A 56,703-nucleotide genomic window follows, 5' to 3' on the forward strand; every position below is an offset into this window, starting at 1 on the left:
AGTTAGATTTTTTCTGTCTAACTTTTGGGGTGCGGTTCATTTTTCCTAACCTCGTTTTAAATTTACGATTTAAATTGACATATGTTTACAATTTAAAAGACTATAAAAGCTGTTCTAATAACAATTCGATATAATTCGTTTACACTATAAGCAATATTTTGTAAATGAAATTTACAAAAACGTAAAGTTTGTGTAATGCTAGGATTGAGATACAATTTGTCCTTGCTGGATGGTGAAAATTTTTATATCTTGTGGAAGATTTTTTAAATGTTCTAAAGTTGTTGTAGTGATGAAAGTTTGAATATCCTGAGAAATAGTTTCTAATAATTTTAGTTGGCGGTTATTGTCAAGTTCGCTCATTACATCGTCAAGCAACAAAATAGGCGTTTCCTTTGTAATGCTTTCTATTAACTTGATTTCGGCTAGTTTCAGTGATAAAACAAGACTGCGATGCTGACCTTGACTACCAAAGTTGGCATCCATCTGGTTGATAAAAAAAGCAATATCATCACGGTGGGGACCAACGCCTGTATTTTTTTTGAATAGATCGCGTTTACGGCTGCTTAATAAAGAAGAGCGGTAAGTTTCTTCTAAACTGTCAATTTGGTGTAAAGGAATAGATGACAGATACTTGACAGTCAATTCTTCCAAATTTTGAGAGATATCCCAGTGCTTGTCTTGAGCAAAGCTTTCTAATTTTTGCAAAAAATCCAACCGATGACTTATGACACGACAGCCATAGTCAACCAGCTGCTCATCAAGGACAGTCAAGAAGGTTTCATCAACTTTGTCATTAGCTTTCAGATAGGCATTGCGTTGTTTGAGGACATGGTTGTAATTGGATAAATCTGATAGATAGACAGGTTTGATTTGTCCAAGCTCAATGTCTATAAATTTACGGCGTAGACTGGGGGAACCTTTAATCAACTGTAAATCTTCAGGAGCAAAAAGAACAACATTCATCGTTCCAATGTAGTCTGATAATTTACTTTGTTTCAAGTGGTTGACTTTTGTGATGCGACCTTTTGGTGTCAAGTTAATGTCAAGGGGAACTTTACCAGTCTTTTTTTCTAAGATGCCAGAGACAAAGAGATCATTTTCTGTAAAATGAATCAGATCCTTATCTGAGCGTGTGCGGTGGCTTCTTGTCAAGGCTAGGAAATAAACAGCTTCTAAAATATTGGTTTTACCTTGTGCGTTCTGGCCTAGAAAGACATTTAATCCAGGATGGAAGTCAATATCAGCTTCCTGATAATTTCGGAAATGCTTGATTTTTAATGATTTCAGCCACATGATTAGATACCAGGGAAACGAACAGGGCTTTTAGTAGTTTTCTGCTTTTTAGGTAGCCCTGTATTCTTACGCTTTTCTTTTTTAGAAGTCTGAGATTTTTTTAAATCCTTATTCATGGCTTTGATAAGTTCAGCAACTCGTTTTTTTTCTGCGATTTCTTTCTGGTGTTGCAGAATTTCTTCTTGACTAGGAGCTGTCAGATTAATTTCAATTCCTTGCTCAGGAAGGGAAATCCTGTCATTGACACGGAGTTTTTTTCCCCGACGGTTTTCTGGCTCGCCATTAAAAAGGACTGGATATTCACTTAGAAATGTCTTAATTGCTCCGCCACTTTGGATAATTCCTGTTTCTTTTAAAAGGGCTTGCAGCGTGATGTAGTCATCAAATAATTTATATTCCATATTTCACCTCAACCCTGTCATTATATCATATTTGTTAGTAAAAAGTGCTGAGGTGCTTTGTATAAAATCGGAAATTTTCTCTTGTTATCAGAAAACGTTTTAATCAGTAAAAAGCTTTCTAGAACAAACAAATCAGGTGCATTTCATGATATAATAGTAGTCTATATTATTCAGTATGAGGGGCGTCATGGAAATCACTAAAGGAGTTCGTCTCCATTTTATTCAATCAGAAAAATTTAAAACAAACAAAATTAGGGTTCGTTTTTCAGCGCCTATGTCCAAAGAAACAGTAGCTGGTCGGGTTTTAACAGCCAGCATGCTAGAAACTGTCAATGCTGTTTATCCTACTTCGCAGGCTTTCAGAGAACGTTTGGCCAACTTGTATGGTGCTGATTATTCTACGAGTCTTTCAAGGAGAGGATTAGTGCATTATTTAGATATCAATCTTTCTTTTGTGCGGGATAAATTTTTGAGTCGTAAGAATGTCCTGACAGATGCCATGCTTGATTTTTTGAAAGCCAGCTTGTTTTCTCCATTGGTAAGTCAGGACGCTTTTGATGAATCTGCTTTTGAAATTGAGAAGAAAAATATCTTGAATGATTTGGAAGCTGAAATTGAGAATCATTTTTATCATGCTCACCGAGAATTAGATAAACTCTTTTATGAAGAAGAGGAAATGCAGATGCCTCGTCTTGGGACGATTGAATTAATCCAGAAAGAGACAGCTGCAAGCAGTTTTGCTGCTTTTCAGCAGATGCTTCAGGAAAATCAGATTGACTTTTTCTTTATTGGGGACTTTAATGAAGTGGCTGTTCGGGAGAAAATTCAATCTTTCAATTTTGCACCTCGCCAGCAAGAACTTCAGCTAGTTTATCAGCAAGAATATTCCAATGTTTTGCGAGAAGGACTGGAGCAGAAAGATGTCCATCAGTCAATTATTGAGTTGGGCTATCACTTCCCTATTCAGTACGGAGAGAGTGAACACCTGCCTTTGGTCGTTTTAAATGCTTTGCTAGGTGGCTTTGCCCATTCGAAATTATTTGTCAATCTTCGTGAAAAGGAAGGGCTGGCTTATACAATTTCTAGCAATTTTGATATTTTTTCAGGAATGATGCGGATTTACGCTGGTATTGACCGCGGTAATCGGACCAGAACAATTGCTTTAATCAACCGACAGATTGTTGATTTGAAGCGTGGGAATTTTAGTCTGGAAGAACTGAATCAAACCAAGAAAATGCTGAGAAATTCAGTATTGTTAGCTCAGGATCGACAGAATACAATCTTAGAGAGAGCTTATATGGCTTCTGTTTTAGGGAAAAAATTCTTATCTCTTGAAGCTTGGCTGGAAGCTTTGGAACAGGTTCGTAAGGATGATATTATCAAAGCAGCTGGTCTCTTAAAATTACAAGCTATTTACTTTATGGAAGGAAAATAATGCAGGGAGAAGTGCTAGAAAAAATCAATTATTCAGCAGTGGGAGAAACTGTCTATCAGACAGTATTAGCAAACGGTTTACGTGTTTTTCTTCTGCCTAAAAATGATTTTAATGAAACTTATGGGATTATCTCAACTAATTTTGGTTCAGTGGATACAGGGATTGTTTCACGTGAAACCAAGCAGGTTACCCAATATCCGGCGGGAATAGCTCATTTTTTGGAACATAAGCTTTTTGAAGGCCCGCAGGGAAAGGATCTGCTGCTGGAATTTACTAAGCTAGGGGCTGAGAGTAATGCCTTTACAAGCTTTACTCGGACTAGCTACCTGTTTTCTGCAACGGATAATATTTCAGAAAACCTACAGCTTTTGCAAGAACTGGTGCATCGGGCTGATTTTACAAAAGAATCCATTTTGCGGGAACAGGATATTATCGGCCAAGAAATTGAAATGTATCAGGATAATCCGGATTATCGTCTCTTTTTTGGAGCATTGGCCAATCTCTATCCTCAAACACCTCTGGCAGAAGACATTGCAGGAACGAAAGAGTCCATCTCTGAGATTACCGTCGAAAATTTGAAGGAAAATTTCAGTAACTTTTATCATCCTTCTAATATGACTTTGTTTGTAATTGGTAATTTCGATTTGGAACAGATAGCTGCTGAGATTGCAGAACAGCAGGAAAAACTAGTTTTTGCTGGGAGTTCGGAACCGATTGAAAAAATTCCTGTTAGCCTTCACCCAGTGGTATCAACGGATACCTACCGAATGGAGGTGGCTAGTCCAAAACTGGCAGTTGGGATTCGAGGGACAGATTTTGTTGATGAATCGGAGTTGTATCGCTATAAAATCACTTTGAAACTCTTATTTGCCATGATGTTTGGCTGGACTTCCAAGCGTTTCCAGTCCCTCTATGAAAGTGGAAAAATGGATAATTCTTTAACGCTGGAAGTGGAAGTAGAAAAAGATTTTCACTTTGTCATGCTGACGATGGATACTCAGGAACCGGTGGGACTTTCTCATCAATTTCGCTCGGCCATCAAGAATTTTGAAAAGGATCCGGATGTGACAGAAGAGCATTTGGATACGATTAAAAGTGAGATGTTTGGTGATTTTCTGCATGGTTTAAACTCGCTTGAGTATATTGCAACTCAGTATGAACCGCATTTGACGGGTGAGAATCTGTTTGATTTGCCGAAAATTTTACAGGACATCAGTCTGAATGATGTGATAAAACTAGGTCATCGATTTATCGATCAGTGTGATATGACAGATTTTACTATTTTTCCAAAATAATTCCAGAATCGTTTTTAAAATTTTGTTAAAATAGTGAAGAATAGAAATAAGGGAAAAGTACGTATGAGAAAAAAAACGATAGGAGAAGTGTTGAAGCTTGCCCGGACTAATCAAGGGCTGAGCTTAGAGGAATTGTCAAAAAAGACAGATATCCAGCAGGATTTGCTAGAAGCGCTGGAACGAAATGACTATGATTTGCTTCCTAGTCCTTTCTATGCCCGTAGCTTCTTGCGGAAATATGCTTGGGCTGTAGATTTGGATGAGTCTATTATTCTGGAGGCTTACGAAGCTGGTGAGATGATTGTCTTTGATGAAGTGGCACTGGCAGCAGATGAGGAATTCAGGAGCAGAAAAAATAAAAATAAAAGCTCTTTTCTGCCCTTGTTCTATTTTCTCTTGTTGGCTTCAGCTATTGCTGCTTTCGTAGCTTACTATATCTGGAGCTATGCTCATACTAATTCGGTAAATTTTAAAGCATCTAACAGCAATTATAGTCTGGTTTCCTCTACAAGCACTAACAGTCAGAAGAGTTCCTTTTCTTTGGCTGATTCTAAGTCAGTTTCTTCCTCGGCTAGCAAATTGACAGTTAGTGGAAACGGAGATAATTTGACTGCTGAGTATAGCGGAGCAGGTCAGCCTGTTAAAGTGACCGTTTCTGTGGAGCAAACAACCAATTTGGTAAGCATAAGCGATTCAGAACTAGCCGAAGGCGTCACCTTATCTCCAGAAAAATCAAGCCAGACGGTTTCTCTTGATCCAGGAAATAAGTATCTTATAACGTTAGCACCTGTTAAAGGAGCAACTGTGACGATAGAGGGACAAAAACTAGATACTTCGGCTTTGACTAGCGATAGTGGAACCATTAGTTTGAACATTACGAAAGGATAAAAACGAAGGGAATCCCATGAAAAAAGAAAATATTCCAAATGCCTTAACTCTTGTTAGAATTGCTTTAATTCCTGTATTTGTTGTGATTTTAACATTCGGTCATTCTTACACCATGCATATCTTGGCAGCTTTTATCTTTGCTTTTGCCAGTATAACTGATTATCTAGATGGTTATTTGGCTCGAAAGTGGGAAGTGGTAACAAATTTTGGTAAATTTGCTGATCCCATGGCTGATAAGCTTTTAGTGATGTCTGCTTTTATCATGTTGATCGAGATGAAAATGGCTCCTGCCTGGGTTGTAGCTATTATTATTTGCCGGGAATTGGCAGTAACAGGTCTGCGCTTGCTTTTAGTGGAAACAGGAGGGACAGTCTTAGCAGCTGCTATGCCAGGTAAAATCAAGACCTTCACGCAGATGTTTGCTATTATTTTTCTACTGATTCATTGGACTCTCTTAGGGCAAATCCTTCTGTATATTGCTTTAATCTTTACGATTTATTCTGGATATGACTACTTCAAGGGAAGTGCCTATCTCTTTAAAGATACCTTTAAATAATATGGAAAATATCATCAAAGTAAGAAATCTTAAGTACAAATACGATAGTGAGTCTGAGAATTACACTTTAAATGATGTCTCCTTTCAAGTAAAAAAAGGGGAATGGCTGTCTATTGTTGGTCATAATGGGAGTGGAAAATCAACTACAGTTCGTTTGATTGACGGTCTTTTAGAAGCGGAAAGCGGAGATATTATTATCTCAGGCGATAAGCTAACTGCTGAAAACGTCTGGGAAAAACGCAGACAGATTGGTATGGTATTCCAAAATCCAGATAATCAGTTTGTCGGAGCAACTGTAGAAGACGATGTAGCCTTTGGTTTGGAAAATCAAGGGCTAGCCTATGATCTGATGGTAGAGCGAGTCCAGCAGGCATTAGAGCTTGTCGGTATGCGGGATTTTAAGGAGCGTGAACCAGCTCGTCTTTCCGGAGGCCAGAAACAGCGAGTAGCTGTTGCAGGTGTGGTAGCTCTGAGACCGGATATTATTATTTTGGATGAAGCAACCAGCATGCTGGATCCAGAGGGGCGTTTGGATCTTATCCAGACCGTGAAAAAAATCAAAGATAGTAATCAGCTGACCGTCATTTCTATCACTCATGACCTGGATGAAATAGCCTTAAGCGACCGTGTTTTGGTCATGAAAGAGGGGCAAGTTGAATCTACCGCTACCCCGAGAGAACTTTTTTCTCGAGAAGATTTGGAAGAGCTAGGATTGGATCAGCCGTTTGTTAATCAGGTAAAGGCGGCTTTGCGTCAGTCAGGCTTTTCTCTGCCAGACTCTTACTTAACAGAAAAAGAATTGCAGGATCAACTATGGGCATTACTCTCAAAAATGTAAGTTATACTTATCAAGCTGGCACCCCTTTTGAGGGACCAGCGCTTTTTGGAGTGGATTTGGAGATAAAATCGGGCAGTTATACAGCTCTTATCGGGCATACTGGCAGCGGTAAGTCAACCATTCTTCAGCTTTTAAATGGCTTGCTGGTTCCCAATCAGGGTAGTGTTGAAGTAGGCAGTACAGTCATCACAGCTGATTCTGTCAATAAAGACATTAAACAGGTGCGCAAGAAGGTCGGTCTAGTCTTTCAATTTCCGGAAAGTCAAGTTTTTGATGAAACAGTTTTGAAAGATGTGGCTTTTGGCCCTCAGAATTTTGGTGTTTCTAAGGAAGAAGCGGAAGCTTTGGCGCGTGAAAAGCTGCACTTGGTCGGGATTTCTGAGGATTTATTCAATCGCAGTCCTTTCGAACTTTCTGGTGGCCAGATGCGCAGGGTGGCCATAGCAGGTATACTGGCCATGGAGCCTGATATCTTGGTTTTGGATGAGCCGACAGCAGGACTTGATCCATCCGGTCGAAAAGAACTGATGAGGCTCTTTGAAGAGCTGCATCAAGCCGGTATGACCATTGTTTTGGTAACTCACCTAATGGATGATGTAGCCAACTTTGCTGATACAGTCTATGTTTTAGATAAGGGCAGAGTCGTCAAGAGCGGTCAGCCTGCTCAGGTCTTTCAGGATCTTGATTTTATGGAGAGTATTCAATTGGGTGTTCCTAAGATTACAAAATTTGCACACGAATTGGCGGAGAAAGGGATGACCTTCTCGCACTATCCTATTACAATTGAAGAATTCAAGGAGATCTTGCATGGATAAGTTGATTTTAGGCCGCTATATTCCCGGACATTCAATTATTCATCGTTTGGATCCGCGGAGCAAGTTGCTGGCGATGTTTCTTTTTATTCTATTAATTTTCTGGGCCAATAATCTTGTGACCAATCTGCTGCTGTTTGTTTTCGTTTTTAGTTTGGTCTTGCTGTCTAAGGTTCCTTTGAAGTTCTTTTTAAAGGGTATCCAGTCTATGGTGTTTATCATAGCTTTTACCACCTTGTTCCAGCTGTTTTTGACCTCGGGAGGCGCTACAATTTTTCAGTTCGCTTTTGTCAGAATTACAGAACTAGGACTGTCACAGGCTGGCATTATTTTTAGCCGCTTTATTCTGATTATTTTCTTTTCTACTCTTCTGACTCTGACAACGACACCCTTAAGCTTGTCCGATGCGGTTGAGTCTTTGCTGAAGCCTCTGAAGGTTTTCAAGGTGCCAGCACATGAGATTGGTCTGATGCTCTCTATGAGCCTGCGCTTCGTTCCAACTTTAATGGATGATACTACTCGGATTATGAACGCCCAGAGGGCGCGTGGTGTTGACTTTGGCGAGGGAAAGCTTGTTCAAAAGGTTAAATCTATTATTCCCATTCTAATCCCTTTGTTTGCTTCTAGTTTTAAAAGGGCAGATGCTCTAGCTATTGCCATGGAAGCACGCGGCTATAATGGAGGTGAAGGTCGGACACGTTTTCGCCGTTTGGCATGGAAAAGAAATGACAGCCTGGCTATTATTAGTTTACTTATATTAGGTATTCTACTTTATATATTGAAAAACTGACCTGCTGTTTAAAGTGTTTTTAGAGAATAGTATAAGTTAAACTTGTCTATTTTTTACTTGGTCAAAGAAAATATTTGGCAAAAAAGCTCTAAAAGTCTGTTTTTAACGTCTAAACTAAATGTTCTTGTAACGTTTGACTTGGTAATGTAACTTTTTGGTAATATTTTATGTGTAAGATAGTATTATCACCGAAAGGAGAATTACTTTTTAATGAACAAAAAAACAGCAAAATGGACTTTAACAGGTGCAGTCGCTGCAGCGGCTTTCTTGGTTTCAGGTATTGCAAATGCTGAGACCTATACAGTTGAAGCCGGTGATACTTTATCAGCTATTGCTAACGAAAAAAATACAACTCTTGAGAAATTAGTAGAGTTAAACAAGATTGCAGATCCAAATCACATCCGTGTTGGTCAAATCTTGGAACTTGGAAATAGTGCCAAAACGTCTGAAACAAGCGTAGCAGCAACTGCAACTCCCGTAAATAATTATGCAGCACCTGCAGCAACAGCTAATTCAGCAGCAACTTCAGGAGGCCTTGTACTTAGCAATGGTAATACCGCTGGTGCAACTGGTTCTTATGCAGCATCACGTATGGCAGAAATGACAGGTGTTCCTGCATCAACTTGGGAAGCTATCATTGCTCGTGAATCAAATGGTCAAGTAGATGCTTACAACGCATCTGGTGCTAGTGGTCTTTTTCAAACGATGCCAGGTTGGGGATCAACGGCTACTGTTGATGATCAAATCCAATCAGCATATAGTGCCTACAGTGCTCAAGGACTTTCAGCTTGGGGCTACTAAGATAGAAATAAAAAAACCACAGATTTCTGTGGTTTTTTGGTTTACATAAAGTTGACAATTTATAAGCAGAAAATGATAGTGTAGATAAAGATTTAAAGGGAACAATCTTATCTAGATCGACAAATGTGTAAAGTTATGAAAAGTGTTCGTTCAATATTTTTAAAATGTGCTTGGGAGAATTAGCCAGCAAATCTGCTCCGTTTTCTAGTAACTCTTTTTGGTTGCCAAAGCCCCAAAGGACTCCCAGAGTTGAGATTCCTACTTCTTTACCGCCAATTATATCAAACTTTGTATCGCCTATAATTATGGTTTCTTCTGGATTTGCATCTAGTGTTTGCAAAGCTCGACGCAGAACATCTGCTTTATGGAATGAATCTGGCAGTGAGCCAAAAATATCATCAAATTGTTCAGAGATAGCTAGATTCGCTAATAAATCTTGTGCTGTGGGTTGATTTTTACTTGTTGTTACATAAATCTGATAGCCGGCTTCTTTTAACTGTGTCAGCAATTCTGGTATCCCCTCATAGAGGCGGACGCCCCAGATGCCTTTTTCCTTATAGAAGCTGCGGTAATAGTTAATCGCTTCTGGAACTTGGCTTTCTTCAAGAACAGAGGCGAAGCTTACTTCCAGAGGCGGCCCCATAAAACTTTTGATGATACTTTCTTCAGGGCACTCTTTTCCAAGTTGTTTGAAGCTGTATTCAAAGGATTCTTGGATGCCCTTTGAACTGTCAACTAGGGTTCCATCCAAATCAAAGAAGATATATTTCAAATGACTCATCTTGTCTCCTTGTTTACTATCTAGTAAATCTACTTGACAAATTTGTCAAGGTTATTCTCCAAAGATTTCTTTTGAAAGTCTGCGACCTGTCGGTGTTGTAGCTAGGCCGCCTTCAGCTGTTTCTCTGAAAGCAGTAGGCAGACTTGATCCGACTTGATACATGGCGTCAATGACTTCGTCAACAGGAATTTTAGATTCGATTCCTGCAAGAGCCATATCAGCTGCAATAAAGGCGTAACTGGCTCCCATAGCATTTCGCTTGACACAAGGCACTTCGACCAGACCAGCTACTGGATCACAAATCAAGCCCAGCATGTTTTTAATGACAAAACAAATAGCTTGACTGGCTTGAAAAGGTGAACCTCCAGCAGCTAGAACTAAAGCAGCTGCACTCATAGCAGAAGCGGAGCCGACCTCAGCTTGACAGCCACCTTCAGCACCCGAAATTGAGGCGTTATTGGCAATGACGAGGCCGAAAGCACCTGCGGCTAATAGAAAGTTTAGCTGTTCTTCTTCTGAGAGTCCTAATTTTTCAATGGCAGATGTAAGAACAGCTGGCAGACAGCCAGCGCTGCCGGCAGTAGGTGTTGCACAAACCAAGCCCATTTTAGCATTATGCTCATTGACAGCAATAGCATTTTTTGCAGCAGTCAGCACAGTGTGGTCTGATAAAGCCTTTCCTGACTGGATATAGTGGTCAAGTTTTGCTGCGTCACCACCAGTCAATCCGCTGCGAGACTTGCTCTCATCGAGTCCAAGAAGGACAGAGGCTTTCATGACTTCCAGATTGCGATGCATCAACCGCAGGACTTCATCTCTTTCACGACCAGTCAATTCATACTCGGTAGCAATCATCAATTCAGCAACATTTCCTTGGTAATCCAAGTCAGCTTGCTCTACCAATTCTTTGATGGAATAAAACATATTTTCTCCTATTTAAAGAAATTTACATTATGCAGATGAGGAATATTGCGAATTTCATCGATGGCTTCCTCACAGCTGCGGCTGTCAACTTCAATAATCATAATTGCTTTTTCTCCAGCCTTCTCACGGGTAACATTCATCTGAGCTATATTGATATTGTAGCGTGACAGAGCTTCGGTGACATGGGCAATCATACCTGGGACATCCTGGTGGACAATAATGATGGTCGGAGTATTCATGCTCAGAGATACTGAAAAGCCATTCAGCTCTGTTACTTGAATGTTGCCACCACCGATAGAGACTCCAGTCACACTGATTGTTTTACGGTCATTTTTGACAGTAATCTTGGTCGTATTGGGGTGGGGAGCATTGCTATCCTTTTGAATGGTCCAGACAATCTTGATACCGCGTTTATGAGCAATTTCAAGGCTGTTAGGAATCTCAGGGTCATCTGTCTCCATGCCTAGAATCCCTGCTACAAGAGCCAAGTCAGTTCCGTGACCTCGGTAAGTTTTGGCAAAAGAGTTAAAGAGCTGGAATTCTACTTCCGTAGGCTCATCGTTAAAAATAGAGGAGACAATTTTTCCGATACGAACGGCGCCTGCTGTATGACTGCTTGATGGGCCTATCATCACGGGTCCGATAATATCAAAAACAGATTGAAATCTTAGTGAAGTCATGATTTCTCCTTGCAGCTAATTTATTATTTTCATTATAACAAAGTTAAGGGCTTTCTGCTGATTTTTTAAATGAATTAAAAGTGGATATTATAAAATTTCGTTAGATAGGAAAGTAAACGAGAAAATCAATAAGTTTACAATGTTGTAAATATTCTTTACAGATAATAAATTTAGTTGAATTTATGATTTGTTTTCCTAGTCCTTTCGTGCTATAATAGGCCTTGCTCAAGCGACCTTCAATCGTTGAAAGCACAGCACGACCTTCAATCGTGAAATAACGAAAAGATGGGAGAACACAATGAGTGATAACTCTAAGATTCGTGTCGTTGTTGGTATGAGCGGAGGTGTCGATTCATCAGTAACTGCTTTGCTCTTAAAAGAACAAGGTTACGATGTGATTGGCATCTTCATGAAAAACTGGGACGACACAGATGAATTTGGTGTCTGCACAGCCACAGAAGACTACAAGGATGTAGCTGCTGTTGCAGATCAGATTGGCATTCCTTACTACTCTGTCAACTTTGAGAAAGAGTACTGGGATCGCGTTTTTGAATACTTCTTGGCGGAATACCGAGCTGGGAGGACTCCAAATCCAGATGTCATGTGTAACAAGGAAATCAAGTTTAAAGCCTTCCTTGACTATACCTTGACACTGGGTGCAGATTACGTTGCAACGGGTCACTATGCTCAGGTTAAGAGAGACCAAGATGGCTTGGTTCACATGCTGCGTGGCAAGGACAATAATAAGGATCAGACTTACTTCCTAAGCCAACTGTCACAGGAACAATTGCAAAAGACCATGTTTCCTCTGGGGCATTTAGAAAAGCCAGAAGTTCGAGCGATTGCTGAAAGAGCTGGTTTAGCTACAGCTAAGAAAAAAGACTCGACAGGTATTTGCTTCATTGGTGAGAAGAATTTTAAAGAATTTCTGAGTCAATATTTACCAGCCCAGCCTGGTCGCATGATGACCTTGGAAGGCAGAAATATGGGCCAGCATGCTGGGTTGATGTATTATACCATTGGCCAGCGAGGTGGTCTTGGAATTGGTGGTCAGCATGGTGGTGATAATGAGCCTTGGTTTGTGGTTGGGAAAGATCTCAGCCAAAACATTCTTTATGTTGGTCAGGGCTTTTATCATGACAATTTGATGTCAACCAGTCTTGACGCTAGTCAGGTTCATTTCACAAAAGAAATGCCAGAAGAATTTACTATGGAATGTACAGCTAAGTTCCGCTACCGTCAGCCAGATTCTAAGGTGATAGTTACTGTAAAGGGTGACAAGGCAGTTGTCAACTTTGATCAGCCTCAAAGGGCTATTACTCCAGGTCAAGCAGTTGTCTTTTATGATGGCGATGAGTGCTTAGGTGGTGGCTTGATTGACAGAGCTTATAAGAATGGTCAAGTCTTGCAGTACATTTAGATTGACAATTCAACATAATTTGCTAAAATAAGATAAGCAATACCTATGATGGTCAAAGCTCATGGATGCTGCAGGCTTTTTTGTCCCGCACTTCTAGAGACTTGGCCTTTTTTGGTGAAAAAACGAAGGAAAAAGAAAATGACACACAATTTTACTGAAAGTTATGATATTGTCGTGATTGGGGCAGGCCACGCCGGAGTTGAGGCGTCTCTGGCTGCCAGTCGAATGGGCTGTAAAGTTCTGCTGGCAACCCTTAATATTGAGATGCTGGCGTTTATGCCCTGCAATCCATCTATCGGAGGCTCTGCTAAAGGGATTGTTGTCCGTGAGGTAGACGCTTTGGGCGGCGAGATGGCCAAGAATATTGACAAGAGCTATATCCAGATGAAGATGCTCAACACAGGTAAGGGTCCTGCAGTGCGGGCTCTTCGGGCGCAGGCGGATAAGGAAGTTTATTCCAAAGAAATGCGGAAGACTGTTGAAAATCAAGAAAATCTAACCTTGCGGCAAACCATGATTAATGAAATCTTGGTAGAAGATGGTAAAGTAATTGGAGTTAAGACAGCGACCCATCAGGAGTATGCGGCTAAAGCCGTCATTGTTACGACTGGAACAGCCTTGCGGGGAGAAATTATCATTGGTGATCTTAAGTATTCATCTGGTCCTAATCACAGTCTGGCAGCTATTCCTTTGGCTGATAACCTGCGTGATCTAGGTTTTGAAATTGGTCGTTTTAAAACCGGAACGCCTCCGCGTGTCAAGGCCTCATCTATCAATTACGATGTGACCGAGATTCAGCCAGGTGATGAAAAGGCCAATCATTTCTCTTACACGTCTCGTGATGAGGACTATGTGAAAGATCAAGTGCCTTGCTGGTTGACTTATACCAATGCAGAAAGTCATGAGATCATCCAAAATAACTTGCATCGGGCTCCTATGTTTTCAGGAGTAGTCAAGGGAGTGGGGCCACGCTATTGCCCGTCTATTGAGGATAAGATCGTCCGTTTTGCGGACAAGGAACGCCACCAGCTTTTCTTAGAGCCTGAGGGACGTGATACAGAAGAGGTTTATGTACAGGGGTTGTCAACTAGTTTGCCAGAAGATGTACAGAAAGACTTGGTTCACTCTATCAAAGGTCTAGAAAATGCTGAGATGATGCGGACAGGCTATGCCATTGAGTACGATATGATTATGCCTCACCAGTTACGGGCAACCTTGGAAACCAAGAAAATTTCAGGGCTCTTTACAGCGGGTCAGACCAATGGAACTTCTGGCTATGAAGAAGCTGCAGGTCAAGGGATTATCGCTGGGATTAATGCAGCCTTGAAAGTCCAAGGTAAGCCAGAGCTGATTCTGAAACGCAGTGACGGTTACATTGGAGTTATGATTGATGATTTGGTGACCAAGGGAACAGTAGAACCTTACCGACTCTTGACTAGCCGAGCTGAGTACCGTTTGATTCTCCGCCATGACAATGCTGATATGCGTTTGACAGAGATGGGACGAGAAATTGGTCTGGTAGATGATGAGCGCTGGGCTCGTTTCGAGATTAAAAAGAATCAATTTGACAATGAAATGAAGCGCTTGGAATTGATCAAGCTAAAACCTGTCAAGGAAACCAATGCCAAGGTAGAAGAGCTTGGTTTTAAAGCTCTGACAGATGCGGTAACTGCCAAAGAATTTATGCGGCGTCCGGAAGTATCTTATCAAGATGTGGTTCAATTCATTGGTCCAGCGGCAGAGGAGCTTGATGAAAAGATTATCGAGCTGCTTGAGACAGAGATTAAGTACGAAGGCTATATTTCCAAAGCTCTTGATCAGGTTGAAAAGATGAAGCGTATGGAAGAGAAGCGGATTCCAGCTAATATTGACTGGGATGATATTGATTCGATTGCGACAGAAGCGCGGCAAAAGTTCAAGAAAATTAATCCAGAAACGATTGGTCAGGCAAGTCGTATTTCTGGTGTCAATCCAGCAGATATTTCTATTTTGATGGTTTACCTAGAAGGCAAGTCCAGAAGCATTTCTAAAAATCAAGCGAAGTAACTCTTGTAAAAGGCTTAGTTTCCTTTGGGAAGCAGCCTTTTTGTGTAAATTTACAAGAGGTTTACAAGGTTGTAAACTTTGAAAGACTGTTTTTCGCTTCCTTTACCCTTCTTAAATGATTTGATTATTGGGAGAAATTCGCTTTTTTCTAGGATTTATGGTAAAATGGCGGAATAAGAGGTCTATGATGAAAAAATTTCGTTTTGCCCCAATTCACTTGGCGATGGCGGGTCTAATTTCCTTTATAATCTTAGCCATCTGTCTGAGGCTTTTTGGTGATAGTTTGGCCATGCTAGCTGCTCTCATGCTTGTGCTGGCTCTTTTGATTGTGCTTTTTATCCAGCAACAGAAAGTATCCGAGCTAGATGAGATTGAGCAGATTCATTATGTCAATCATCAAGCAGAAGGAAGCCTCGCTTCCTTGCTGGATAAGATGCCAGTTGGTGTCATTAAAATCAGTGAAGATAATGGTGATGTAGAGTGGTTTAATCCCTATGCAGAACTGATTTTTACAACCGAAGATGGCGATTTTGATGCTGATATGCTGAAGAATATCATGAAGGCTGCTTATTCAGACTCTGGTCATTATGCTACTGTTGGAGACAAGAAATATTCGGTTTACTTGGACCGTGCATCCAGTGTGTTTTATTTTTTTGATGCATCCAATGAATACGAAGCCACCGTTGGTCTGGTAACAACGCGCCCGGTGATCGGGATTATCTCGGTGGATAATTATGATGATTTGGAAGATGTCGTTTCAGACACGGATATTAGTCATATCAATAGCTTTGTGGCCAACTTCGTAGCAGAATTTTCTGAGCAGTTTCACATGTTTTACCGTCGGGTAGGCATGGATCGGTTCTATCTTTTTACGGATTACACGGTGTTGGAACAGCTGATGGAAAATAAATTTTCTATCATTGATCAATTTCGGACGGAAGCTAAAAATCGAGAGCTGTCGCTGACACTCAGTATGGGCTTTTCTTATGGTGATGGCAATCATGATGAAATCGGTCGGGTCGCCCTGCTTAACCTCAACTTAGCTGAAGTTCGGGGTGGGGATCAGGCTGTCGTCAAAGAAAATAACGACAACATGAACCCAATCTTCTTTGGTGGAGGAACGGCGTCAGCTGTTAAGCGCACGCGCACCCGAACTCGGGCTATGATGACTGCGATCTCTGATAAGATTAAGAGTGTGGATCAGGTCTTTATAGTCGGACATAAAAATTTGGATATGGATGCTTTGGGTTCTTCTCTTGGTATGCAGCTCTTTGCTAGTAATATCATTGAGAAAGCTTATGTGGTCTATGATCCGTCTCAGATGGCTTCTGACATTGAGCGCTCCATTACAAAGCTCCAGCAGGAAGGGGCTGACTATCTGGTGCCACTTTCTGAAGCAGTAAATATGGTGACCAATCGTTCGCTTTTGATTATGGTTGATCACTCCAAGATTTCTCTGACTCTGTCTAAGGATTTCTTTGATCAATTCAGTCAGATTATCGTAGTCGACCACCATCGTCGTGATGAAGATTTTCCAGAAAATGCTGTGATTGCCTATATCGAAAGTGGGGCTAGCAGTGCCAGTGAGTTGGTAACGGAGCTGATTCAGTTCCAGAATTCTAAAAAGAACCGTCTTAGCAAGATGCAAGCCAGCCTTCTCATGGCGGGGATCATGCTTGACACCAAAGGATTTTCATCTCGAGTCACCAGTCGGACCTTTGATGTGGCCAGCTATCTACGGACTCGGGGCAGTGACAGTGTTGTGATTCAGGACATTTCCGCTACGAATTTTGAGGAATATCGTGCGATTAATGAACTGATTTTAAACGGCAAGAAGATTCTGCCTAATGTCATTGTAGCAGCTGGTCCAGAGGAGAACACTTACGATACAGTTGTCATCAGTAAGGCAGCTGATACCATGCTCTCCATGTCAGGAATTGAAGCTACTTTTGTCGTAAGCAAGAATACCAAAGGCTATGTGTCTATTTCGGCTCGCAGTCGCAGCAAAATCAATGTTCAGCGAATTATGGAAAAGCTGGGCGGTGGCGGTCATTTCAATCTGGCGGCAGCTCAAATTGAAGGTAAAACAGTTTCTGAGGTCCTTCAGTCGCTGAATCAAGAAATTATGGACCAAGTCATTAAAGAGGAAGTAATAATAGACGAGGAGAAAAAAGGATGAAAGTAATTTTTTTAGCAGATGTAAAAGGCAAGGGCAAAAAAGGCGAAATCAAGGAAATGCCGACTGGCTATGCTCAAAATTTTCTGATTAAGAAAAATTTAGCCAAGGAAGCAACAGCGCAGGCTATCGGTGAACTGCGCGGTAAGCAAAAGTCCGAAGAAAAAGCCCACGCGGAACTAGTGGCAGAAGCTCAAGCTATTAAAGCTAAGTTAGCAGAAGAAGCTACTCTTGTTGAATTTACTGAAAAAGTTGGTCCGGACGGCCGTACCTTTGGTTCTATTACCAGTAAGAAAATAGCAGAAGAGCTGCAGAAGCAGTTTGGCATCAAAATTGACAAACGCCATATTAAGGTGGACTCACCGATTCGCTCCATTGGTCTGATAGATGTTCCAGTGAAAATTTATCAGGATATAACTGGGGTGATTCGTTTGCGGGTTAAAGAAGGATAATAGTGATTTGAAGGAAGGATTTACCGATGGCAGAGATTGATGAACTCCGAGCTCAGCCTCAGGATATTTTAGCGGAGCAGTCCGTCTTAGGAGCCATTTTCATTGATGAGAGCAAACTGGTCTTTGTTCGTGAGTATATCGAGCCTGCCGACTTCTTTAAGTATGCCAATCGCTTGATTTTCAAGGCTATGATTGACTTAGCTGACCGCGGGGATGCCATTGATGCAACGACGGTTCGTAATATTTTGGACAGTCAGGGTGACTTGCAGAATATCGGCGGTCTCAGCTACTTGGTGGAAGTAGTCAATTCTGTGCCAACCTCTGCCAATGCTGAGTACTATGCTAAAATCGTTGCAGAAAAGGCCATTCTAAGGCGGCTGATTTCGCGTCTGACAGAGTCTATCAATCAAGCCTACGATGGCGACCGGCTTTCAGAGGAAATTATTGCCGGAGCTGAAAAAGCTCTGATTGATGTCAGTGAGACGGCCAACCGCAGTGGCTTTAAAAATATCCGTGATGTGCTGAATCTTAACTTTGGCAATCTGGAGGCTCGGTCTCTGCAGACATCGGATATCACTGGGATTGCGACTGGCTATCGTGAGTTGGACAAGATGACGACTGGTCTGCATGAGGAAGAGTTAATCATTCTGGCGGCTCGGCCAGCGGTCGGAAAGACGGCCTTTGCCCTTAATATCGCTCAGAATATCGGAACCAAGCTGGATAAGACTGTAGCCATTTTCTCTCTGGAAATGGGTGCGGAGAGCTTGGTGGACCGGATGCTAGCTTCAGAAGGGGTCATTAATTCTCACTCCATTCGTACGGGGAAACTGACAGATGAAGAGTGGCAGAAATATACCATTGCGACAGCTAATCTGGCCAATGCTAGTATCTATATCGATGATACACCGGGGATTCGGATTACTGAGATTCGCTCGCGAGCTCGAAAGCTTGCCCAGGAAACGGGGAATCTAGGGCTGGTCTTGATTGACTATCTGCAGCTGATTACAGGAACGGGTCGCGAAAACCGCCAGCAAGAGGTTTCGGAAATTTCCCGGCAGTTGAAAATCTTGGCTAAGGAGCTCAAGGTGCCGGTCATTGCGCTGAGTCAGCTCTCGCGTGGCGTGGAGCAGCGGCAGGATAAGCGACCAGTGCTGTCTGATATTCGGGAATCAGGTTCCATTGAGCAGGATGCGGATATCGTTGCCTTCCTTTACCGGGATGATTATTATGATCGAGCTGGTGAGGAGGAAGAAGGCATTCCTAACAACAAGGTTGAAGTCATTATTGAGAAAAACCGGAGTGGAGCGCGTGGTACAGTAGAGTTAATTTTCCAGAAAGAGTATAATAAATTCTCAAGTATTTCCAAAAGAGAGGACGAATAAAGATGAGTGATGCATTTACAGATGTGGCAAAAATGAAAAAAATCAAAGAAGATATCAAGGCACATGAAGGACAAATCGTTGAGATGACGCTGGAAAACGGTCGTAAGCGCCAAAAAAGCAAGCAAGGCCGTCTGATTGAAGTCTATCCGTCTTTGTTTATTGTGGAATATTCCAATGAAGGCGGTCAGCCAGGGGAAATCTCCAATACCTATGTGGAGTCTTATACTTATTCTGACATTTTGACAGAAAAGAACCTCATCCGTTATTTTGATGAATAGAAAGGTCCGGTGGGCCTTTTTACTTATATTTGAAGTATTTGAAGCAATTCCTCAGTCAAATCGACGTATATAGAGGATGATAAGCAAAGAAAACAGGTGGTCATCATGATTAAAAATTTAGTTTTTGATTTGGGCAATGTTCTGATTGAATGGAATTCTGAGAAAATCTTGACCTATTTTGAACCTGAGGAAGTGCGGCAGAAAGTTCTTAGACAGGCCATTTTTGAGTCGGGTGTCTGGCATCAGACGGACAAGGGAGAGCTGAGTTTGAAAGAAGCCTGTGAGGAAGTCCTGGCTCAGTTGGACGTTTCCTATCATTCCGCCATTAAGAATATCTTTTATCATTGGTATGAGGTTGTGCATGTTTACAGTGATTTACAGGAAAGGATTCGGCTATGGGCTGACCAGGGCTATCGAATCTATATCTTGTCAACCACTTGTGAGATTTTTTATCATATTGAAAAAGCTGGTTTGTTGCCCATTTACCCACTTCTGTCGGGCTATATCCTTTCCTCAGAGGTCGGTGTCGTCAAGCCGGAAGCAGAGATTTACCAAAAGCTCTTGAAAAAGTATGGTTTGAATCCAGTAGAATCCGTCTTCATTGATGATATTCAGGCTAACTTAGATACGGCAGCTGAACTGGGCTTTGAAACCATTTTATCCACAAGTGAGACTGAGAATATCAGTGCTATGGAGACTTTGCTGGCTGTGAAAGGGAAGTTTGGCTGATTGATGATAGTTTGCTTTACTTATAGTTGAAAAGGAGTGAGCCCAAGCTCAAACCTTGACATTTGCTGATGATTGCGCTATCATAGTTCTATATATGGGAGTCTGTGTACAGTCTGAGAGGAAGTGTAAGCTTCGACCGCACCTGATCTGGGTAATGCCAGCGTAGGAAACATACCGAAAAATGTGGTATTTGTGCGCCTTTTCCATATACGGAAAGGGCCTTTTCTTTTATCATCTTTATCGATGGTGATATCTTGAAGAATTGCAGCGCTAAAATGCAGGAAGGGAGGAAAAGTATTCTAATGAAAGCACTACAAAGGCTGATGCGGCAGCAAATCGGTCTCTTAGGGATGCTGGGTGTACTTGTCATCTGGCAGGTCATGGGCTGGCTCAAGCTCTTGCCCAAGTTTATCCTGCCGACGCCACTGGAAATCGGTCAGGCCTTTATCAGAGATGCTAGCTTTCTAGCAGGTCATAGTTGGGCCACCTTAAAAGTAGCCTTGTTGGGTTTAGTCTTGGGCGTCATCTTGGCTTGTATACTAGCTATACTCATGGACAGCATGAGCTGGCTCAATGATCTGATTTATCCCATGATGGTCGTGGTGCAGACGATTCCGACCATTGCTTTGGCGCCAATTCTGGTTCTCTGGCTGGGTTATGGGATTTTGCCCAAGATTGTGCTCATTATTCTGACGACGACTTTTCCGATTATCGTCAGTATTCTGGACGGTTTTCGGCATTGTGACCGGGATACTCTGACTCTCTTTGAGCTTATGCAGGCCAATCGCTGGCAGATTCTCTGGCATTTTAAGATTCCAGCTAGTTTGCCCTATTTCTATGCGGGTCTAAGGGTCAGTGTTTCCTATGCCTTTATCACGACCGTGGTTTCTGAATGGCTGGGCGGTTTTGAAGGCTTGGGTGTCTATATGATTCAGTCTAAGAAACTTTTCCAGTACGACACCATGTTTGCTATTATCATATTGGTTTCGGTCATCAGCCTTCTGGGAATGAAGCTGGTGGCTGTCAGTGAAAAATATGTCATTAAGTGGAAATAGGAGTTCAGCTCTGCTATTTCCCAAAGAAAGAAAAGAGGATAATGATGAAAAAAAGTTACAAAATGCTGCTGGCAGGTTTAGCTGCCGTGTCTATCGTTGGCCTAGCGGCCTGCGGTCAGTCGAAATCTACATCTGAAAGCAAGCATAAAAAGATTGATTTTATCCTAGACTGGTCACCTAACACCAACCATACCGGCCTTTATGTGGCTCAGGAAAAGGGCTACTTCAAGGAAGCAGGCGTGGATGTGGATATCAAGTTGCCGCCTGAAGATAGCAGTTCGGATTTGATTATCAACGGCAAGGCACCTTTTGGTATTTACTTCCAGGACTCTATGGCTAAAAAACTGGATAAGGGCGCAGAAATCACAGCTGTCGCTGCCATTGTAGAGCATAATACTTCGGGCATTATTTCCAAGAAGTCTGCAGGGATTACTGGACCTAAGGACCTAGCTGGCAAGAAATACGGCACTTGGAATGATCCAGTGGAGCTAGGCATGCTCAAAACTTTGGTTGAAAGCCAAGGCGGCCAGTTTGATGAAGTGGAAAAAGTTCCTAACAACGATTCTAACTCTATTACGCCGATTGAAAATGGTTTGTTTGATGCGGCCTGGATTTATCATGGTTGGGACGGCATCATGGCAGAGACGCAAGGCATGGACACTAATTTCTTTTATATGAAGGACTATGTAAAGGAGTTTGACTATTATTCTCCAGTGATTATTGCTAATAATGACTATCTCAAGAAGAATCCGGACGAGGCGAAAAAGGTCTTGCAGGCCATCAAGAAGGGCTATCAATATGCCATGGAGCACCCTGAAGAAGCAGCGGATATTTTAATCAAGCATGCGCCAGAATTGAAAAACAAACGTGACTTTGTTTTGGCTTCTCAAAAATATCTGTCTGAGCAATATGCATCAGATAAGGACAAGTGGGGTCAGTTTGAGGTTAGCCGTTGGAATGCCTTTTACAAATGGGCCAAGGATAAGGGTATCGTGGACAATGACTTGAGTGACAAGGGATTTAGCAACGATTATATAAAATAATGACAGAAATTAAACTTGAAAATGTAAGCTATGCTTATGATGAGCAGCAGATTTTAAAAGACATCAATCTTGAAGTGAAAACTGGTCAGGTGGTAGCAATCTTGGGGCCTAGCGGTGTTGGAAAGACGACCCTCTTTAATCTGATTGCGGGGATTTTGGAGGTCCAGTCGGGCAGGATTGTCCTAGACGGGCAGAAAAATCCCAAGGGCCGGGTGAGTTATATGCTGCAGAAGGACTTGCTGCTGGAGCACAAGACGGTGTTGGGTAATGTCATCTTGCCCCTCTTAATCCGAAAGGTATCCAAAAAGGAAGCGACGGAGCAGGCAACTCAGATTTTGAAGGAGTTCGGGCTCTTTGATGTGGCAGATAAGTATCCACATGAGCTGAGCGGGGGGATGCGGCAGCGCGTGGCTCTGCTGCGAACCTATATGTTCGGCCACAAGCTATTTCTTCTGGACGAGGCCTTTAGTGCCTTGGATGAGCTGACCAAGATGGAGCTGCACACTTGGTATCTGGATATTCACCGTAGGCTGGGTCTGACGACTCTCCTTATCACTCATAGCATCGAGGAAGCTCTGGCTCTCAGTGACCGTATCTATATTCTGAAAAATCGGCCTGGGCAAATCGTTGCAGATCTCCAGCTGACCTGGTCAGACAGCGAGGATAAGGAATTGCAGAAGCTGCGATACAAGCAGGAGATTTTGAAGATTTTGGGAGTGTGAAGCAACTACCTGAATTCCTTTGCTTTCAAGAAACAACTTAAATCAAGCCTCTGTGCTTGATTTTTTGTCTGACCCTCTTTACTTTTGACTTTATTCATGGTACAATAGCCTTTGTGTGAAATAGCAGCAGGAAAGCATGGAGCTCGTCAACAGGACATCAGCTATAAAAGTAGCCTTAGCTGTTTGGGCGAAAATGTTCTGCACGAATCAGGGCTTTCTAAGTGACTATTTCCTCAAAAATATTTTACAGGAGGACATTTTTATGTCACGTTATACAGGACCATCTTGGAAACAAGCTCGTCGTTTGGGTCTTTCTCTTACTGGTACAGGTAAAGAATTGGCTCGCCGCAACTATGTACCTGGTCAGCATGGACCAAACAACCGCAGCAAATTGTCAGAATACGGTTTGCAATTGGCTGAAAAGCAAAAACTTCGTTTCACTTACGGTGTAGGTGAAAAACAATTCCGTAACTTGTTTGTTCAAGCTTCAAAAATCAAAGAAGGAATCCTTGGTTTCAACTTCATGCTTCTCTTGGAGCGTCGCTTGGATAACGTTGTTTACCGTCTTGGTCTTGCGACTACTCGTCGTCAAGCTCGTCAATTCGTAAACCATGGACACATCCTTGTTGACGGCAAACGCGTTGATATCCCATCATACCGCGTAACTCCAGGTCAAGTAATCTCAGTTCGTGAGAAATCATTGAAAGTGCCTGCAATCCTTGAAGCTGTTGAAGCAACTCTTGGACGTCCAGCATTCGTATCGTTCGATGCTGAAAAATTAGAAGGCTCATTGACTCGCCTTCCAGAGCGCGATGAAATCAACCCAGAAATTAACGAAGCGCTTATCGTTGAATTCTATAACAAAATGCTTTAATTTGTATTTGTTCAGAAGTCGGTTTCCCGGCTTCTTTTTTATACTCTAAATGAATTAATTGGAGCTATTTCCAACTAAAAAAATGTCAATGGATTGAGACAGCTGTTTTGGGAAATTATCTGATTTCTTTCTGCTCCCATCCAATCAGGTGAGACACTCTGTAAAGATTTTTTCCAGCTTTTTTAGGGAAGATTTGCTGAAATGGTGTATAATGGGGACAAGACAGAAACAGAAAATTGTATGAAAGGAGTAGCGATGAAGGTTCTAGTGACAGGAGCGACTGGCTTTCTAGGAAAGTATGTTGTTGAAGAGCTGGCTGAACAAGGCTATCAGGTGCGGGCTTTTGGCCGCAATCTGAAGGCTGGTCGGCAGTTAGAAGGTCCTTTAGTAGAGTTTTTTGCTGGTGATTTTACCAGAGAAGAAGAAATTTTTGCAGCCTGTGAAGGAGTGGATGCAGTGGTACATGCGGGTGCCCTCTCAACGATTTGGGGACCCTGGGAGCAGTTTTATCAGACCAATGTGGTAGGAACCAAGCTGGTTATGGAAGCTTGCCGACATTTTGGAGTGCAACGACTGGTCTATATTTCCTCGCCAAGTGTTTATGCTGCGGCGCGTGACCAGCTTGCTATCAAAGAAGAGGCTGCTCCTCAGGAAAATGAGCTGAATTTTTATATCAAAAGCAAGCTCATGGCTGAGCGGATTGTCGGAAGTTATCCTCAAGTTCCATCGGTTATCTTGCGTCCTAGAGGGCTTTTTGGTATTGGAGATACCAGTATCTTTCCTAGGATTCTGCGCTTAAGCCAAAAACTGGCGATTCCACTCATAAGAAATGGTCAGCAAATGATGGACATGACTTGTGTGGAAAATGTGGCCTTGGCTGTTCGTCTGGCTTTGGAAATTCCAGAAGCGCAAGGACAAGTTTACAATATTACCAACGGAGAATCCCGTAGATTCAAGGATATGCTGGATGAAGCTTTAGATGGTTTACAGGTTCGTAAACGTTATGTTAAGTTGCCCGCTGCTTTTCTAGGATTTCTGGCACAGGGATTTGAAAGCTTTTATCGCTTCTTTCATATTGAAAAAGAGCCGCCTCTGACTCTTTACACCTATTACTTAATGCGTTACAGTCAAACGCTGGATATATCAGCAGCAGTAAGGGATTTGGGCTATCAACCCAAGTTGACAATCAGTGAAGGGATTGCAAAATATGTCCAACATTATCGAGAAAATTGAGTATCTTCAGCCTGGGCGCTGCAGCAGTCACTTGCAGCAAATGTTTAAGGGAGTTGCCAAGAAAAAAATAATTTTTCCAGCTGGCGTTTTCCTCTTGAAGCATCATGAGAAAGGTTATATTCTCTATGACACTGGCTATTCTCCAGCTATTCTGAAGCCCAACTTCAAATACTGGCTTTATGGTCTAGGAACGCCTGTCGATATGTCAGAAGAGGAGCGTGTGGATCAACTGCTTGAGCAAAAAGGAATTGCGCCAGAAGATATTTCTTATGTCATCTTGTCGCACTTGCATCCAGATCACATCGGCGGAGCCGCTTTCTTTCCCAAGGCCCGCTTCATTCTGACCAAGACCGTTTTCCAAACTTACCAGCGTGGGAAGCTTAAGGACCTTATTTTCAAGGAATTTCTTCCGCAGGATTTTGAGAGTCGGTTGGAAGTGGTGGAACCTCATCAGGTGCAAGAAGCATTCCTCTATCGCAAGACAGTCGACTTGTTTGGGGATGGCAGTCTATATCTGGCCTCAGTTGATGGGCATGCTGCTGGTCAAGCTTGTCTCTTTTTGCCAGATTATCATCTGTTTATCGGGGCTGATTTGTGCTGGGGCGTGGATCTGTTGCCGTATACGGAGCAGATGCGTTTCTTGCCGTCACTCATCCAAGATAGCAAGAAAGAATACATGGCCGGTGTGGCACTGCTTCGGCAGTTACTTGCTGTTGGCTATCAGGTGCTAGTCAGTCATGATCCGGCTGAGAGAGCGGAGCAGATTTTGTATGAAACTAGGAACATTTCTAAAAACCTTTAGCGTCATGCGCTGGGGGCATCGATTTAAGGATCGACAGGTCTTGGAACGCTATCAAGTCAAGGCTTTAGAGACCTATCGGGAATTTCTGCAGCAGGAATCGCCTTATTTTAAATCAGGTATTCCAGCAGATTTTAAGATGAATAAGGCCTTTATGATGGAGCATTTCAATGAACTCAATACTCAGGGGCTGAATCGTGATGAGTTATTGGCCTTGGCACTGGAGAGCGAGAGGACACGTGATTTCAGTCCCATGATAGGAGAAATTGCTGTCGGCTTGTCTTCGGGGACATCCGGTCACCGAGGTTTATTTGTCACTACTGAAAAGGAGCGGAGTATGTGGGCAGCAGCCATCTTGGCCAAGATGCTGCCTACAGGCAAACTCTTTGGGCACAAAATTGCCTTCTTTCTTCGGGCAGACAACCAGCTCTATCAGACTGTCAATTCAGGCTTGATTTCTCTGGAGTATTTTGATACTTTCCAAGGAGCTGAAGAACACGTAGAGCGCTTAAATGCTTACCAGCCGACGATTTTGGTAGCGCCAGCATCAATGCTCTTGGAGCTGGCTAAACAAGTTCAGGTTGGAAATTTGCAGATTGCCCCCAGCAAAGTCGTATCTGTGGCAGAAATTTTGGAAGAGCCGGATCGGCAGAGAATTCAAGCAGGATTTGGTCTGAAAAAGGTGGACCAGGTCTACCAAGCGACTGAGGGCTTTCTAGCCTGCAGCTGTAGTTACGGGAATCTTCATCTAAACGAAGACATTGTCCATGTAGATAAGCACTACTTGGATGATAGGCGCTTTTACCCAATTATTACGGATTTTAAGCGGACTTCTCAGCCAATTTTTCAATATGAGCTGAATGATATCTTGGTGGAAAATCCTGAACCTTGCCCCTGCGGCTCGGTCTTTACACGGATTGATAAGATTGAGGGGCGCTCGGATGATATTTTCATTTTTGAAAATGCCGCAGGTCAGTCGGTGGAGGTCTTTCCAGACTTTATTCGCCGTTGTCTGCTCTTAGTTGATGGGATTGGAGAATATCAGGTAGCTCAGAAGCAGGACTATACGCTGACCATTGCTATCGAACATCGTAGTCAGCATCGAGAAGACGAGCTTGTCCAGCAGTTTCAAAACTTGGCGACTGATAAAGACTTTCTTATGCCAGCTATTTCTTTTGAAGATTATCAGCGGGACAGAAGCCGTAAGCTGAAACGCATCTATCGGGCCTAAGAATGCCCCAATTTGGCAAACATATGAATTGGTGGCTGAAGCGCTTTGGCAGTTTACCCAGCTGTCGAGAAGCCCCAAGTCTGACAAGAAGGAGTTTAATATGACAGCAGTAAAGAATCATATAAAGATTGTTGGTTACGGTACGCATCTACCTAGAAATACTGTGACTTTTAAGGATCAGACCCGTTATCGGGTGGTGGAAAATGAAGAAACCCAGCTTTCTATGGCTGTTAAGGCGATTGAAAAAGCCCTAGAGCAAGCGGGCTTGACAATCAAAGACATCGACTGTATCGTGTCAGCCAGTGCAGTGGGCGTTCAGCCTATTCCCTGCACCGCGGCTTTGATTCATGAGTTGGTGGCTAAGGGGCTGTCCATTCCAGCCATGGATATCAATACGACCTGCACCAGTTTTATCTCGGCTTTGAGTCTCATGTCTCATTTGTTGGAGGCTGGTGAGTACCATAGGATCCTCATCGTGTCCAGTGAGGTTGGAAGTTTAGGGCTTAATCCCAATCAGAAAGAAAGTTTTGAGTTGTTCAGTGATGGAGCGGCTGCTTTGATTTTTGAAGCAACAGAGGAAGAAAGAGGGGTCATCTCCAGCCTGCAGCGAACGTGGTCTGAAGGAGCTCATGATACAGAGATTCGTGGTGGTTTGACATCATTTCAGCCTAAGGAGTATTCGGATGCTACCAAGACTCACTACATGTTTGACATGAATGGCAAGAAGATACTCTTGCTCTCTGCCAGAAAAATTCCGGAAATGTTTAAAGAATTTAAAGAAAAGAGTGGTCTCAGCCTATCTGACTTGGATTATATCATTCCGCATCAGGCGAGTCGTGCTCTGCCAATGGTCATGCGCAGCTTGGGTATTCCTGATGATAAATACCTCAATCTCGTGCAAGACTATGGGAATATGGTGTCAGTAGCAGTGCCCTTTTCTCTCTGCTATGCTCTGGAGCGCGATTTAGTCAAGGAAGGGGACACCATCGCTCTGATGGGAACAGCAGCTGGTATGACAGTCAATATGTTGGCTATGAAATTATAATACAATAAAAATAGGGTGTACAGAACCTCTTTTGGTTTCGTACACCCTGTTTAATTGTTCAAAAATTTGAGTAGAAGTGTGCCCGATAGGCTTAAGCAACTTCTTACAGCATTTTCAAAAGAAATTCTGCTATTTGTTCAGGACTTTCTTTTTTCCCTCTGGAAACCCACATCTGGCAGACGCCGAAGAAGGCATTAGCGAGAAAGACCCGGCTGTATTCTTTTTCAAAATGATTGTAAATGCGATTGCTAAAGCGATCCTGAAGGCTATCAGCTAGCATCATCTGCAGCTTATGGCGCAGGAAATTTTGAATTTCTTTCGTTCCGTTTTCCGTCAGAAGAGCAGCTAAAAGCGGCTCTAGCTGGAGGAACTGAAAGACCTCCGTAATCGCAGTTTGAATATCCTCCTGATTGTTATCAAAAATATACCCCAACTGATGAAAGAGGTTTTGCTGATAACGTTCAATCATATCGTACTTGTCCTTGTAGTGAGTATAGAAACTACTACGGCTGATGCCAGCAGCTTGAGCTAGCTGGACAGTAGTGATATGGTCGAAGGACTGCTGATGCAGTAGTGAAACCATGGCTCTCTCAATAATAGCCTTGGTTTTTCGGCGTTTATTGCTTTCTAACATAAAATCTCCCTTTGAGGCTAAGCCTCAGTCTGCTCTTCAAACTAATAGCTATCATAGCAAACTACTTTTTCTTTTTCTCCATGTACTATTATATCAAATGTTTTTCAAGTGGAAAAGAGTTAAATTCCGAAAACAGGCATAGATAGGCAAAATTTTATTTTATTAGGTTTCTTAGACTGGTAAAATAATAAAGCCAAGACTTAAAGTAAAGTCTCGGCCTTCGTTTTGAGCATTATTTAAAGTAGAGGTAGTCGGGGTCGGGAGTGACGTAAAGCAACTCACCCTCTTGAGAGAAGATAATAGAAATTTGTTCATTTTTATAAGAGTAAATCGTATAGGTGTTTTGTAACCTTGATGCTTGAGAAATATCAACTACACCTGCTAAGAAAGCACGCGCTTGTTCGGTGTTGATTTTTTGCTCCTGAACCAGCCTCTTCAGATTTTCTAATTCTTTGTTTTGGAAAGCTTCATATTCAGAAGCGAGATCGGTGCTTATTTTTTCTGGTTCGCCGAGAATACTTTTGACTTTTTCTTGAGTATATCCTTTAAATTCAGGAATTTGAGCTTCAAAACCGCCAGATTCATAGGATTGGTAATAAACCTTGGCATTGCCAGTCGCATAAATCTTGTCTTTCTTAGCATGATCGGCATCTTCTGGAAGACCATCTGTGGTTTTTTCTTGTTCTTTTCCGTCCTCTTGATGTTCAGAGCTGCTGGAAGATGAAGATTCTTTTGTTTCAGATTTTTTGCTGTCAAAACTTTTAGACTTGTTGGAGCTATCTTTCTTTTCTAGCTTTCTAGTCTCAGAAGACTGAGCTGGACGATTTGACCTTTGTGGCAAAAACAAACGGCAGGCTGACAGCAGAAATAGTGCTGCAACTAGAGCAAATAAGCTAAATGGTGTTCTTTTTTTCATTGTCTTAAACCTTTCTTTACTATGCTCAATCTGACTTGAGCTATTGTGATGTGAGGCATCTGCTGGCAGCAGTGTTTCACATGGAACCCTATCATCAAGTTAAGTACTCAATGTTTGACTCCATTTACCTCGCTTATCATTCTAACATAATACTGAGTTCTAGTGTACCTACCTGTGGAAAAATATTTTTTATCTACAGATTATTTAGGGATTAAAGACAGTAGGACTAACTTATTCCGCTTCTCTACAATCTTTTTAAACAAAATTAGACACGGTGTCCAATTTTTAAAGAATAAACTTGTAATAATTTTCGATTGGTGTATAATCAATTTTATCGAAATTTGGACACTGTGTATAATTTTAGGAGGTAGACATGTTAAGAGAATGGAAAGCTATTTTAAAAAAGCCGACTTTTATCATTGTGATGTTAGGAGTCTCTTTGATTCCTGCCTTGTATAACGTTATTTTCTTGAGCTCCATGTGGGATCCATATGGAAAGGTATCGGACTTGCCAGTGGCGGTCGTCAATCAGGATAAAGCTGTAACTGCTAGTGGCAAGACCTTGTCTATAGGCGATGATGTTGTTTCCAGCCTCAAGGAAAATAAAAATCTGGATTTTCATTTCGTCAGTAAAGAAGATGCTCAAAATGGTCTGGAAAAGGGTGATTACTACATGGTTGTGGCGCTTCCAAGTGATTTATCTGAACGTGCAGCCAGTGTTTTGACCGATAATCCTCAGCAAATGAAGATTGACTATCAAACGTCTAGCGGCCACAGTTTTATTGCTGGTAAGATGAGTGATTCAGCTATGGCTTCTTTGAAGCAGACTGTGGCGCAAAATGTAACGGATACTTATACAAACGCCTTATTTAAGAATATGGGAGACCTAAAAACTGGTTTGATGAAGGCATCCGATGGTGCTCAGCAATTAGCATCTGGCAGTCAACAACTAGGCTCAGGCAGTCAGACAATTGCAGATAACTTAAGAACTCTGAATCAAGCTACGAGCAAATTATCGTCCGGTGCAGCTCAATTTAACACAGGACTACAGACTTATACTGGGAGTGTTGCACAAGTATCGTCTGGACTGGGTAGTTTGTCAAATGGGATAAACACTTATGCAAATGGTGTAAGTACTGTGGCCGCAGGTGCAAATCAGCTGTCGGGTCGATCAGCCGACTTATTGGGTGGAGTCCAACAGCTCACCCAGTCAGGAGATGGAGTTCAGGCCTTATCAACAGGTGTAACGAATTTGAACACTGGCTTGGCTACATTAAAGTCATCGGTAGATACAACCTTAGCCAACAATCAGCAAAACGTGAATGATTTGGCAACTAGCTTGACTCAGTTGAATGCAAGTATTCAAGCTGCAGCAAGTGACTCAGCAGTATCGACAGACAGCATTGAAGCTTCACTGACTAGCATAGCAGCATCCGCTCAGGCCATTATCAATAATAATCAAGACGCCAAGGCCGCAGCTTTGGCAAGTGTCCAAGGGACGAGCGCTTATCAAGGCCTTTCTAGTGAGGCTAAGGCTGAGATTGACGCAGCAGTCAGTGCTAGTCAAGCAGGAAGTGATCAATCTGCTCAGGCGATTTTATCAGAAATCGATACAATGAGGGCTTCTCTTGAAACGATAAAAGGCGCTAGTCAAACAAAACTTAGTCAGTTAGAAGGTGCATCAAATCAAGTTCTGCCACAGGCAGCTAGCATGATCAATGGCCTTTATAATGGCTTATCAACGGTGAGTACTGGCCTCGGTTCAGCAAGCGGAGGAGCCAATCAACTAGTTGCAGGTGTAGATACCTTAAATGAGAAACTAACGACTGGCGCGACACAATTGGAACAAGGGGTGACAAGCTATACCAATGCAGTCGGTCAGCTATCTGAGGGGACATCAGCTTTGGCAAGTAAGAACCCTGATTTGCTAGCAAATACAACAAAATTAGCAAACGGGGCAGCCCAATTAACAGATAAATCGTCAGAATTGATCTCTAGTTTCGGGAAATTAGCAGATGGGACCAATCAATTAGCGAGCGGCATAGAAAAGCTGGCTGATGGCAGCAGTGCTTTAACAGATAATCTCTCTAAACTTACTGTGGGAACGAGTGATTTGTCCAATGGCCTCTCAGATGCAGGTGATAAATTGTCGGTTGTTTCAACCAAGGAAGACAATGCAAAAACTCTGGCAGATCCTTTGACACTGAGCAAGACAGATGAGAACAAGGTGGAGAAAAACGGCATTGGGATGGCGCCTTATATGATTTCAGTAGCTTTATTTGTGGCGGCTATTTCAACCAACATCATCTTTAGTACACTTCCATCGGGTCAAGAACCTAGGACGAAACGAAATTGGCTGAAGGCCCGTATAGAGGTAAATGGAGTAATTTCCGTCGTGGCGGGTGTTTTGGTCTATGGTGCTGTGCACTTGATAGGCCTATCTGCTAATCATGAGTTGGCAACCCTTGGTTTGATTGTCCTAGCCAGCATGACCTTTATGGCTCTTGTGACCGCTTTGGTTACTTGGGATAGCAAGCTCGGCGCCTTTGCCTCTCTGATTCTCTTGCTCTTACAGCTGGCTTCTAGTGCAGGAACCTATCCGCTGGAGCTGACTAGTAAGATTTTCCAAGTTATCAACCCTTGGCTGCCAATGAGCTATTCTGTATCGGGCTTACGCCAAACGATTTCCATGAACGGCCAAATAGGTACTCAGGTGCTCTTCCTTGCCTTTGTTTTAGTTCTTTTCATGGCACTTGGTACTCTGGTCTACCGAACAGATAAAAAACAGCTAGCTTAGGGCACGTGCTTTTATAAATCTGTAAAAATGTAGATGGAAAGTCTATCTGTAATTCTTTTACTTTTTCTCTAATCAACATCTCCTGAAAAGGGAGATGTTTTGTTTTCTTTAAGTTTTCTTTATCTTTCTTTTAAGTTTTCATCTTTAAAATTGCATTACATTCAAGAAAGATAGAGAGAGGAGAAGCCCATGGCAGAAAAATTTTTTCAACATCATTTTCAGCGCTTTGAAACCAAATACATCATTTCCAAGGAAACCTTGTTGGATCTATTGCTAGAGTTTGAGGGCTATCTGGTGGAGGATGAGCGAGCTTATTCGACCATTAACAATCTCTACTACGATACGCCGTCTTATCAGCTCATTCGTGAGTCCTTGGAAAATCCTTGCTTTGACGAGAAGGTGCGCTTGCGGACTTATCAAGAGCATCCGACCGAGGATAGTCAAGTATTTTTGGAAATCAAGAAAAAGGCTGAGAATCTGGTCACCAAACGCCGGCTTGCAGCAGATTTGCTGACAGCGGAATCCTATCTGGACGGTGATTACAGTCAGCTGACTGACCTTCAGATAGATAAGGAAATGGTCTGGCTGACCCAGCATTTTGGCAATATTCAGCCCATGATGTATATCGGCTACAATCGTTATGCGATGAAGGGGATTGAGGATGAGCGGATTCGGATTACCTTTGATCACGACCTGACCTACCGTCCTTATGATCTGAGTCTCTTGGCCGGTCGCCACGGAGATCATCTCCTGCCAGCCAATCACGTCATTATGGAAGTTAAGATTTCAGAAGCTTGTCCGCTATGGCTCAGCGAGATCATGGATCGCTACCAGCTGTCTCCGAGCTCTTTCTCCAAATATGGCTTTGCTTATAAAAAGGCAAACTGTATCAGCAGCAAATAAAATAGATAGGAAAAGAAAAATGAAACAATCAAAATCAATCCTTAAAAAAATTAAATTGATGATCCCACTAGTCTTGATGACAGCAGTTCTAGGAGCATGCAGCTCAAACGCCAGAAGTTCTACAACTTCAAGCACTACCCAGGCTGCTAATACTACAAGCACCAGTCAGACCAAGACCAATACTTCTGATTACTTTGCCTCAGAGGATTCAGACGCTTCTTATGATGAGTCCAAGGCGACGACCATCAACCTGAGTGGCTCTAGCGCTAAGACTTCTGGTGACGGTGCTAGTGTCTCCGGCTCGACTGTGACAATCTCAAAGGCTGGAACCTATGTCATTTCCGGAACGAGTGAAAATGTGCAGATTGTCGTCAAAGCAGGTGATAGCGACAAAGTTCAAATCGTCCTAAATGGCGTAACCATGAGCGGGACAGACGCAGCTATCCTAGTAGAAAATGCGGGTAAAACAAGCCTGACTCTGGCCGACGGCAGTCAAAACACAATCTCAGATTCATCAAATCATAGCAATACGGATGCAGATGCAGCTATCTATAGTAACTCTGACCTGACTCTCAATGGCTCTGGAAGTCTGACAGTTGACGGCAAGTATGAAACAGCGATTAAGTCTGAGCAGACCTTGCGGGTAACAGGTGGCACTTATACACTCAAAGCAGCTAAGCATGGTCTGTCAGCAGCTTCAGCTATTAATATCAAGGACGCTACTATTGATATCACAGCGACAGAAGATGCTATCCACGCGGACAATGATGAAGATACTTCTCTGGGAAATCTCTATATCCAGTCCGGCACCATCACAATTAATGCTGGTGATGATGGTCTACACGCTAGCAATATCGCTTTGATTGATGGTGGAACAATTACGGTTTCTAAGAGTGTAGAAGCTCTGGAGGGGACTAATGTCACCATTAACGGCGGGAAATTGGATCTTTATGCGACGGATGATGGTATCAATGCAGCTAGTGACGTAACTGGAGCTGATATCTTTATCAAGATTACCGGTGGCGATATCAAGGTCGAGGTCGGTGAAGGCGATACCGATGCTATCGACTCCAACGGCGATGTCATCATGTCAGGAGGAAACTTAGACATTACTTCTACGGTGTCTGCCTTTGACTTTGACGGAACGGCTACCTATACTGGCGGTACCATCACGGTCAATGGTGAAAGCCGAACAGAAATCACAGCAGACGGACCTGGCGCTGGTGGACCTGGTGGCGGCGGTGCCCCAGGCGGCCAAGGCGGTTTTGGTGGACGATAAAAAAGCCGATGAGATAACAATGAAATAGTGCCTAATGAAATAGAAGAATCCTCATTCCAGCTGGAATGAGGATTTCTTGCTATTCATCAATTCTGATAGATAATTTTTCCGTATCCACCGTCACTTGAGCACCGATGGTAATGGTAAAGAGTGGCTGAGTATGAGCAAAGTCCAAGTCATAGAGGACGGGAATCGTCTTTAGAATTGGATGTTTATCCAAGATATAAAGGAGCAGCTCCTCTGTCATCTGACATTCTTTTGGAAAGCGGCCGATGAGGAGGGCCTGCGGGTTAGGATAGGCCTGAAGGAGGGCAGCTAGATTGCGGTCAAATTCCACATAATCATCTTCCTCCGCCTCTTCAACAAAGAGGACATAGTTTTCATCTGTCGGGGCGTAGGGCGTGCCGCGAAGGAGTGAGAAGGTGGAGAGATTGCCGCCGATAACAGTGGCTTGGGCTTGTCCGTGGTGATAAACTTTCCACTCCGTTTCATGGAAGGTTAGTGGCGCATCGGGCAGATACCAAGCATTGTCGCCCCATTTCTCACTAGGAGTCAATTCATAAGAAGTATGGCTGACGGCCTTGAGCCAGCTCTCGGTCTGGTAGTCCTGCAGGGCATCCATTTTAAAGCTGGAGTAGGACGGTCCCATGTAGGTTTTCATGCCGGTCTTGCTATAGATAGCGTTGAGCAAGGCAGTAGTATCCGAGTAGCCGCAGAAAATCTTAGGATTTCTAGCAATCAATTCAAAGTCCAGATAGGGCAGGAGCTCATTGCAGTTGAAACCGCCGATAGTGGCCAGAATAGCATCAACGGAGTCATCCGAAAAGGCAGCATGGATGTCTGCCACCCGGCTTTCGATGGAGGCAGAGCCTAACATATCATTTTCCAGATAATGCTCCGAAAAAGACACGGTAAATCCTAGCTTTTCCAAGCGCTCCTTGGCGGCTAGATTGGCCTCAAAGCCACCGATGTGTTCGATTGATGCCGAAGGGCTGACGACCCGAATGTGCATACCAGGTGCGAGTTTTTTCATAGGAACCTCCTTGGGATAAATTTTTATAGAATATCATAGCACAAAGGCCAAGACCTGTAAAGCAAACTTAGGTCAGTGCGGGAATTTTTATCAAAAAAAGGGAGCCGCTGAAGACTCCCTGATTGTATATATTCTTTTCTATGATTTATTCGCTGAGCTTAATGCTACCGCTTTCGACGCTGGCAGTAAGTGTAGTTGTCGGATTTTCGACTTTACGGATGGCAGAGCCGCCAAGTTCATGGCCTTTGGAGTGCTCTACACTTATACTACTAGGGATGTCAATTTCACCTAGATCCGTTTTCAGATCAAAGGATAGCTGCGACAAACTGCCAGAAACCAGATGCAGATTAATATCGCCCAGTTGGTTAGTGATAGAGATTGTACCAGCTAATTCCAACTGTTCAGAGTTCAGTGAGCCGCTTGAGATTTTCAGAGTGCTGTCGGAGATTTTGCTCGAGTTTAGATTGACCTCTCCCAGAGAGTTTGATATTTCGCCAGATGCGAACTGGCTGTTGCTCAGAGTGATGGTACCCGAAGAATCAATGATTTTTCCAGAGCTAATCTGACTGTTATTGATGGTAATCTCTCCCAGAGAGTTCTTAAATTTACCAGATGCGAATTGGCCATCATTCACAGTCAACGAGCCCTGAGATAGAGAGAAGTCAGCATTTTTGGCTGATAGATTGGACAGCGTAACATCTCCTAATGACGAACTGCCGCTGAATGTCTCAAGCTTGGTCCCCTTGGGCAGGGAAAGCTCCACAGTACGCTTCTCCTGAGATTCTTGGTCAAATAAGCTGAGTAAGGAGCGGATGCCAGTGCTTATGTGGAAGGAGCGGATGTCAGTGCTTATGTGGAAGGAGTCTGCACCATCTTCCTTGATGTTTAAGTTTCCATTTTCAGAACTTGTTGTTATTTTTCCAAGCATGCTGCCGCCAATCTGATAGTTGCCGTCTCTTTGGTAATAGGTCAAGTGAGCCTTGTCATCAGGAGATTCGCTGATGACGAGGTTTCTAGCTGCTAAGTTGATATTTAGGGAAGAAAGATCAGAGAAACTTTCTTCTTTTTTCGTTAGTTTTACCTTGCTTTTGGTAGAATTGACCAAGTCATTGACACCGCCTGTAATGGAGCCGATAGTTGTCAGGGCTCCACCAAAGAGGCAGGCTAAAATAGCTGCAGATAAAAGAGGTTTTTTCAATTTGATGTTAGCCATGACGTGTTCCTTTCTTTGCGAAAAGTTGAGCTAGTTTGACAAAGCCAGCCTTGCCAAACTGAGTAACAGGAGAAATGCCTGCGTAGAAGATGCCGGACAGTCCCAGAGCTAGAACACTGAGCCCCAGAGTGAAGAGGAAGGCCGGGATCGATGTCGTCAGTCCCACTGTCAAAGTGTCCCAGATCAGGCTGATTCCAAAAATAAAGAAGGCGAAGGCACCTATAGCCATGACGAGAGCAAAGATAAAGACTAAGAGGAAGAAAACGAAAGTCAAAAGTGCTGCTACTATAAAGAGCGGAATAGCCAAGGGTGCTGCCAAAATAGATAGGATAGCAATCTGGACGATGTTCTTAGTGTTTTTTGATGAACTGCTGTCTTGATTATCTTCCTCGACTTTTTTGTCCAAAAGATTTAGCATAATCTCGTGGGCCGCTTCCTTAGGGCTACCAAGCTCAGCAATAGCAGCCGCCTCGCCCTCTGGGCCTACCTCGTCGAAGTACTCAGTGAAGTAATCCATAGCTTCCTCATAGTCCTTGCGTGGCAGTTTTTTCAGATATTTTTCTAGCTCAGCTAGATACTCGGTTCTTGTCATGACGGATGCTCCCTTCTATGATACCGCTGATGGTCATGGTATAAGTTTGCCACTCTTCTTTTAGAGTGAGTAGATGTTCATGCCCGTAGGCAGTGAGTGAATAGTATTTTCGTTTTCGTCCTTGGTACTCCTGCGAATAAGTCGTGAGGCAGTCATTTTGCTCCAGCTTCTTCAGAATAGGGTAAAGTGTTGATTCTTTGATATTAGCAATCAGCTTAATCGTCTGGCTGATTTCATAACCGTAGGAATCGTCTTTTTCAAGGATGGCTAAGATGAGAAACTCAATCAAAGCCGATGATGTGGGGAAAGACATAGGACCACCTCCTTGTGTAAAATATTTATATATAATCTTTCTATATATAGTCTACAACCTCTTAGGGAAAAAGTCAAGCAAAATATATAAAATTTTTATATATTTTTTGAAAAAGTCTTTTAATGGCTGTTTATAAGGCACATCAAAGTACATTTCTTCCTTACAAGAACTTTACATCTTCCTTAGCTTTTGTGTTGAAAACATCTTCCATAAAATGGTAAAATGGTGTAAGTCTAACTAAAAATATAAGAGAGATCAATGAAAAAACATCAAACCCTATATAAGTTTTTGGGCCAAACCCTACTATATTTTGTTATCTTTCTGGCCTTGCTTTATTTCTTTAGCTATCTGGGTCAGGGTCAGGGTGGCTTTATCTATAATGAATTTTAATGTGAGAGAGTAGGAAACAATGTCAAATAAAGTGATACATGATATGATTGAAGCGATTGAGCATTTTGCTCAGGTGCAGCCGGATTTTCCAGTTTATGATATTTTAGGTCAAGTTCATACTTATGGTGATTTAAAGAAGGATTCCGATTCGTTGGCGGCTCATATTGACCGTTTGGGACTTCCTGACAAGTCTCCGGTTGTGGTCTTTGGCGGCCAGGAATACGAAATGCTGGCTACTTTTGTGGCCTTGACCAAGTCTGGTCATGCCTACATTCCTATCGACAGCCACTCAGCCTTGGAGCGCGTGGCAGCGATTGTGGAAGTTGCTGAGCCAAGCTTGATTATTGCCATCAATGATTTTCCGCTGGCAGATGTGGCAGCTCCTATTTTTGGTGCGGAGCAAGTTCAGGCAGCCTTCAGAGAGGGAGCATCCTATGAGCTTATCCATCCGGTGCAGGGAGATGACAACTATTACATCATTTTCACATCGGGAACGACTGGCAAGCCTAAGGGAGTGCAGATTTCCCACAATAATCTGCTCAGCTTTACAAATTGGATGATTACGGATAAGGAGTTTGCGACTCCGGCTCGTCCTCAAATGTTGGCTCAGCCGCCTTATTCTTTTGACTTGTCAGTCATGTACTGGGCGCCGACTTTGGCCTTGGGAGGAACTCTTTTTGCCCTACCTTCGGCTGTGACTCAGGATTTCAAGCAGCTGTTTGAGACGATTCTCAGTCTGCCTATTGCTATCTGGACTTCGACGCCTTCCTTCGCGGACATGGCCTTGCTGTCGGATGACTTTAATAGTCAGAAGCTGCCTCAGCTGACGCATTTCTACTTTGACGGTGAGGAGTTGACAGTCAAGACAGCTCAGAAGCTGCGTGATCGCTTCCCTCAAGCTCGCATTATCAATGCTTATGGTCCGACTGAGGCAACAGTGGCCCTGTCTGCAGTAGCAGTGACAGATGAGATGCTGCAAAATTGCAAGCGCCTGCCGATTGGCTATACCAAGGCGGACTCTCCGACCTTTGTCATTGATGAAGAGGGGCAGAAGGTGCCGAATGGCCAGCAAGGAGAAATCATCGTCTGCGGTCCAGCCGTATCTAAGGGCTATCTGAATAATCCTGAGAAGACAGCGGAGGCCTTCTTTGAATTTGAAGGTCTGCCAGCCTATCATACGGGAGATGTCGGCTCCATGACAGATGAAGGCCTGCTGCTCTATGGCGGCCGGATGGACTTCCAGATTAAGTTTAATGGTTTCCGTATTGAGCTGGAGGATGTGTCTCAGAACCTCAACAAATCGAAATACATTGAGTCTGCAGTGGCTGTGCCCCGCTACAATAAGGACCACAAGGTCCAAAATCTGCTGGCCTATGTCATTCTCAAAGACGGTGTGGCTGAGCAGTTTGAGCGGGAAATCGATATTACCAAGGCAATCAAGGAAGATCTGCAGGATATCATGATGTCCTATATGATGCCGTCCAAGTTCCTCTATCGAGAGACCCTGCCTCTGACCCCGAATGGTAAGATTGACATTAAGGGGCTGATTAGCGAGGTCAATAAGCGATGATGGATTTCTTGAAACAGCTGCCTCACTTGGAACCCTACGGCAACCCAGTTTACTTTGTCTATATCGTTCTGGCAGTTCTGCCAATCTTCGTGGGACTTTTCTTTAAGAAACGCTTCCCCCTTTATGAAGCCTTGGTCAGCTTGGTCTTTATCGTCTTGATGCTGATAGGTCCCAGTCTGGCGCAACTTTGTGCTCTGCTGGGCTATGTCATCTGGCAGATAGTCTGGGTTTACTCATATAAGCTTTATCGCAGGTCGCGGGACAGCAAGTGGATCTTTTATCTGCATACCTTGCTAGCAGTTCTGCCACTTGTGCTTGTCAAGGTAGAGCCCGCAATCAGCGGCCATCAGTCTCTCTTTGGCTTTTTGGGGATTTCCTATCTGACCTTTCGTTCGGTAGGGATGATGATTGAGATGCGGGATGGAGTTCTGACAGAGTTCACACTCTGGGAGTTCCTGCGTTTCCTGCTCTTCATGCCGACCTTTTCGAGTGGCCCTATTGATCGTTTTAAGCGTTTCAATGAAGACTATTTGAACATTCCTGAGCGAGATGAGCTGCTGGATATGCTGGAGCAGTCTGTCAAGTATATCATGCTAGGCTTCCTTTATAAGTTTATTCTGGCCCATATCTTTGGACATCTGCTGCTGGGTCATGTCAAGACCTACGCTCTCTATACCGGCGGTTTCTTTAATCTGGGAACTCTGGGCGTCATGTATGTCTTTGGTCTGGATCTCTTCTTTGACTTTGCCGGTTATTCGATGTTTGCGCTAGCTATTTCCAATCTCATGGGAATCAAGAGCCCTATCAACTTTGATAAGCCCTTTCTCTCACGCGATTTGAAAGAATTTTGGAATCGCTGGCACATGAGTCTGTCCTTTTGGTTCCGTGATTTTGTCTTTATGCGACTGGTCATGGTCCTGATGCGTAATAAGGTCTTTAAAAACCGCAACACGACCTCTAGTGTGGCCTATCTGATCAACATGCTGATAATGGGCTTCTGGCATGGTGTGACCTGGTACTATATCGCCTACGGTCTCTTTCATGGAGCTGGTCTGGTCGTCAATGATGCCTGGCTGCGCAAGAAGAAAACTCTAAACAAAGAGCGCAAGGCTAAGGGGCTTCCGCCTCTGCCAGACAATAAATGGACTCAAGCTTTGGGGATTGTGGTAACCTTTCACGCGGTCATGTTCTCATTTTTGATCTTTTCTGGATTTTTAAATGAGCTTTGGTTTAAAAAATAAAAATTAATGAGGAAGAAAAATGGATATAAAAACAGAAGTAATTGAAATTATTGAAGAACTATTTATGGAAGATGTGTCAGACATGATGGACGAGGATTTGTTTGACGCTGGTGTCCTAGACAGTATGGGAACGGTGGAGCTGATTGTTGAGCTGGAAAACCGTTTTGATATCCGCGTGCCAGTGTCAGAGTTTGGCCGCGATGACTGGAACACAGCCAATAAAATCGTTGAAGGCGTGACGGAGCTTCGCAATGCTTAAACGACTCTGGCTGATTCTGGGGCCGGTTTTCTGCGCCATGGTCATGGTTGCCCTGCTCTTTTTCTTCTATCCGCTTGATAAAAAGCATGATATAGAAGCGGAGAAGCGCTCAGCAGTGACCCTGACAGCAGAAAACTTCAAGAGCCGCAGTAAGAAGGTGACAGCCTTGACCGATAAGAAGATGCGCTTTGTTCCCTTCTTTGGGTCCAGTGAGTGGCTGCGCTTTGATAGCATGCACCCAGCGGTGCTGGCTGAGAAATACGACCGCTCCTATCGTCCCTATTTTCTAGGACAGCGCGGGGCAGCATCGTTTAATCAGTACTTTGGTATGCAGCAGATGTCATCTGAGTTGGAGGGACAAACGGCGGTTTATGTAGTGTCGCCCCAGTGGTTTACCAAGACCGGCTATGATGCTTCGGCCTTTCAGCAGTACTTCAACAGTGATCAGCTGACGGCTTATCTGTCTCAGCAGCAAGGAGATGCGGCGGCGCAATATGCAGCTCAGCGCCTCCTTCAGCTCTATCCAGATGTCGCTATGGCAGAGAGCGTGCAGAAGCTGTCTGAAGGTAAAAAGCTGAGCAGCTTTGAAGAGCGCCATATTGAGATGACGGCTCATCTTAATGAGCGTCAAGATGCTTTTTTCAGCAACTTTGCTGCCCTCAACAATGAAAATTATGACCAGCGAATTTTGCCTTATATGGCGGATCTGCCAGACACCTTCTCCTATAAAGCTTTGGAAGAGATTGCCACAGCAGAAGCCAAGAAGAAGACCAATAACAATCAATTCGGCATAGACAATCAATTTTACAAGACCCGTCTAGCCGGCAAGGTTGCCAAGCTCAGAGGTTTTCAGACCAAGCAATCTTATGAAAAATCCCCTGAGTACAACGACTTGCAGCTAGTTCTGGATCAGTTTGCCAAGTCAAAGACCAATGTCATCTTCATCATTCCACCGGTCAATTCTAAGTGGATGGAGTATACAGGACTCAGTCCTGAAATGTACCAGCGGACGGTGGCTAAGATTCGCTACCAGCTGGAAAGTCAGGGTTTTACCAACATTGCTGATTTTTCTAAGGACGGCGACAAGCCTTACTTCATGCAGGACACTATTCACATGGGCTGGAATGGCTGGCTGGCCTTTGATAAGGCGGTTGATCCTTTTGTAGCCAATCCACAGCCGGCGCCAAACTACCAGATCAATGACCGCTTCTTTAGCAAGGAATGGTCTCAGTATACTGGCAAACCAGAAGAATTCAAATAAGGTTGGGATTTTCCAGCCTTATTTTTATAAAGGAGGAAAGATGAAGATTCGTTTGTCCCAAACAGAAGATATCCCAGCCATTATGGCGATTTATGATGTAGCCCGTCAGTTTATGAAAGACCAGGGCAATCCGACTCAGTGGGATGGAGGTTATCCCAGCGCGGGTTTGATTGAGGAAGATATTGTGGCTGGCCACTCCTTTGTTGTCGAGGAAGAAGGGCAGCTGGTCGGCACCTTTGCCTTTATCATCGGAGAAGACCCGACCTATCAGGTCATCGAAAAGGGCAGCTGGTATTTTGCAGAGCCTTACGGCACCATTCACCGCATCGCCTCGAACGGGCAAGTCAGAGGCCTATCCCGTCAGGTCTTTGATTTTTGCTGCCAGCAGATTCCCTATTTGCGAATCGATACCCATGAGGCTAATCAGCCTATGCAGGCAGCAGTGCTGAACTACGGGTTTAGGGAGTGCGGCATTATTTATGTGGCAGACGGCAGTCCTCGCCTGGCTTATGATTATCATCAATAAAAAAAATCTGCCCTTGAGCAGATTTTTTGCGTTATATCAAAACATACTTTTCTATAGCTTCCGCGACCCCGTGCTCATTGTTGCTTTTGGTGACGGCTTTTGCCTCGGTTTTGACTGCTTCGGGGGCATTGCCCATAGCAACTCCAAGTCCAGCCAGGCGGAGCATAGGAAGGTCATTGAAGTTGTCTCCGATTGTCATGACCTGCTCTAGGGGCACTTGGTAGTGCTGGGCAATTTCGTACAAGGCTTGCTCCTTGGAGACATGCTTGGCTGTGACTTCCATGTAGTTGTTCTTAGAGAGGTAGAAGGCTGTCTTGGGAAAGTCTAAGGTTTGCAGGTAGTCATGGAGTTTCTGGATGACAGGGGCTTCATCAATGAGGAGTAATTTGTGAGCAGGCATTAGCACATCCAGCACCGGCATTAGTACATTCTGAATCATCGGCTGCTCCCCTGTAATAGCAGCCTCTATCTGTACCCACTTATCAAAACGATCGGCAATCCAATCCTTGCCGGAATAGAGATTGATGGCCACGCTAGGAAATTCAGCCTTGACCAACTCCAGAAAAGTGCGGATTTCTTCCTTATCCAGAGGGTGCTCGATAATGGTCTCGTAAGCTTGCGGGTCGCCCTTGATGACCAGAGCGCCATTGTAGCAGGCTAACGGATTATCTCCCAGTCCCAGCTCACGCGCAATCGGCTCCATGCCTAGAGGAGAGCGAGCAGAAGCGAGGACGAAAGGGATTTTTTCTCGGTTTAGTAGAGGAATGATATCCTTGAGCTCAGAATCTACTTGGTGCTGGTCGTCCAAAATGGTGCCGTCAATGTCGCTGATAATTAGGCGAATCGCTTGTTTTGTCATGGGGCGTCCTCCTATGTGTCTAATGAATCGATTTAATAAATTATTTTAACCCTGTCTCCAAGCAGTTTTTGGACTTCAGGGCTGGGCTCTTGGTCCGTAATCCAGTAGTCAAAGTCGCTGACAGGACCTAGTATGTACTTAGACTCTTTCTGCCATTTGTCTTGCTCGACCAGCAGAATCTTAGTCTTGGCGTGCTTCAAAGCCAGTTTTTTCAGGTGAGTATCAGCCTCGTCTTCAAAGCTGACTAGACCATCAGAGACACTAGCTGCCCCTATAAAGGCAATGTCAAAGGAAATTTGCTGCAGCAGCTCTGCTTCATTGAGCGCATAGTAGAATCGGTTTTTGGGATAAAATTTCCCGCCTAAGAGGTGAAAGTCCACTTTGTCCTGAGTGCTCAGCATGATTGCATTATCCAGAGAATGGGAGTAGATTGTCATAGGCTCCTTGATGCGCTGAGCCAGATGGAGAACGATGGTTGAGACATCAAAGAAAGCTATTTGTCCTGCCTTGAGAAAGTCATGAGCCTTCTGAGCAATAGACTTTTTTTCTTGACTTAGTTGGTTGATACGGTCGTTGAAGGAGGGGATTTGCCGGCTAGTATCCAGCGGGATAATGCCTCCGTGGGTGCGCTGTACAAGCCTACGCTCGCTCAAAATCGAAAAATCTCGCCGAATAGTATCTTTAGAAACCTGAAAATGCTCAATCATATCCTTGGCTGACAGCTGTTTTTTCTCAGCCAATAGCTCTAAGATTTCAGCTAAGCGTTGTTCTTGGTACATACTTGTCCCTCCTTACTTTTCTAAATAGAGTATAACACAATAAATAAGTTTTTAAAAGCATTTATAATCATTTATAAGTCATCAAGAATTACATTGTAGAAAATCAAAAAACCGAGCAAAACTCGGTTTTTATTATTTATAATAATCGAAATATGTTTTTCAATTAAGGTGTTTGGATATTGACAGATCCATCGCTGCCGACCTTAACATCAACACCGCCGCCTTGAACATGAACGCCATCTTCATTTACGCTAACACCAGCGTTGTCAGTTTGTACATTAGCACTACCGTCTCCGTTAGTTTCAACAGAAGCATCTCCGCTTTCGTCTCCGCCATTTACATTAACGCTAGCATCTCCGCCGTTTACGTTGACTTTGGCACTACCGCTTTCTTCAGATGTGCTGCTAGAGCTTGTCTTAGCCTTAGATGAAGAAGATACGCTTGAGCTTGAACTTGAGCTTTCTTCAGTCTTCTTATCTGCAGAATTTCCGCAAGCTGCCAAAAAGAAAAGTGCAATTAGTGGTAATAAAAATAAAGAAATTTTAGATAATTTTTTCATCTTACCCCTCCTTCTAGTATAATATTAAACAAATATTTCATTTGAAGCAATGAAAAACTGGATTGATACACAAATAACATACTGTATTAATAAAAATGTTACAAATTATATGTACGATAAATAGAAAATATACAGATTCTACAAGCTTTTTCGCGCTTTCTAGGCTATTTATCTTGTAATCGTTTTGTAACAAATAACAAGTCTATGAGAAGGAGAAAAATAACATTTTTGCAACATTTCTTTTCCTCTGTAAATGGAGAAATCATGCTATAATCAACCTATGTTATCAAGAAATTTCCAGAAACTAATCGAGGCAGACACAGTTGCGGCAGCGCGAGCTTTGCTAGGTATGCAGCTGATTCTAAATGGCCAGAAGTTAGGCCGAATTGTCGAAACAGAAGCCTATCTAGGAAGTCAGGACAGTGCCTGTCATTCAGCTAGAGGGCGCCGCTCCCCTAAGAATGAATCCATGTATCTGCCAGCTGGTCACTGGTATATCTATCAGATTCATGGCCATCAGATGCTGAATCTGGTGACCAAGGCTGAAAATGTGGCCGAAGCCGTATTGATTCGAGCCTTGGAACTGCCGGATGGCCGTCTTATAGCTAACGGCCCTGGCAAGCTGACCAAGTATGCTGGGATTGATAAGCGCTTTGATGGACAGAGTTTAGCGACCTCCAGTCTGCAATTAGCCCATGATCTGACTCCCAATCAGATTGCCAGTCGTCCGCGGATTGGCGTGACCTGCACAGATGCTTGGCGAGAGGAGCCCTTGGGCTTTTATGTGGCCGGCAATCGTCATGTCTCAAAAGTTCCAAAGCGAGGCTTGCTGGATGATGAGGACACCTGGAAGAAGGAGTAAAGGATGAAGAAAACAGAGATTTTTGAGCAAGTCGTAGAAATTATGCGAGAAGATTCCTCTACAAAGAAAGACATCACGGGTGCAAATCCCGAAGAATATCGAGCGCGTATCACAGACCAGATGAGCAAAGAGGACTTTCTTTACCAGATGCATTGTTATATAGCCAGTTTTGGAATTTTGTCTCATGTTTGGTTTGGACTTAAGGAAACGCAAACGCCCGGCTTTAAACTGAGATACTACCAAGACTGCCTCTACGTCCTGCAGGCAAATAATGACACGGGGCTGAAACGTGGCGACCAGATTCTAGCCTTGGATGGGAAAGCCTTGCCTCAGGTCTATCAAGAACACAAGGATTATTTTGTCAGTGCCACACCAGAGCGACAGCACAAGGAGTGGGCCTACTTTGTGGAGCATGCCGGAGAAGTTACGGTAGTACGCAATGGCAAGGAAGAGCAACTGCATGTTCAGCCAACCGCCCACCCAAAGAAGCCGCCACAGTTTGAATGGCGCAGCCTTTCTGAGGATGTCGTCTATCTTAAGTTAGAAGATTTTACGGATGAGGCTGCTATCAGTCAGCTATATGCAGACAGTCAAGCAGCTATTGAGCAGGCCAAGTATTTAATCATTGATGTTCGAGTCAATTATGGCGGGACGGACTCGCTTTATTATCCACTTTTCAAATATACTCTCCCTCAGGGAAAGGCCTTCAGTGACTTAGATTTGCCAAACGATGATGGGATGGAGATTCTCTATACTGATAGAAATGTTGATTTGCGTCAGCAACTGATGCAAAAGTTCTTAGAAGATCCAAACTTGTCAGCAGAAACTCACCAGATTCTCAAAGAATTTCTAAAAGAGTTAGATGAAAATCGGGGGAAAGGGTATGTCCTTTATGGCGATGAGGACAGTGATCAGAACATTCTGCCAGACGTCCTAGGCCTAGCACGCCCTGAAAAAGTCTTTGTGCTAGCAGATGTGACCTGTGGGTCTTCAGGTGATAATTTTGTTGATACCATGAAAAAGATGCCCAAGGTTACGGTTCTAGGGCGTCCGACTATGGGAATTCTAGATTATTCCAATTGCTGCGTGAAGGATTTTGGTGACTATGAGCTCCTGTTCCCCACTTCACGTGACACTAGGATTGATCAAGGAAAGGGCATGAATGACAAGGGAGTTGAGCCGGATATCTTGATTCCTTGGACACCAGAGCACTTAGAACGGGATGTGGACCTGGAAGAGTGCCTCAACTATTGCAAAAACGCTTAGGATTTCTAAGCGTTTTTTCGTCTATATTAGATCTTGTCAAACTTCTCAATGTAAAAGAGAGTTAGTGTCACGATGGCAGCCAAGCCAATGAGAATGAGGATGGCTGGAGTCCAGGAATGGAATAAATCAAAGCTGTATCCAAAGAGGCTAGGTCCAAAGGCGGCCAGAATATAACCACCAGTTTGAGCTAAGCCAGATAGCTGAGCGGTTTGCTCAGGAGTGCTGGTTTTCAGCGAGAAAGTAACCATAAGGTAAGGGAAGAGGGCGCTGACGGACATACCGATTAGCAGATTGAGAATGAGCCAGTAGATAAAGGAATCTGTCTTGACCAGCAGCATTCCCAGACCAACCATACCAGTTACAGAAAAGAGAGCAATCATCCCCAAGCGTTTTTTAGCGGATAGACGCGTTGTCAGACTAGGTATCGTCATAGCCAAAGGAAGGCTGATAATTGAAAAGATAGAGGCTAAGAATCCAGTAGCATCATCGGAAAGTCCTGCCAACTGGCCAAGAGTCGGCAGCCAAGTGATAGCTGTGTAAAAGAGCAAGGACTGCAGGCCGCCGAAAACAATCAAAGCCCATACTCTAGGATTTGTTAGCGGAGACCCCATTTGCTGCTCGCGGCTTCTGCTAGTCAGTTTGTGATTGTGACGGCTGTTAGGAAGCCATACCAAGCAGGCCAGTAAGCAGATGAGGGTCAGGACGAGAATCAGGCCTTTCCAGCCAGCTAAGCGGACAATAGGTGTAGCCAAGGGAGACATGATCGAGATGGCCAGTCCCATAGAAGTGATATAAAGCGTGGTTAAAAATCCAATTTTCTCTGGCTGATTAGCCTGAATGACATTGGGCAGGAGCACATTTAAGACAGCGATGGCAGCCCCTAGCATGATTGTACCTGCATAGAGTAGGGGCAGGTTAAAGATACGAATAAAAGAGCCCAGAGTCAGCACAATCATAGCTATTGTAAAGAGCTTTTCCAGGCCGACCTTTTGAGCCAGGCGTGGGGAAAAGGCTGAACAGAGGGCAAACATGATTAAAGGCAGGCTAGTCAGCAGTCCCAGAGAGTTGACGGGAACTTGCAGTCCCTTAGCAATATCGCCCAGCACAACAGGTAGCACTGCAAAAGGCGCCCGTAGGACAACCCCCACCATCAGAATACCTGGAAGCAAAAATGTCGAATGTTTCTTTTTCATAAAGTAAGGTTTCCTCCTATATAAATATCAAAATAAAATCAGTCCATCAAATCCAGAAAATACTGGCTGATAACTGTTTCTGGCAATGTTTTCTTTTGCTGGAGCCACCAGCTGACCGTCTCCACAAAGGTAGAGGTCACGTAATTTCTCAGAAAAGGCTCCGGCAGCTGAGATTTTTTCTGCAGGAGCTGCTCCTGAATCATCGGAAAGAGATAGTTTTCCAGCTCAATCTTTAAGCGATTGGTGAAATAGATATTTTTCGAAAGCAGCAAGGTCGCAATCTTGTCCTGATTCTTTTGAAAATGCTGGAAAATATGCGTGGTTGCTTCAAAGAGATCCTTGCCGTCGTCGCGCTCAAGAAAGGTATGCTGAAAGAGGTCTTGGCAAACCTCCTCTAGCAAGGCTTCCTTAGTATCGAAATGGGCATAAAAAGTCGACCGGCCAACGTCTGCCAGGTCGATGATTTCTTGCACTGTAATGCTTTCATAACTTTTTTGATGCAGCAGGCTGATAAAAGCTTGGTAAATAGCTGCGCGTGATTTCTTGACTCGTCTGTCCATAGCATTTCGGAACAAAAGAGCAGGATTGTTCAGTAACGGACAAAGCCCCTCAATTGCTTCTTGTTTCCTTTCTGAGAATAAGGGATAATAAAGATGAAGAAAACTGAACAAGGTGTTCCGTTTTGATTACATTATACTATAAATTTAGCCAAACTGAAAGGAGGCTGCCGTGAAATCTAGTAAAAATATGACTATTGCTTTTCTATTAAACTTTTCCTTTGCCATTCTTGAGTTTATCTTTGGCTTCATGTTCAATTCCAGCGCTGTACTAGCCGATGCTGTGCACGACACAGGAGACGCGATGGCCATCGGACTTTCCACCCTTTTTGAAAAAATTTCTAATAAAAAAGAAGACAAGAAATACACTCTGGGCTATAAGCGCTACAGTCTTTTGGGAGCCCTGCTGACCTCAGTCATCTTGCTGGTCGGCTCGGCTTTGGTGATTATCGAAAATGTACCCAAGGTCTTTGCGCCTGAAAAGGTCAATTATGACGGCATGCTGGTGCTGGGTATCTTTGCCATTATAGTCAATCTAGCAGCCAGCAAGGTGGTCGGTCATGGGCATGGACACAGTCATAATGAGTCTATTCTCAGTCTCCATTTCTTAGAGGACATTCTGGGCTGGGTGGCTGTTATTCTAGTCTCCATCGTTTTGCGCTTTACCGACTGGTATTTTCTTGATCCGCTGCTTTCCCTGCTCATTGCAGGCTTCATCGTCAGCAAGGCCCTGCCTAAGTTCTGGGAAAACATCAAGATTTTCCTGGATCACATCCCAAGCGATATTGATTTGAGCCAGCTTTATCAGGAAATTCTGGCGGTTGAAAACGTTCAGGCTATTACCCAGCTCAATGTCTGGACCACAGACGGTTTGGAAAAATTTGCCATGATTCATATCTGTCTTGAAAATCCAGACCTGCTGGCCGAGACCCAAACCATCCTGCGTCAAGAACTGCAAGCCTATGGCATCACCAAAATCACTATCCAGACGGATAGCAGTTTGGAAGAGCATGAAGAGTGGTGTTTAGGTGGAGAGGGCGATTTAAAACCTCATACTTAAATAGTGCTACTATAAACTATATCTCTGCAGTCCGATATTCGGGCTGTTTTTTCGTTTTGCAGTCTAATTTTCATCACTTAACTGGTTTTATTTTTACGATTTTCTTCTTATTTAATTCCTCTATTTCCCTTTCTGAAAATTCTAGCTTTTTAAATTTTCTAGGTTTTTCAAGGAAAATAGACAAGCTAAACACTCTGTGCATTTTTAGAGAAGTTATACATATAATAAAATGCAAATGTATTGACAATGCATTTTCTTTAGCATATACTATTGAGTAGGAAGAAACAGGCAAAGCTTGCTAAGCCTTGTCCTGAAGCGCCTTTCCTAAGCATATCGACTACCGACCAGAAGAAGACAGATGCTGTCACACTGTCCATCTGAAGGCTGGAGAGAAAGCGACAAAAGGGGAGAAATTCCCTTGAAAAATTGCTTTTTTTAAACCTCGAAAGAAAAAAAGTCATTAAAAAAACGTTAGAAACGTTGATATAACAAGCTTTTATCAAAATTAAACATTTTTTTAAATGCAATCATTTTTTTCGATGCAAACTTATTGACAAGATGTCAATTATGTCATATACTGTGATAGGTAAATGTTTTTTAAAGCAAATAAAGCTTTTGTTCCTAGCATTTCCTACCAAAATATGCATATCGGTAAAAAGAAAAACCATAAGACAAGAATTCTTATCTTATGGCACTGGCTGCTTGCTGATTCGGGTTAAACCAACTTCACACACACACGGTTTAACCTAAATCTCAAAGCATGAGAAATTTTGCAAGAGAACTTGCTTTGTATAGTATTTAAGAACGCAAGAACAAATGTTTTTGGCATCTGCTTTTTTGCGCCCCTTTTGACAAATCTAAAACGCCCCTTATCAATCCTAGGATTGTTTTAAGGACTGTTTGCTAGGTTTATCAAATGGAGATACTGCTCAAAGCATCTAACTTAAAACATTAAGTTTGGTTCTATTGGTAAATTTTCCATGTACTAGCCTAACTTAAAAAGCTTAAAGAAACCTTAAAGGAAGCTTTAAGCGAGGGAGATTTTTTTAAGAAAGCTGTTATCTAATAACGCATAGAAAGAATTGAAGGATTTTTACAAAAAAATCACAGACAGGAGAAACAAATGGCACTAATCGCTATATTGGTTCAATTCAATCTGATAACGGCAGCTCAAAAAGAAGAAATTCTTCAAGATATGCCACAATCAAACATGCAGTTAGAGAGATATCTAATCAGCAAGGGCTATGTGACAGAAGAAGATATGCTGAAAGTTATGAGTTACTATTACCGTGTACCTCATGTCAATCTATCACAATTTGTGATAGAAAAGGAAGCTGTCGAGAAGGTTTCAGAAAAAGTTGCTAAACGTCATGGATTGATTCCGATCTCTTTCACAGATGGAGAAGAGGGAGAAGAACCCAAGTTAATAGTTGCGATGGCAGATCCAAGCAACTACATTGCCCTAGATGACGTTAAAATCGTCTCTAAGATGGCGGTAGAACCTTATGTAACTTTTCGGGATGATATTGAGAAGTATATCGATCAATACTATTCTAAAGGAGAAGAAGCCCAACAGGCAGCGACCGAAATCGAAGGTTTTAATGTGGATGAAGAGATCGTCGAAGAAGATCTCGAAATCAAAAACGCTCCGGTTGTACGTTTGATTGACTCGATTATCAGTCAGGCAATCAAGACGCGGACCAGCGATATCCATATTGAACCCTTTGAAAAAGTTGTTCGTGTTCGTTTTCGGGTTGACGGGACCTTGGTGGAAAACATGCAGTTGAAAGCCAATGCTCACTCAGCCATTGCGACACGGATTAAGATCATGAGTGGTCTGGACATTGCTGAGCGGCGGATTCCTCAGGATGGACGGATTGAAACAACCATCGACGGCAAGGAAGTCGATATGCGGGTTTCAGTCTTGCCTACTGTATTCGGTGAAAAAATCGTTATTCGGATTTTGAGCCGGAATGCAACTCTCCTCAGTAAAGAGGAGCTGGGATTCTCGCCAACCAATGAGAAACTTTTTGAAGAGATTCTCAAGGCGCCAGAAGGCATCATCTTGCTGACTGGTCCTACAGGAAGCGGAAAGACAACCACTCTCTACACAGCGCTCCGTGAGCTCAATGATGTAGGAAAAAATATCATCACTGTTGAAGATCCGGTTGAGTACCGATTGGAAGGGGTCAACCAAGTTCAGGTAAATAACAAAGCTGGACTGACCTTCGCGAGTGGTTTGAGAAGTATCCTGCGTCAGGACCCGGACATCGTTCTTTTGGGGGAGATTCGGGACGAAGAGACAGCTAGTATCGCGGTTCGGGCCGCTATCACTGGTCACGTCGTTCTCTCGACTATCCACACCAATGACACAGCTAGTACAGTCAACCGTTTGGTCGATATGGGCATCAAGCCTTATCTGGTCTCAACGGCGACTGTCGGGATTATCGCACAGCGCTTGATTAAGCGCATCTGTCCTAAGTGTAAGACTGAATATACTGTAGAAACAAATGAACATGCAGGTATCGGTATTCACAAGGGAGACACCTTGTATCGCGGACGCGGCTGCAACTACTGCAGCGGTACGGGATACTATGGACGTATAGCTATCCACGAAATCATGGCAGTGACAAGGGAGATTAAATCACTAATTAATGATGGTGGAACAACAGCACAGCTTCGAGTAGAAGCTAAGAAAAATGGTATGCGAGACTTGGCGGAGGAGGCCATTGATATCGCAAAACAGGGGACTACAACGATTGAAGAAGCAATGAAGATTGCCTTCAGTCTAGAAGGGGAAGTTTAGGATGAATTTGGATGAGTTAATTAAGCAGGCGATTGAAGCGGGTGCATCAGATATCCACTTCACGGTTGGCGCTGAGCCAACTATGCGTCTGCACGGGAGGTTAACACAACTCAACAATACAATTTTGACCAACGAAGACACGGTTCGCTTCACCAAGCATATTTTAAATGAGAAGCAGATTGCTCATCTTTTAGAAGTCGGTGAAGTGGACTGTGCCTACGAGGTCGACAATGGCTATCGCTTGCGGGTCAATATCTTTAAGCAGAAAAACAACTGCGGGATTGCCTTGCGGGTCATTCCCAAGGATATTCCATCTATGGAATCTCTGGGATTGCCACCAGTTATCAAAAAGCTAGCTGAGAAACGCCGGGGGCTGATATTGGTTACCGGACCAACAGGAAGCGGAAAGTCAACGACCCTGGCAACCATGATCAACTACATGAACAGCTTGCGGGACGAGCACATCATCACGATTGAAGATCCGATCGAGTACATGCACACGCATAATAAGTGCTTGGTCAACCAGCGTGAGCTGGGAGCGGATACGCAGAGCTTCGGCAATGCCCTCCGCGGTGCACTTCGTCAGGACCCGGATGTCATCCTAGTCGGTGAGATGCGGGATAAGGAAACGATTGAAATCGCCCTGCGTGCGGCGGAAACAGGTCACTTAGTCCTGTCAACTCTCCACACGGTCGGTGCCGTAAACACCATGGACCGGATTATCGACGTATTTCCAGCCGAGCAGCAGGAGCAAATCCGCGTACAGCTTTCAGCCGTTATGGAAGGGGTTGTATCGCAGCAGCTTATGCGTACAGCGACCGGCAAGGGTCGTGTGGCTGCCTTTGAAATCATGCTGGGAACACCCGCTATTCGCAACCTCATTCGCGAAGGGAAGACCCACCAGCTGCTGACGCCAATCCAAACGGGGGCTCAGCTAGGCATGATTACCATGGATACTTCGCTCATGGGACTCTACCGTCGCAATGTCATCGATCAAAGAACGCTACTGTCTTACTCAGTAGACCGCGCTCAAGTTGAAAAATCCCTAGGAATAGTGGGGTACTAGAGCATGACAGTATATGTTTGTAAATACTTAGACACTAGGCAAGGAGTCGTCACACTAGAGGTAGATGCTCCTAACCGGACTGACGCAGTCAACCGGATCCGTCTCAAAGGTAAGCCAATCAGTGTCGAAGAAAAGGTCATGGGTTCTAAGGAGATTGTCCTTTTCCAAAGCAAGAAGATCAAGCTCAAGGACATATCGCTCTTCTGTAAGCAGATGTCAGTTATGCTGGAGTCAGGGATTCCCCTCAATAATGCAGTGGATATCCTAGAGCAACAGGCTACTTCAAAGAATCTCAAGTCCAGCCTTAAAATCGTCAGCAAGAGCCTAAAAGAAGGTAGTCAGCTGTCCAAGGCCATGCTAGATCAGGAAGGGATGTTTCCCGATCTCCTGATCCGTATGGTACAGGCTGGTGAAAAGACTGGTAAGCTAGACGAGGTACTGGAAAAGATGTCTGAGCACTATAACAAAGAGCTCAAGACCAGCCGCCAGATTCGCGGAGCTATGATCTATCCTGCAGTCCTAGCCTTTCTGGCTGTGGCGGCAGTCCTAGCCTTGCTCTATGTCGTTATCCCAAGCTTCTCAGGAATCTTTGAGCAGAGTGGGATGGCCATGCCGCTGCCAACGCGTATCGTCCTAGCAGCTAGTAACTTTGTCCGCTCTTACTGGTATATCCTCTTCGGTGTGACAGGGATTCTAGTCTTCCTCTTCCTGCGCTATCGCAGCACAGAGGCAGGACGCTACCAGCTGGACCGCCTTAAGCTTTGGCTGCCGGTCATCAAGGGGCCGATGCAGAAGATTGTCACTGCTCGCTTTGCCAGTACCTTGGCTATCCTGACCAGCGCAGGTATCCCTTTGGTCGAGGCCATTGAGTCTGCTGCTGCAACGACCAACAACGCTGTCGTCATTGAAAAGATGAAGATCGCTAATGAAGGTCTGCAAAAAGGGGAACGTCTGACAGGGATGATTACCGCAACCGGTCTCTTCCCCCCTATGATGCTCTCGATGGTCAAGATTGGTGAGGAGTCCGGGTCTCTGGAGTCCATGCTGGTCAAGACATCCGATTATTATGAAGAAGAGCTTGAAACAGCTATTAAGCAACTGCTCTCACTCTTGGAGCCAGCCATGATCATCGTCATGGGGGTTATCATCGGAGGTATCGTTGCCTCTGTCATGCTGCCAATGTTTGAGCTTGCTCACGCTGTGGATGCAGGATCTGGAGCTGACCAGTAGGAAGGCGCTTCAGAAAAGTTTAGGAGATAGCAGGGCAACTGCTCTGCACAAAAAGTTAGGAAATCGTTCTGATGCTGGGAGTTTGTAGGGTCTCCCAGCTAGGAACAAAACAAATGCCCCTGTGGGCGAAAATAGTAAAAATTGTGAAAAAATAGGAGATCTATTCAAATGTTAAACAAATTGCAAAAATTCCGTCAGGATTTGAAGAAAAAAGGTAAAGGTTTTACCTTGGTTGAGTTGATCGTGGTAATTATCATTATCGCTATCATTGCAGCTGTAGCGATTCCAGCTATCACTTCTTTCCAAGACAACGCTCGTAAGAGCCGTATCCAGTCTGAACACCGTGAATTGGTATCAGCTATCCAGTCTTATATCGGAGCACAAGATGATCCATCAGATGTTAAGGATATTACCATTGAAAAACTGGCGCCATACATTTCTAAAAATTCCGCTAAAAAAGATGCCTCTACCATTGTAGAAAGCTTAGCTAAGAATGGTGAGAATACAGCCCATGTTATTTCTGGCAATAAGCTGACTTCAACCTTTATCCCATCTGGTAAAACTGCTAGTGATACTGGAGCTAAAACTTGGGAATACGACTGGACATCAGCTGGTGTGAATTCTAACTAGGGATAACATGTCTAGTTAGGCAATTTCAGAAAGTGGCAATACTTATCAAATCATCTAAGAAAAGATGAATTAAAACCCTACATTTGAGAGATATTTAAAAAAGGTTGCTCAGCAGCCCTTGTGAAAAAGAATTAGGAGAAGTTAGTGCTCAACAAATTGCAAAAATTTCGTCATAATTTTAAAAAAAGCAAAGGTTTTACCTTGGTTGAGTTGATTGTGGTCATCATCATTATCGCGATTATCACAGCTGTAGCGGTTCCGGCTCTCACTTCCTTCCAAGATAACGCTCGTAAGAGCCGTATCCAATCAGAGCACCGTGAGTTGGCAACTGCTATTCAGTCTTATATCGGATCGCAGGATGAACCAGAAACTGTAACATCAATTACAATGGAACAACTGGCACCCTATATTTCTAAAAATTCCAAGGGAGATTCAACTAAAATTATGGATGCCCTTGCTAAAAATGATAAAGAGCCGGCTCATAAAATTGATGGGACAACCTTGGTTTCGACCTTCCACCCCTCAGGAGCAGGAACTGATAAAACCAAGGACAAAACTTGGCTTTACGATTGGAGATATAGTAGTTCAAATACCAACTAATTAAATGTAATTTAAAAGTTAAGCTGATATTCAGTGAATAATAAAGATAAAAAGAAAATAGGAGAATATTTAAATGTTAAACAAATTGCAAAAATTCCGTCAGGACTTGAAGAAAAAAGGTAAAGGTTTTACCTTGGTTGAGTTGATTGTGGTAATTATCATTATCGCTATCATTGCAGCTGTGGCTATCCCAGCTATCACTTCCTTCCAAGATAATGCTCGTAAGAGCCGTATCCAGTCTGAACACCGTGAGCTGGTATCAGCAATCCAGTCTTATATCGGAGCTCAGGATGACCCATCAGACGTTAAGGATATTACCATTGAAAAACT

General features: G+C 43.4%; 57 protein-coding genes and 1 riboswitch (1 of these 58 only partly in view). Of the genes, 41 read left to right on the forward strand and 16 right to left on the reverse strand.

Going from position 1 to position 56,703, the window contains the following annotated elements; translation table 11 throughout:
* Positions 1-198: 198 nt before the first annotated feature.
* Both recF and yaaA read right to left on the reverse strand, forming a co-directional pair.
* Entirely contained in the window at positions 199-1,293 is a 1,095-nt protein-coding gene (gene recF / locus QZ169_RS01625) for a DNA replication/repair protein RecF (protein ID WP_295504458.1), read from the reverse strand.
* A 2-nt stretch (positions 1,294-1,295) separates the two neighbouring features.
* On the reverse strand, positions 1,296-1,694 hold the full coding sequence (gene yaaA, locus QZ169_RS01630) for a S4 domain-containing protein YaaA (protein WP_295504460.1): 399 nt from the start codon (positions 1,692-1,694) through the stop codon (positions 1,296-1,298).
* Between the two features lie 187 nt (positions 1,695-1,881).
* Here yaaA and QZ169_RS01635 point away from each other — a divergent pair, with 187 nt between their 5' ends.
* The 8 genes from QZ169_RS01635 to QZ169_RS01670 all read left to right on the forward strand — a co-directional run bounded on the left by QZ169_RS01635 (position 1,882) and on the right by QZ169_RS01670 (position 9,109).
* Positions 1,882-3,129, forward strand: a complete 1,248-nt coding sequence (locus QZ169_RS01635; protein ID WP_367113035.1) for an EF-P 5-aminopentanol modification-associated protein YfmF — start codon at positions 1,882-1,884, stop codon at positions 3,127-3,129.
* On the forward strand, positions 3,129-4,424 hold the full coding sequence (locus QZ169_RS01640; protein ID WP_295504464.1) for an EF-P 5-aminopentanol modification-associated protein YfmH: 1,296 nt from the start codon (positions 3,129-3,131) through the stop codon (positions 4,422-4,424). The genes QZ169_RS01635 and QZ169_RS01640 overlap by 1 nt, the downstream gene beginning before the upstream one ends.
* A gap of 33 nt (positions 4,425-4,457) precedes the next feature.
* Complete coding sequence (gene rodZ, locus QZ169_RS01645) at positions 4,458-5,312, forward strand: cytoskeleton protein RodZ (protein WP_295504466.1); 855 nt, start codon at positions 4,458-4,460, stop codon at positions 5,310-5,312.
* A gap of 16 nt (positions 5,313-5,328) precedes the next feature.
* Entirely contained in the window at positions 5,329-5,868 is a 540-nt protein-coding gene (pgsA, locus tag QZ169_RS01650) for a CDP-diacylglycerol--glycerol-3-phosphate 3-phosphatidyltransferase (RefSeq protein ID WP_002899412.1), read from the forward strand.
* A gap of 1 nt (position 5,869) precedes the next feature.
* On the forward strand, positions 5,870-6,706 hold the full coding sequence (locus QZ169_RS01655) for an energy-coupling factor ABC transporter ATP-binding protein (RefSeq protein WP_295504468.1): 837 nt from the start codon (positions 5,870-5,872) through the stop codon (positions 6,704-6,706).
* Entirely contained in the window at positions 6,682-7,521 is an 840-nt protein-coding gene (locus QZ169_RS01660) for an energy-coupling factor ABC transporter ATP-binding protein (RefSeq protein WP_161543676.1), read from the forward strand. Before QZ169_RS01655 ends, QZ169_RS01660 begins: the two co-directional genes overlap by 25 nt.
* Complete coding sequence (locus tag QZ169_RS01665; protein ID WP_295504471.1) at positions 7,514-8,308, forward strand: energy-coupling factor transporter transmembrane protein EcfT; 795 nt, start codon at positions 7,514-7,516, stop codon at positions 8,306-8,308. Before QZ169_RS01660 ends, QZ169_RS01665 begins: the two co-directional genes overlap by 8 nt.
* Before the next feature lie 210 nt (positions 8,309-8,518).
* Positions 8,519-9,109, forward strand: coding sequence for a LysM peptidoglycan-binding domain-containing protein (locus QZ169_RS01670; RefSeq protein WP_009659542.1), 591 nt, complete (start codon positions 8,519-8,521; stop codon positions 9,107-9,109).
* A 133-nt stretch (positions 9,110-9,242) separates the two neighbouring features.
* Here QZ169_RS01670 and QZ169_RS01675 read toward each other — a convergent pair whose 3' ends face one another.
* Genes QZ169_RS01675 through sdaAB form a run of 3 tightly spaced genes read right to left on the reverse strand, consistent with a single transcriptional unit; the run spans position 9,243 to position 11,494 of the window.
* Complete coding sequence (locus QZ169_RS01675; protein ID WP_295504473.1) at positions 9,243-9,890, reverse strand: HAD family hydrolase; 648 nt, start codon at positions 9,888-9,890, stop codon at positions 9,243-9,245.
* Positions 9,891-9,941: 51 nt separating this feature from the next.
* Positions 9,942-10,814: an L-serine ammonia-lyase, iron-sulfur-dependent, subunit alpha gene (gene sdaAA, locus QZ169_RS01680; protein ID WP_002899542.1), complete on the reverse strand. Its 873-nt coding sequence runs from the start codon at positions 10,812-10,814 to the stop codon at positions 9,942-9,944.
* A gap of 8 nt (positions 10,815-10,822) precedes the next feature.
* Positions 10,823-11,494: an L-serine ammonia-lyase, iron-sulfur-dependent subunit beta gene (gene sdaAB, locus QZ169_RS01685; RefSeq protein WP_002928563.1), complete on the reverse strand. Its 672-nt coding sequence runs from the start codon at positions 11,492-11,494 to the stop codon at positions 10,823-10,825.
* A 298-nt stretch (positions 11,495-11,792) separates the two neighbouring features.
* Between sdaAB and mnmA the strand changes: the two genes are divergently transcribed.
* From mnmA to QZ169_RS01760, 15 genes are all read left to right on the forward strand, one after another.
* A complete protein-coding gene (mnmA, locus tag QZ169_RS01690; protein WP_295504477.1) occupies positions 11,793-12,914 on the forward strand; it encodes a tRNA 2-thiouridine(34) synthase MnmA in 1,122 nt (373 codons plus the stop codon).
* 138 nt (positions 12,915-13,052) lie between these two features.
* A complete protein-coding gene (mnmG, locus tag QZ169_RS01695; protein ID WP_295504479.1) occupies positions 13,053-14,960 on the forward strand; it encodes a tRNA uridine-5-carboxymethylaminomethyl(34) synthesis enzyme MnmG in 1,908 nt (635 codons plus the stop codon).
* 157 nt (positions 14,961-15,117) lie between these two features.
* The gene (locus QZ169_RS01700) at positions 15,118-17,139 is read left to right on the forward strand and encodes a DHH family phosphoesterase (protein WP_295504480.1); all 2,022 of its coding nucleotides are present in this window, start codon (positions 15,118-15,120) and stop codon (positions 17,137-17,139) included.
* On the forward strand, positions 17,136-17,588 hold the full coding sequence (rplI, locus tag QZ169_RS01705; protein WP_002894242.1) for a 50S ribosomal protein L9: 453 nt from the start codon (positions 17,136-17,138) through the stop codon (positions 17,586-17,588). Before QZ169_RS01700 ends, rplI begins: the two co-directional genes overlap by 4 nt.
* A 26-nt stretch (positions 17,589-17,614) precedes the next feature.
* Entirely contained in the window at positions 17,615-18,970 is a 1,356-nt protein-coding gene (gene dnaB, locus QZ169_RS01710; protein ID WP_295504482.1) for a replicative DNA helicase, read from the forward strand.
* A 2-nt stretch (positions 18,971-18,972) separates the two neighbouring features.
* A complete protein-coding gene (locus QZ169_RS01715) occupies positions 18,973-19,248 on the forward strand; it encodes a Veg family protein (RefSeq protein ID WP_002894239.1) in 276 nt (91 codons plus the stop codon).
* Between the two features lie 105 nt (positions 19,249-19,353).
* On the forward strand, positions 19,354-19,977 hold the full coding sequence (locus tag QZ169_RS01720) for an HAD family phosphatase (protein ID WP_295504484.1): 624 nt from the start codon (positions 19,354-19,356) through the stop codon (positions 19,975-19,977).
* A gap of 84 nt (positions 19,978-20,061) precedes the next feature.
* Positions 20,062-20,163, forward strand: a riboswitch (TPP riboswitch).
* An 89-nt stretch (positions 20,164-20,252) separates the two neighbouring features.
* On the forward strand, positions 20,253-21,032 hold the full coding sequence (locus tag QZ169_RS01725) for an ABC transporter permease (protein ID WP_295504625.1): 780 nt from the start codon (positions 20,253-20,255) through the stop codon (positions 21,030-21,032).
* Positions 21,033-21,076: 44 nt separating this feature from the next.
* The gene (locus QZ169_RS01730; RefSeq protein ID WP_295504486.1) at positions 21,077-22,075 is read left to right on the forward strand and encodes an ABC transporter substrate-binding protein; all 999 of its coding nucleotides are present in this window, start codon (positions 21,077-21,079) and stop codon (positions 22,073-22,075) included.
* Positions 22,075-22,797 carry an ABC transporter ATP-binding protein gene (locus QZ169_RS01735; protein WP_295504488.1) on the forward strand — a complete coding sequence of 241 codons (723 nt, stop codon included), beginning with the start codon at positions 22,075-22,077 and terminating at the stop codon, positions 22,795-22,797. Before QZ169_RS01730 ends, QZ169_RS01735 begins: the two co-directional genes overlap by 1 nt.
* 262 nt (positions 22,798-23,059) lie before the next feature.
* Positions 23,060-23,671, forward strand: a complete 612-nt coding sequence (rpsD, locus tag QZ169_RS01740; protein WP_002899562.1) for a 30S ribosomal protein S4 — start codon at positions 23,060-23,062, stop codon at positions 23,669-23,671.
* A 201-nt stretch (positions 23,672-23,872) separates the two neighbouring features.
* Entirely contained in the window at positions 23,873-24,904 is a 1,032-nt protein-coding gene (locus tag QZ169_RS01745) for an NAD(P)-dependent oxidoreductase (RefSeq protein ID WP_295504491.1), read from the forward strand.
* On the forward strand, positions 24,879-25,706 hold the full coding sequence (locus QZ169_RS01750; protein ID WP_295504492.1) for an MBL fold metallo-hydrolase: 828 nt from the start codon (positions 24,879-24,881) through the stop codon (positions 25,704-25,706). The genes QZ169_RS01745 and QZ169_RS01750 overlap by 26 nt, the downstream gene beginning before the upstream one ends.
* Positions 25,675-26,934, forward strand: a complete 1,260-nt coding sequence (locus QZ169_RS01755; RefSeq protein WP_295504494.1) for a F390 synthetase-related protein — start codon at positions 25,675-25,677, stop codon at positions 26,932-26,934. The genes QZ169_RS01750 and QZ169_RS01755 overlap by 32 nt, the downstream gene beginning before the upstream one ends.
* A gap of 100 nt (positions 26,935-27,034) precedes the next feature.
* Positions 27,035-27,979 (forward strand): 3-oxoacyl-[acyl-carrier-protein] synthase III C-terminal domain-containing protein, encoded by a 945-nt coding sequence (locus tag QZ169_RS01760; protein WP_367113037.1) that lies wholly within the window; start codon positions 27,035-27,037, stop codon positions 27,977-27,979.
* Positions 27,980-28,082: 103 nt separating this feature from the next.
* Here the strand turns inward: QZ169_RS01760 and QZ169_RS01765 are convergent, their stop codons facing one another.
* Both QZ169_RS01765 and QZ169_RS01770 read right to left on the reverse strand, forming a co-directional pair.
* On the reverse strand, positions 28,083-28,613 hold the full coding sequence (locus QZ169_RS01765; protein ID WP_002918003.1) for a TetR/AcrR family transcriptional regulator: 531 nt from the start codon (positions 28,611-28,613) through the stop codon (positions 28,083-28,085).
* 232 nt (positions 28,614-28,845) lie between these two features.
* The gene (locus QZ169_RS01770) at positions 28,846-29,529 is read right to left on the reverse strand and encodes a DUF4947 domain-containing protein (protein ID WP_295504499.1); all 684 of its coding nucleotides are present in this window, start codon (positions 29,527-29,529) and stop codon (positions 28,846-28,848) included.
* A gap of 373 nt (positions 29,530-29,902) precedes the next feature.
* Here QZ169_RS01770 and QZ169_RS01775 point away from each other — a divergent pair, with 373 nt between their 5' ends.
* The 3 genes from QZ169_RS01775 to QZ169_RS01785 all read left to right on the forward strand — a co-directional run bounded on the left by QZ169_RS01775 (position 29,903) and on the right by QZ169_RS01785 (position 34,508).
* Positions 29,903-32,326, forward strand: a complete 2,424-nt coding sequence (locus QZ169_RS01775) for a YhgE/Pip domain-containing protein (RefSeq protein ID WP_295504501.1) — start codon at positions 29,903-29,905, stop codon at positions 32,324-32,326.
* A 189-nt stretch (positions 32,327-32,515) separates the two neighbouring features.
* Positions 32,516-33,229 carry a polyphosphate polymerase domain-containing protein gene (locus tag QZ169_RS01780; RefSeq protein WP_295504503.1) on the forward strand — a complete coding sequence of 238 codons (714 nt, stop codon included), beginning with the start codon at positions 32,516-32,518 and terminating at the stop codon, positions 33,227-33,229.
* A gap of 19 nt (positions 33,230-33,248) precedes the next feature.
* On the forward strand, positions 33,249-34,508 hold the full coding sequence (locus QZ169_RS01785; protein ID WP_295504505.1) for a carbohydrate-binding domain-containing protein: 1,260 nt from the start codon (positions 33,249-33,251) through the stop codon (positions 34,506-34,508).
* Positions 34,509-34,587: 79 nt separating this feature from the next.
* Here QZ169_RS01785 and QZ169_RS01790 read toward each other — a convergent pair whose 3' ends face one another.
* From QZ169_RS01790 to QZ169_RS01805, 4 genes are all read right to left on the reverse strand, one after another.
* Complete coding sequence (locus tag QZ169_RS01790; RefSeq protein ID WP_295504507.1) at positions 34,588-35,541, reverse strand: S66 peptidase family protein; 954 nt, start codon at positions 35,539-35,541, stop codon at positions 34,588-34,590.
* A 145-nt stretch (positions 35,542-35,686) separates the two neighbouring features.
* On the reverse strand, positions 35,687-36,754 hold the full coding sequence (locus tag QZ169_RS01795) for a DUF4097 family beta strand repeat-containing protein (protein ID WP_004189406.1): 1,068 nt from the start codon (positions 36,752-36,754) through the stop codon (positions 35,687-35,689).
* Positions 36,747-37,346: a DUF1700 domain-containing protein gene (locus tag QZ169_RS01800; RefSeq protein WP_295504508.1), complete on the reverse strand. Its 600-nt coding sequence runs from the start codon at positions 37,344-37,346 to the stop codon at positions 36,747-36,749. The genes QZ169_RS01795 and QZ169_RS01800 overlap by 8 nt, the downstream gene beginning before the upstream one ends.
* Positions 37,321-37,659, reverse strand: a complete 339-nt coding sequence (locus tag QZ169_RS01805; protein WP_002899377.1) for a PadR family transcriptional regulator — start codon at positions 37,657-37,659, stop codon at positions 37,321-37,323. Before QZ169_RS01805 ends, QZ169_RS01800 begins: the two co-directional genes overlap by 26 nt.
* Positions 37,660-37,917: 258 nt before the next feature.
* On the opposite strand from QZ169_RS01805, the gene QZ169_RS01810 reads away from it, so the two are divergent.
* Genes QZ169_RS01810 through QZ169_RS01835 form a run of 6 tightly spaced genes read left to right on the forward strand, consistent with a single transcriptional unit; the run spans position 37,918 to position 42,906 of the window.
* Positions 37,918-38,049 carry a teichoic acid D-Ala incorporation-associated protein DltX gene (locus QZ169_RS01810; protein ID WP_002894209.1) on the forward strand — a complete coding sequence of 44 codons (132 nt, stop codon included), beginning with the start codon at positions 37,918-37,920 and terminating at the stop codon, positions 38,047-38,049.
* Between the two features lie 19 nt (positions 38,050-38,068).
* Positions 38,069-39,619: a D-alanine--poly(phosphoribitol) ligase subunit DltA gene (gene dltA, locus QZ169_RS01815; RefSeq protein ID WP_295504511.1), complete on the forward strand. Its 1,551-nt coding sequence runs from the start codon at positions 38,069-38,071 to the stop codon at positions 39,617-39,619.
* A complete protein-coding gene (gene dltB, locus QZ169_RS01820) occupies positions 39,616-40,860 on the forward strand; it encodes a D-alanyl-lipoteichoic acid biosynthesis protein DltB (protein WP_295504513.1) in 1,245 nt (414 codons plus the stop codon). The genes dltA and dltB overlap by 4 nt, the downstream gene beginning before the upstream one ends.
* Positions 40,861-40,879: 19 nt before the next feature.
* Complete coding sequence (gene dltC, locus QZ169_RS01825; RefSeq protein WP_002899374.1) at positions 40,880-41,119, forward strand: D-alanine--poly(phosphoribitol) ligase subunit DltC; 240 nt, start codon at positions 40,880-40,882, stop codon at positions 41,117-41,119.
* Positions 41,112-42,380: a D-alanyl-lipoteichoic acid biosynthesis protein DltD gene (gene dltD / locus QZ169_RS01830; RefSeq protein ID WP_295504515.1), complete on the forward strand. Its 1,269-nt coding sequence runs from the start codon at positions 41,112-41,114 to the stop codon at positions 42,378-42,380. The genes dltC and dltD overlap by 8 nt, the downstream gene beginning before the upstream one ends.
* 40 nt (positions 42,381-42,420) lie before the next feature.
* Positions 42,421-42,906, forward strand: a complete 486-nt coding sequence (locus QZ169_RS01835) for an N-acetyltransferase (protein WP_295504517.1) — start codon at positions 42,421-42,423, stop codon at positions 42,904-42,906.
* Positions 42,907-42,937: 31 nt separating this feature from the next.
* Here the strand turns inward: QZ169_RS01835 and QZ169_RS01840 are convergent, their stop codons facing one another.
* The 3 genes from QZ169_RS01840 to QZ169_RS01850 form a co-directional block, all read right to left on the reverse strand.
* The gene (locus QZ169_RS01840; protein WP_295504519.1) at positions 42,938-43,765 is read right to left on the reverse strand and encodes a Cof-type HAD-IIB family hydrolase; all 828 of its coding nucleotides are present in this window, start codon (positions 43,763-43,765) and stop codon (positions 42,938-42,940) included.
* Positions 43,766-43,797: 32 nt separating this feature from the next.
* Positions 43,798-44,544: a DeoR/GlpR family DNA-binding transcription regulator gene (locus QZ169_RS01845; RefSeq protein WP_295504521.1), complete on the reverse strand. Its 747-nt coding sequence runs from the start codon at positions 44,542-44,544 to the stop codon at positions 43,798-43,800.
* Between the two features lie 163 nt (positions 44,545-44,707).
* Positions 44,708-45,103: a hypothetical protein gene (locus QZ169_RS01850; protein ID WP_002917987.1), complete on the reverse strand. Its 396-nt coding sequence runs from the start codon at positions 45,101-45,103 to the stop codon at positions 44,708-44,710.
* A gap of 280 nt (positions 45,104-45,383) precedes the next feature.
* On the opposite strand from QZ169_RS01850, the gene QZ169_RS01855 reads away from it, so the two are divergent.
* A complete protein-coding gene (locus QZ169_RS01855) occupies positions 45,384-45,965 on the forward strand; it encodes a DNA-3-methyladenine glycosylase (RefSeq protein ID WP_295504524.1) in 582 nt (193 codons plus the stop codon).
* 3 nt (positions 45,966-45,968) lie between these two features.
* Complete coding sequence (locus QZ169_RS01860; RefSeq protein WP_295504526.1) at positions 45,969-47,231, forward strand: S41 family peptidase; 1,263 nt, start codon at positions 45,969-45,971, stop codon at positions 47,229-47,231.
* Between the two features lie 26 nt (positions 47,232-47,257).
* Here QZ169_RS01860 and QZ169_RS01865 read toward each other — a convergent pair whose 3' ends face one another.
* A complete protein-coding gene (locus tag QZ169_RS01865; RefSeq protein WP_295504528.1) occupies positions 47,258-48,424 on the reverse strand; it encodes an MFS transporter in 1,167 nt (388 codons plus the stop codon).
* Positions 48,425-48,462: 38 nt separating this feature from the next.
* On the reverse strand, positions 48,463-48,984 hold the full coding sequence (locus QZ169_RS01870; RefSeq protein WP_161543705.1) for a TetR/AcrR family transcriptional regulator: 522 nt from the start codon (positions 48,982-48,984) through the stop codon (positions 48,463-48,465).
* Between the two features lie 169 nt (positions 48,985-49,153).
* Between QZ169_RS01870 and QZ169_RS01875 the strand changes: the two genes are divergently transcribed.
* The 7 genes from QZ169_RS01875 to QZ169_RS01905 all read left to right on the forward strand — a co-directional run.
* A complete protein-coding gene (locus QZ169_RS01875) occupies positions 49,154-50,041 on the forward strand; it encodes a cation diffusion facilitator family transporter (RefSeq protein WP_295504531.1) in 888 nt (295 codons plus the stop codon).
* 1,123 nt (positions 50,042-51,164) lie between these two features.
* A complete protein-coding gene (locus QZ169_RS01880) occupies positions 51,165-52,847 on the forward strand; it encodes a GspE/PulE family protein (protein WP_295504533.1) in 1,683 nt (560 codons plus the stop codon).
* A 1-nt stretch (position 52,848) separates the two neighbouring features.
* Entirely contained in the window at positions 52,849-53,913 is a 1,065-nt protein-coding gene (locus tag QZ169_RS01885; protein WP_002899359.1) for a type IV pilus twitching motility protein PilT, read from the forward strand.
* Between the two features lie 3 nt (positions 53,914-53,916).
* On the forward strand, positions 53,917-55,143 hold the full coding sequence (locus tag QZ169_RS01890; RefSeq protein WP_295504535.1) for a type II secretion system F family protein: 1,227 nt from the start codon (positions 53,917-53,919) through the stop codon (positions 55,141-55,143).
* 168 nt (positions 55,144-55,311) lie between these two features.
* A complete protein-coding gene (locus QZ169_RS01895; RefSeq protein WP_295504537.1) occupies positions 55,312-55,773 on the forward strand; it encodes a prepilin-type N-terminal cleavage/methylation domain-containing protein in 462 nt (153 codons plus the stop codon).
* 144 nt (positions 55,774-55,917) lie between these two features.
* On the forward strand, positions 55,918-56,373 hold the full coding sequence (locus QZ169_RS01900) for a type II secretion system protein (protein WP_295504539.1): 456 nt from the start codon (positions 55,918-55,920) through the stop codon (positions 56,371-56,373).
* 73 nt (positions 56,374-56,446) lie between these two features.
* Positions 56,447-56,703, forward strand: partial view of a prepilin-type N-terminal cleavage/methylation domain-containing protein gene (locus tag QZ169_RS01905; protein WP_295504541.1) — the 5' portion only. Its footprint extends 202 nt past the window's final position; only the first 257 of its 459 coding nucleotides appear in the window; its start codon is at positions 56,447-56,449; the stop codon falls past the right edge of the window.

The organism is uncultured Streptococcus sp. (assembly GCF_905372115.1).
Taxonomy (GTDB): Bacteria; Bacillota; Bacilli; order Lactobacillales; family Streptococcaceae; genus Streptococcus.

Bases quoted from the DNA above. Each gene is read 5' to 3' on its own strand.
- mnmG (WP_295504479.1), top strand. From the start codon at position 13,053: ATGACACACAATTTTACTGAAAGTTATGATATTGTCGTGATTGGGGCA.
- yaaA (WP_295504460.1), bottom strand. From the start codon at position 1,694: ATGGAATATAAATTATTTGATGACTACATCACGCTGCAAGCCCTTTTA.
- QZ169_RS01835 (WP_295504517.1), top strand. From the start codon at position 42,421: ATGAAGATTCGTTTGTCCCAAACAGAAGATATCCCAGCCATTATGGCG.
- mnmA (WP_295504477.1), top strand. From the start codon at position 11,793: ATGAGTGATAACTCTAAGATTCGTGTCGTTGTTGGTATGAGCGGAGGT.
- pgsA (WP_002899412.1), top strand. From the start codon at position 5,329: ATGAAAAAAGAAAATATTCCAAATGCCTTAACTCTTGTTAGAATTGCT.
- QZ169_RS01775 (WP_295504501.1), top strand. From the start codon at position 29,903: ATGTTAAGAGAATGGAAAGCTATTTTAAAAAAGCCGACTTTTATCATT.
- QZ169_RS01745 (WP_295504491.1), top strand. From the start codon at position 23,873: ATGGTGTATAATGGGGACAAGACAGAAACAGAAAATTGTATGAAAGGA.
- QZ169_RS01890 (WP_295504535.1), top strand. From the start codon at position 53,917: ATGACAGTATATGTTTGTAAATACTTAGACACTAGGCAAGGAGTCGTC.
- QZ169_RS01850 (WP_002917987.1), bottom strand. From the start codon at position 45,103: ATGAAAAAATTATCTAAAATTTCTTTATTTTTATTACCACTAATTGCA.
- QZ169_RS01785 (WP_295504505.1), top strand. From the start codon at position 33,249: ATGAAACAATCAAAATCAATCCTTAAAAAAATTAAATTGATGATCCCA.
- QZ169_RS01660 (WP_161543676.1), top strand. From the start codon at position 6,682: ATGGGCATTACTCTCAAAAATGTAAGTTATACTTATCAAGCTGGCACC.
- rpsD (WP_002899562.1), top strand. From the start codon at position 23,060: ATGTCACGTTATACAGGACCATCTTGGAAACAAGCTCGTCGTTTGGGT.
- QZ169_RS01715 (WP_002894239.1), top strand. From the start codon at position 18,973: ATGAGTGATGCATTTACAGATGTGGCAAAAATGAAAAAAATCAAAGAA.
- QZ169_RS01735 (WP_295504488.1), top strand. From the start codon at position 22,075: ATGACAGAAATTAAACTTGAAAATGTAAGCTATGCTTATGATGAGCAG.
- QZ169_RS01730 (WP_295504486.1), top strand. From the start codon at position 21,077: ATGAAAAAAAGTTACAAAATGCTGCTGGCAGGTTTAGCTGCCGTGTCT.
- dltB (WP_295504513.1), top strand. From the start codon at position 39,616: ATGATGGATTTCTTGAAACAGCTGCCTCACTTGGAACCCTACGGCAAC.
- QZ169_RS01790 (WP_295504507.1), bottom strand. From the start codon at position 35,541: ATGAAAAAACTCGCACCTGGTATGCACATTCGGGTCGTCAGCCCTTCG.
- QZ169_RS01865 (WP_295504528.1), bottom strand. From the start codon at position 48,424: ATGAAAAAGAAACATTCGACATTTTTGCTTCCAGGTATTCTGATGGTG.
- QZ169_RS01760 (WP_367113037.1), top strand. From the start codon at position 27,035: ATGACAGCAGTAAAGAATCATATAAAGATTGTTGGTTACGGTACGCAT.
- QZ169_RS01665 (WP_295504471.1), top strand. From the start codon at position 7,514: ATGGATAAGTTGATTTTAGGCCGCTATATTCCCGGACATTCAATTATT.
- QZ169_RS01750 (WP_295504492.1), top strand. From the start codon at position 24,879: ATGTCCAACATTATCGAGAAAATTGAGTATCTTCAGCCTGGGCGCTGC.
- QZ169_RS01700 (WP_295504480.1), top strand. From the start codon at position 15,118: ATGGTAAAATGGCGGAATAAGAGGTCTATGATGAAAAAATTTCGTTTT.
- sdaAB (WP_002928563.1), bottom strand. From the start codon at position 11,494: ATGACTTCACTAAGATTTCAATCTGTTTTTGATATTATCGGACCCGTG.
- QZ169_RS01895 (WP_295504537.1), top strand. From the start codon at position 55,312: ATGTTAAACAAATTGCAAAAATTCCGTCAGGATTTGAAGAAAAAAGGT.
- QZ169_RS01885 (WP_002899359.1), top strand. From the start codon at position 52,849: ATGAATTTGGATGAGTTAATTAAGCAGGCGATTGAAGCGGGTGCATCA.
- QZ169_RS01860 (WP_295504526.1), top strand. From the start codon at position 45,969: ATGAAGAAAACAGAGATTTTTGAGCAAGTCGTAGAAATTATGCGAGAA.
- QZ169_RS01810 (WP_002894209.1), top strand. From the start codon at position 37,918: ATGAAAAAACATCAAACCCTATATAAGTTTTTGGGCCAAACCCTACTA.
- recF (WP_295504458.1), bottom strand. From the start codon at position 1,293: ATGTGGCTGAAATCATTAAAAATCAAGCATTTCCGAAATTATCAGGAA.
- QZ169_RS01770 (WP_295504499.1), bottom strand. From the start codon at position 29,529: ATGAAAAAAAGAACACCATTTAGCTTATTTGCTCTAGTTGCAGCACTA.
- QZ169_RS01840 (WP_295504519.1), bottom strand. From the start codon at position 43,765: ATGACAAAACAAGCGATTCGCCTAATTATCAGCGACATTGACGGCACC.
- QZ169_RS01635 (WP_367113035.1), top strand. From the start codon at position 1,882: ATGGAAATCACTAAAGGAGTTCGTCTCCATTTTATTCAATCAGAAAAA.
- dltC (WP_002899374.1), top strand. From the start codon at position 40,880: ATGGATATAAAAACAGAAGTAATTGAAATTATTGAAGAACTATTTATG.
- QZ169_RS01720 (WP_295504484.1), top strand. From the start codon at position 19,354: ATGATTAAAAATTTAGTTTTTGATTTGGGCAATGTTCTGATTGAATGG.
- QZ169_RS01765 (WP_002918003.1), bottom strand. From the start codon at position 28,613: ATGTTAGAAAGCAATAAACGCCGAAAAACCAAGGCTATTATTGAGAGA.
- QZ169_RS01870 (WP_161543705.1), bottom strand. From the start codon at position 48,984: ATGGACAGACGAGTCAAGAAATCACGCGCAGCTATTTACCAAGCTTTT.
- QZ169_RS01855 (WP_295504524.1), top strand. From the start codon at position 45,384: ATGTTATCAAGAAATTTCCAGAAACTAATCGAGGCAGACACAGTTGCG.
- QZ169_RS01780 (WP_295504503.1), top strand. From the start codon at position 32,516: ATGGCAGAAAAATTTTTTCAACATCATTTTCAGCGCTTTGAAACCAAA.
- dltD (WP_295504515.1), top strand. From the start codon at position 41,112: ATGCTTAAACGACTCTGGCTGATTCTGGGGCCGGTTTTCTGCGCCATG.
- QZ169_RS01800 (WP_295504508.1), bottom strand. From the start codon at position 37,346: ATGACAAGAACCGAGTATCTAGCTGAGCTAGAAAAATATCTGAAAAAA.
- dnaB (WP_295504482.1), top strand. From the start codon at position 17,615: ATGGCAGAGATTGATGAACTCCGAGCTCAGCCTCAGGATATTTTAGCG.
- QZ169_RS01880 (WP_295504533.1), top strand. From the start codon at position 51,165: ATGGCACTAATCGCTATATTGGTTCAATTCAATCTGATAACGGCAGCT.
- rplI (WP_002894242.1), top strand. From the start codon at position 17,136: ATGAAAGTAATTTTTTTAGCAGATGTAAAAGGCAAGGGCAAAAAAGGC.
- QZ169_RS01755 (WP_295504494.1), top strand. From the start codon at position 25,675: ATGAAACTAGGAACATTTCTAAAAACCTTTAGCGTCATGCGCTGGGGG.
- QZ169_RS01655 (WP_295504468.1), top strand. From the start codon at position 5,870: ATGGAAAATATCATCAAAGTAAGAAATCTTAAGTACAAATACGATAGT.
- QZ169_RS01640 (WP_295504464.1), top strand. From the start codon at position 3,129: ATGCAGGGAGAAGTGCTAGAAAAAATCAATTATTCAGCAGTGGGAGAA.
- QZ169_RS01805 (WP_002899377.1), bottom strand. From the start codon at position 37,659: ATGTCTTTCCCCACATCATCGGCTTTGATTGAGTTTCTCATCTTAGCC.
- QZ169_RS01845 (WP_295504521.1), bottom strand. From the start codon at position 44,544: ATGTACCAAGAACAACGCTTAGCTGAAATCTTAGAGCTATTGGCTGAG.
- QZ169_RS01670 (WP_009659542.1), top strand. From the start codon at position 8,519: ATGAACAAAAAAACAGCAAAATGGACTTTAACAGGTGCAGTCGCTGCA.
- dltA (WP_295504511.1), top strand. From the start codon at position 38,069: ATGTCAAATAAAGTGATACATGATATGATTGAAGCGATTGAGCATTTT.
- sdaAA (WP_002899542.1), bottom strand. From the start codon at position 10,814: ATGTTTTATTCCATCAAAGAATTGGTAGAGCAAGCTGACTTGGATTAC.
- QZ169_RS01795 (WP_004189406.1), bottom strand. From the start codon at position 36,754: ATGGCTAACATCAAATTGAAAAAACCTCTTTTATCTGCAGCTATTTTA.
- QZ169_RS01725 (WP_295504625.1), top strand. From the start codon at position 20,253: ATGCAGGAAGGGAGGAAAAGTATTCTAATGAAAGCACTACAAAGGCTG.
- QZ169_RS01675 (WP_295504473.1), bottom strand. From the start codon at position 9,890: ATGAGTCATTTGAAATATATCTTCTTTGATTTGGATGGAACCCTAGTT.